Annotated in this window: 47 protein-coding genes (2 of these 47 running past the window's edge); 29 read left to right on the top strand and 18 right to left on the bottom strand. The window is 41.0% G+C overall.

Features of this window, described 5'->3' with window-relative positions; translation table 11 throughout:
- From QNI15_RS25075 to QNI15_RS25050, 6 genes are all read right to left on the bottom strand, one after another.
- Nucleotides 1-999 carry the 5' portion of an RHS repeat domain-containing protein gene (locus QNI15_RS25075; protein ID WP_314034315.1) on the bottom strand. It extends 120 nt beyond the left edge of the window, so only the first 999 of its 1,119 coding nucleotides appear in the window; the start codon lies at nt 997-999; the stop codon falls past the left edge of the window.
- Between the two features lie 145 nt (nt 1,000-1,144).
- A complete protein-coding gene (locus tag QNI15_RS25070; RefSeq protein WP_314034312.1) occupies nt 1,145-1,513 on the bottom strand; it encodes a hypothetical protein in 369 nt (122 codons plus the stop codon).
- Nucleotides 1,514-1,531: 18 nt separating this feature from the next.
- Nucleotides 1,532-7,210, bottom strand: a complete 5,679-nt coding sequence (locus tag QNI15_RS25065) for a DUF6443 domain-containing protein (protein ID WP_314034310.1) — start codon at nt 7,208-7,210, stop codon at nt 1,532-1,534.
- A 71-nt stretch (nt 7,211-7,281) separates the two neighbouring features.
- Nucleotides 7,282-9,021 (bottom strand): hypothetical protein, encoded by a 1,740-nt coding sequence (locus QNI15_RS25060; RefSeq protein ID WP_314034308.1) that lies wholly within the window; start codon nt 9,019-9,021, stop codon nt 7,282-7,284.
- A 100-nt stretch (nt 9,022-9,121) separates the two neighbouring features.
- Nucleotides 9,122-10,372, bottom strand: a complete 1,251-nt coding sequence (locus QNI15_RS25055; protein ID WP_314034307.1) for a hypothetical protein — start codon at nt 10,370-10,372, stop codon at nt 9,122-9,124.
- A gap of 98 nt (nt 10,373-10,470) precedes the next feature.
- The gene (locus QNI15_RS25050) at nt 10,471-14,097 is read right to left on the bottom strand and encodes a hypothetical protein (protein WP_314034305.1); all 3,627 of its coding nucleotides are present in this window, start codon (nt 14,095-14,097) and stop codon (nt 10,471-10,473) included.
- Between the two features lie 418 nt (nt 14,098-14,515).
- Between QNI15_RS25050 and QNI15_RS25045 the strand changes: the two genes are divergently transcribed.
- The 11 genes from QNI15_RS25045 to QNI15_RS24995 all read left to right on the top strand — a co-directional run bounded on the left by QNI15_RS25045 (nt 14,516) and on the right by QNI15_RS24995 (nt 26,101).
- Nucleotides 14,516-16,150 carry a leucine-rich repeat domain-containing protein gene (locus tag QNI15_RS25045; protein WP_314034303.1) on the top strand — a complete coding sequence of 545 codons (1,635 nt, stop codon included), beginning with the start codon at nt 14,516-14,518 and terminating at the stop codon, nt 16,148-16,150.
- Nucleotides 16,151-16,283: 133 nt separating this feature from the next.
- The gene (locus QNI15_RS25040; protein ID WP_314034301.1) at nt 16,284-17,306 is read left to right on the top strand and encodes a T9SS type B sorting domain-containing protein; all 1,023 of its coding nucleotides are present in this window, start codon (nt 16,284-16,286) and stop codon (nt 17,304-17,306) included.
- A 42-nt stretch (nt 17,307-17,348) separates the two neighbouring features.
- Entirely contained in the window at nt 17,349-17,951 is a 603-nt protein-coding gene (locus QNI15_RS25035; protein WP_313994307.1) for a hypothetical protein, read from the top strand.
- A gap of 858 nt (nt 17,952-18,809) precedes the next feature.
- Nucleotides 18,810-19,151, top strand: coding sequence for a helix-turn-helix domain-containing protein (locus QNI15_RS25030; RefSeq protein ID WP_314034299.1), 342 nt, complete (start codon nt 18,810-18,812; stop codon nt 19,149-19,151).
- 3 nt (nt 19,152-19,154) lie between these two features.
- On the top strand, nt 19,155-20,735 hold the full coding sequence (locus tag QNI15_RS25025) for a DEAD/DEAH box helicase (RefSeq protein ID WP_314034297.1): 1,581 nt from the start codon (nt 19,155-19,157) through the stop codon (nt 20,733-20,735).
- Between the two features lie 34 nt (nt 20,736-20,769).
- A complete protein-coding gene (locus QNI15_RS25020) occupies nt 20,770-21,285 on the top strand; it encodes a BT4734/BF3469 family protein (protein ID WP_314034294.1) in 516 nt (171 codons plus the stop codon).
- A gap of 188 nt (nt 21,286-21,473) precedes the next feature.
- Nucleotides 21,474-21,710: a hypothetical protein gene (locus tag QNI15_RS25015; RefSeq protein ID WP_313994318.1), complete on the top strand. Its 237-nt coding sequence runs from the start codon at nt 21,474-21,476 to the stop codon at nt 21,708-21,710.
- Nucleotides 21,697-23,874, top strand: a complete 2,178-nt coding sequence (locus QNI15_RS25010) for a VapE domain-containing protein (RefSeq protein WP_314034292.1) — start codon at nt 21,697-21,699, stop codon at nt 23,872-23,874. The genes QNI15_RS25015 and QNI15_RS25010 overlap by 14 nt, the downstream gene beginning before the upstream one ends.
- A gap of 303 nt (nt 23,875-24,177) precedes the next feature.
- Complete coding sequence (locus QNI15_RS25005) at nt 24,178-24,522, top strand: hypothetical protein (protein ID WP_313994323.1); 345 nt, start codon at nt 24,178-24,180, stop codon at nt 24,520-24,522.
- A 541-nt stretch (nt 24,523-25,063) separates the two neighbouring features.
- Nucleotides 25,064-25,513, top strand: coding sequence for a hypothetical protein (locus tag QNI15_RS25000; RefSeq protein ID WP_313994325.1), 450 nt, complete (start codon nt 25,064-25,066; stop codon nt 25,511-25,513).
- 306 nt (nt 25,514-25,819) lie between these two features.
- The gene (locus QNI15_RS24995; protein ID WP_313994327.1) at nt 25,820-26,101 is read left to right on the top strand and encodes a helix-turn-helix domain-containing protein; all 282 of its coding nucleotides are present in this window, start codon (nt 25,820-25,822) and stop codon (nt 26,099-26,101) included.
- A gap of 139 nt (nt 26,102-26,240) precedes the next feature.
- On the opposite strand, the gene QNI15_RS24990 is transcribed toward QNI15_RS24995, so the two are convergent.
- A complete protein-coding gene (locus tag QNI15_RS24990) occupies nt 26,241-26,747 on the bottom strand; it encodes a hypothetical protein (RefSeq protein WP_314034290.1) in 507 nt (168 codons plus the stop codon).
- A gap of 111 nt (nt 26,748-26,858) precedes the next feature.
- Complete coding sequence (locus tag QNI15_RS24985) at nt 26,859-27,458, bottom strand: transposase (protein ID WP_313994333.1); 600 nt, start codon at nt 27,456-27,458, stop codon at nt 26,859-26,861.
- Between the two features lie 348 nt (nt 27,459-27,806).
- On the opposite strand from QNI15_RS24985, the gene QNI15_RS24980 reads away from it, so the two are divergent.
- Nucleotides 27,807-28,784 (top strand): hypothetical protein, encoded by a 978-nt coding sequence (locus QNI15_RS24980; protein ID WP_313994336.1) that lies wholly within the window; start codon nt 27,807-27,809, stop codon nt 28,782-28,784.
- Between the two features lie 71 nt (nt 28,785-28,855).
- On the opposite strand, the gene QNI15_RS24975 is transcribed toward QNI15_RS24980, so the two are convergent.
- On the bottom strand, nt 28,856-29,359 hold the full coding sequence (locus tag QNI15_RS24975; RefSeq protein ID WP_313994339.1) for a hypothetical protein: 504 nt from the start codon (nt 29,357-29,359) through the stop codon (nt 28,856-28,858).
- 344 nt (nt 29,360-29,703) lie between these two features.
- On the opposite strand from QNI15_RS24975, the gene QNI15_RS24970 reads away from it, so the two are divergent.
- Nucleotides 29,704-30,156 (top strand): hypothetical protein, encoded by a 453-nt coding sequence (locus QNI15_RS24970; protein ID WP_314034289.1) that lies wholly within the window; start codon nt 29,704-29,706, stop codon nt 30,154-30,156.
- Nucleotides 30,157-30,281: 125 nt separating this feature from the next.
- Nucleotides 30,282-30,536 carry a hypothetical protein gene (locus QNI15_RS24965; protein WP_314034287.1) on the top strand — a complete coding sequence of 85 codons (255 nt, stop codon included), beginning with the start codon at nt 30,282-30,284 and terminating at the stop codon, nt 30,534-30,536.
- A 4-nt stretch (nt 30,537-30,540) separates the two neighbouring features.
- On the opposite strand, the gene QNI15_RS24960 is transcribed toward QNI15_RS24965, so the two are convergent.
- Nucleotides 30,541-30,693, bottom strand: coding sequence for a hypothetical protein (locus tag QNI15_RS24960; RefSeq protein WP_313994347.1), 153 nt, complete (start codon nt 30,691-30,693; stop codon nt 30,541-30,543).
- Here QNI15_RS24960 and QNI15_RS24955 point away from each other — a divergent pair.
- The 3 genes from QNI15_RS24955 (at nt 30,680) to QNI15_RS24945 (ending at nt 31,750) form a co-directional block, all read left to right on the top strand.
- Complete coding sequence (locus QNI15_RS24955; protein WP_314034285.1) at nt 30,680-30,907, top strand: hypothetical protein; 228 nt, start codon at nt 30,680-30,682, stop codon at nt 30,905-30,907. The two genes, QNI15_RS24960 and QNI15_RS24955, sit on opposite strands and share 14 nt — an antisense overlap.
- 12 nt (nt 30,908-30,919) lie before the next feature.
- Complete coding sequence (locus tag QNI15_RS24950) at nt 30,920-31,105, top strand: hypothetical protein (RefSeq protein ID WP_313994353.1); 186 nt, start codon at nt 30,920-30,922, stop codon at nt 31,103-31,105.
- 123 nt (nt 31,106-31,228) lie between these two features.
- On the top strand, nt 31,229-31,750 hold the full coding sequence (locus tag QNI15_RS24945) for an N-acetylmuramoyl-L-alanine amidase (protein ID WP_314034283.1): 522 nt from the start codon (nt 31,229-31,231) through the stop codon (nt 31,748-31,750).
- A 170-nt stretch (nt 31,751-31,920) separates the two neighbouring features.
- Here QNI15_RS24945 and QNI15_RS24940 read toward each other — a convergent pair whose 3' ends face one another.
- Entirely contained in the window at nt 31,921-35,448 is a 3,528-nt protein-coding gene (locus QNI15_RS24940; protein ID WP_314034281.1) for a DUF7619 domain-containing protein, read from the bottom strand.
- A gap of 697 nt (nt 35,449-36,145) precedes the next feature.
- On the opposite strand from QNI15_RS24940, the gene QNI15_RS24935 reads away from it, so the two are divergent.
- Nucleotides 36,146-36,427: a hypothetical protein gene (locus tag QNI15_RS24935; RefSeq protein WP_314034279.1), complete on the top strand. Its 282-nt coding sequence runs from the start codon at nt 36,146-36,148 to the stop codon at nt 36,425-36,427.
- A 218-nt stretch (nt 36,428-36,645) separates the two neighbouring features.
- The gene (locus QNI15_RS24930; protein WP_314034277.1) at nt 36,646-37,197 is read left to right on the top strand and encodes a hypothetical protein; all 552 of its coding nucleotides are present in this window, start codon (nt 36,646-36,648) and stop codon (nt 37,195-37,197) included.
- Nucleotides 37,198-37,934: 737 nt separating this feature from the next.
- Here the strand turns inward: QNI15_RS24930 and QNI15_RS24925 are convergent.
- Entirely contained in the window at nt 37,935-38,312 is a 378-nt protein-coding gene (locus tag QNI15_RS24925; protein ID WP_314034275.1) for a hypothetical protein, read from the bottom strand.
- A gap of 259 nt (nt 38,313-38,571) precedes the next feature.
- Between QNI15_RS24925 and QNI15_RS24920 the strand changes: the two genes are divergently transcribed.
- Nucleotides 38,572-38,910, top strand: a complete 339-nt coding sequence (locus QNI15_RS24920; RefSeq protein ID WP_314034273.1) for a hypothetical protein — start codon at nt 38,572-38,574, stop codon at nt 38,908-38,910.
- Nucleotides 38,911-39,223: 313 nt separating this feature from the next.
- On the opposite strand, the gene QNI15_RS24915 is transcribed toward QNI15_RS24920, so the two are convergent.
- Nucleotides 39,224-39,790: a response regulator gene (locus tag QNI15_RS24915; RefSeq protein WP_314034272.1), complete on the bottom strand. Its 567-nt coding sequence runs from the start codon at nt 39,788-39,790 to the stop codon at nt 39,224-39,226.
- Nucleotides 39,791-40,173: 383 nt separating this feature from the next.
- Here QNI15_RS24915 and QNI15_RS24910 point away from each other — a divergent pair, with 383 nt between their 5' ends.
- The 6 genes from QNI15_RS24910 to QNI15_RS24885 all read left to right on the top strand — a co-directional run bounded on the left by QNI15_RS24910 (nt 40,174) and on the right by QNI15_RS24885 (nt 45,361).
- Nucleotides 40,174-40,416 carry a hypothetical protein gene (locus QNI15_RS24910; RefSeq protein WP_314034270.1) on the top strand — a complete coding sequence of 81 codons (243 nt, stop codon included), beginning with the start codon at nt 40,174-40,176 and terminating at the stop codon, nt 40,414-40,416.
- Between the two features lie 602 nt (nt 40,417-41,018).
- Nucleotides 41,019-41,603, top strand: coding sequence for a protoglobin domain-containing protein (locus tag QNI15_RS24905; RefSeq protein WP_314034268.1), 585 nt, complete (start codon nt 41,019-41,021; stop codon nt 41,601-41,603).
- 88 nt (nt 41,604-41,691) lie between these two features.
- Nucleotides 41,692-42,516: an alpha/beta hydrolase gene (locus tag QNI15_RS24900; protein ID WP_313994373.1), complete on the top strand. Its 825-nt coding sequence runs from the start codon at nt 41,692-41,694 to the stop codon at nt 42,514-42,516.
- Nucleotides 42,517-42,915: 399 nt separating this feature from the next.
- The gene (locus tag QNI15_RS24895; RefSeq protein WP_313994375.1) at nt 42,916-43,146 is read left to right on the top strand and encodes a hypothetical protein; all 231 of its coding nucleotides are present in this window, start codon (nt 42,916-42,918) and stop codon (nt 43,144-43,146) included.
- A gap of 202 nt (nt 43,147-43,348) precedes the next feature.
- Nucleotides 43,349-44,344 (top strand): alpha/beta hydrolase, encoded by a 996-nt coding sequence (locus tag QNI15_RS24890; RefSeq protein ID WP_314034266.1) that lies wholly within the window; start codon nt 43,349-43,351, stop codon nt 44,342-44,344.
- A 216-nt stretch (nt 44,345-44,560) separates the two neighbouring features.
- Nucleotides 44,561-45,361, top strand: coding sequence for an alpha/beta fold hydrolase (locus QNI15_RS24885; RefSeq protein WP_314034264.1), 801 nt, complete (start codon nt 44,561-44,563; stop codon nt 45,359-45,361).
- An 824-nt stretch (nt 45,362-46,185) separates the two neighbouring features.
- Here QNI15_RS24885 and QNI15_RS24880 read toward each other — a convergent pair.
- Together QNI15_RS24880 and QNI15_RS24875 are read right to left on the bottom strand one after the other, a co-directional pair.
- The gene (locus QNI15_RS24880; RefSeq protein WP_313994384.1) at nt 46,186-48,456 is read right to left on the bottom strand and encodes a histidine kinase dimerization/phosphoacceptor domain -containing protein; all 2,271 of its coding nucleotides are present in this window, start codon (nt 48,454-48,456) and stop codon (nt 46,186-46,188) included.
- Nucleotides 48,457-48,637: 181 nt separating this feature from the next.
- Nucleotides 48,638-49,543 (bottom strand): helix-turn-helix domain-containing protein, encoded by a 906-nt coding sequence (locus tag QNI15_RS24875; protein ID WP_314034263.1) that lies wholly within the window; start codon nt 49,541-49,543, stop codon nt 48,638-48,640.
- 397 nt (nt 49,544-49,940) lie between these two features.
- Between QNI15_RS24875 and QNI15_RS24870 the strand changes: the two genes are divergently transcribed.
- Both QNI15_RS24870 and QNI15_RS24865 read left to right on the top strand, forming a co-directional pair.
- Nucleotides 49,941-52,628 (top strand): sigma 54-interacting transcriptional regulator, encoded by a 2,688-nt coding sequence (locus tag QNI15_RS24870; protein ID WP_314034260.1) that lies wholly within the window; start codon nt 49,941-49,943, stop codon nt 52,626-52,628.
- A 96-nt stretch (nt 52,629-52,724) separates the two neighbouring features.
- On the top strand, nt 52,725-54,125 hold the full coding sequence (locus tag QNI15_RS24865) for a sigma-54-dependent transcriptional regulator (protein ID WP_314034258.1): 1,401 nt from the start codon (nt 52,725-52,727) through the stop codon (nt 54,123-54,125).
- Nucleotides 54,126-54,179: 54 nt separating this feature from the next.
- Here the strand turns inward: QNI15_RS24865 and QNI15_RS24860 are convergent, their stop codons facing one another.
- Both QNI15_RS24860 and QNI15_RS24855 read right to left on the bottom strand, forming a co-directional pair.
- Nucleotides 54,180-54,593: an OsmC family peroxiredoxin gene (locus tag QNI15_RS24860; protein ID WP_313994395.1), complete on the bottom strand. Its 414-nt coding sequence runs from the start codon at nt 54,591-54,593 to the stop codon at nt 54,180-54,182.
- Nucleotides 54,594-54,636: 43 nt separating this feature from the next.
- Nucleotides 54,637-55,422: an MBL fold metallo-hydrolase gene (locus QNI15_RS24855; protein ID WP_314034256.1), complete on the bottom strand. Its 786-nt coding sequence runs from the start codon at nt 55,420-55,422 to the stop codon at nt 54,637-54,639.
- 339 nt (nt 55,423-55,761) lie between these two features.
- On the opposite strand from QNI15_RS24855, the gene QNI15_RS24850 reads away from it, so the two are divergent.
- The gene (locus QNI15_RS24850) at nt 55,762-56,277 is read left to right on the top strand and encodes a hypothetical protein (protein WP_314034254.1); all 516 of its coding nucleotides are present in this window, start codon (nt 55,762-55,764) and stop codon (nt 56,275-56,277) included.
- Nucleotides 56,278-57,290: 1,013 nt separating this feature from the next.
- Here QNI15_RS24850 and QNI15_RS24845 read toward each other — a convergent pair.
- Nucleotides 57,291-57,671, bottom strand: partial view of an alpha/beta hydrolase gene (locus tag QNI15_RS24845; RefSeq protein ID WP_314034252.1) — the 3' portion only. Its footprint extends 357 nt past the window's final position; only the last 381 of its 738 coding nucleotides appear in the window; its start codon lies beyond the right edge, outside the window; its stop codon occupies nt 57,291-57,293.

Raw genomic sequence — 57,671 nt, 5'->3', positions numbered from 1 at the left:
AGCCCTTGCTCTTGCTGTTAATACTTGTTTAGCAGTTGAAGGATTTCCATTTAATGTAGCTGATCGCTCCATTGCTATCTTGCCATGACCATACAGATCAGGATTTGGATCCTGGTTTCCATCAGAGAGTGCTATCCCATTTCCTGCAATAAGCACCTTAACATTAGGGTGATTTATTAATAGATTTACCAAATCATCTAATTTTTTTGAAACCACCTCATCCGGATCAGCAAATTTGTCAGTATTAGGTTTGAAATTGATTCTTTCATCAAAGGAATATGTCTCCCCAGATGTGATGATTGTTTTACGAAATTCCACATCTGGCTTATCATCTGGACGATTGGTTGGAGTATCATCATCATCTTCTCCATCATTAGAAGTAGGAAGTGAAGTAATATTAACCGCTAGAATTATCTGTTTAGTCTCTGGAAGTTTTGTCTTTATCTTCTTTACTTCTTTTATCTTTTTCCTAAATGGGAAGTCTCTGCTATTTCCTGTTGCAGTAATATAGGTCTGATTATCTTTTCCTTTTTCTGCATCATGCTTAGCTCTCCTTTGTTCTCGTTTCCACTTTCTTTCTCTTCTTCTTTCTGCTCTTTTTGATTTGCCATTATCTTCAGCTTCTTCTCCTGCTAACCCTGTTGGATCAGAATAAGTTATGGGATTATTATAAGAATAGACGTATGGACTAAGCATCGTAAAGAAGTCACTTAAAAGATCTATTTGATGAAACCTTCCAAGTTGAGGATCATAACTCCTGAAGAAGGTTTCAACCCAATTTAGATTGAATTCATCTTGTTTTTCCTGACCTAAAAACTGAAACTTATGATTCGGATTCCCCTGTGTTTCAATACCTGCCAGATTTAATCCCCATGGATCATAATGATTCTCCTGAACAATGAGCCTCTCTTCGTACTTGATCTCAAAGTTATCAAAATACACTTCTCCATCATTAGTATCAAAATCAGGATAAAACCTCCTAAAAATAGAAAGCCTCACATGGCTGTGAGGCTTTTACAAACAGTGAACAAACTCTTTGTTGATTCAAATGGTCTGTTTAAATGAATAATACAAGAAAATTCAATCTCTTATCCAAAAAGCACAAAACAAGATGATCGAATTAGTAAGAATGAACTTATAACCATCAATTCAACAGATTCTTTGGATAAGGATAGGGATAATTTGGTAATCTATCTACTTTATCTTTGATATCTTCCCATTTTAAAGATGCCCATGCTGGTATAAACTCACCATCAGGATCCCCCCCTAATTTGACAAGTGCATACATAGCTACTCCCAACAAATAATTTACAGTATAATATCCAAATACAGTAAGTGATAGAATATTATCCTTTTCATAAGTATAGTAAAAGTTATCGCTTGGATAATGAGGATTCTTAATCTCAAATTCACCATAAATTACTTCTAATCCAGTAATTTCGTTAATTTTTGCAATAAACTCTTCTACAGAAGGAGGAGTATTTTCAAATTTAAAATCTCTATGATATACCATGTTTTATCTAGTTTGTATTTAATTAAAGAAACGTTTCAGTGAATTTAAGAATCCACCTTGTCCTTCAAACCATTTTACAAGTGCTTTAGGCTTTATAAATTCAGGAGGAAAAAAGCCTGCCGCATTCAATACAGGTGTAATATTAGTTACACAATTATTGCCAACCATGTTCCAAGGTTGTGGTCCTTTAGCTATTTGTGCTGCAATCATTGAAGATGCTAAAGCAAAATCTCCAGCTGATATTGATCTACTTGCCGTTGTCAATCCCTTTTGTGACATATAAAGTCTCATTTTCCCCTCTCTTACAGGCATAAAAGCTGCTTGTGCACCAGGAAAAAATTCATGTGCATCACCATACCCTTCGAAAAACTTTGCCTTAACATAAGCTTGCTCAAACCAAAATGTTTGTTCATATGTTCCTCTTTTTACCCTGAGTCCAACTATCGCATGTTCTGGAATTATACCTCCTGGATCAGCTTCTGTTTTGCCAGGCGCTAAACCGCTTTCAGTTGCACCTACAAGTAACTCGAAATGCGTAGGCATATCTCCCGTTAACGCAATCGGCATAGAAGCAATTAGTCCTAGACTTAGAGCTCCTGTTGCAGAGATTGCGGGAATTTCAACAGTTGGAAATTCAAAGTTAAGTCCAAAAGGAATAGGTATTGTAACATCACTAATAAAATAAGCAGGTTCTATTATCTCATCATCAATAGAACGCTTACCAGTCAGCTTTCTTTTATTCCCTTTTCCCCCATCCTTTTTCCCTCCATCATCGTCTCCCCCTCCGGTTGATCCAACCATAAAGCCATCCTCAGAGGAAGCCCCACCACTGAAAGTCACATTGCCAAAATCATCTCTTCCTGGTTTTCGATCCTCATCTCCTGGCAACATGCCATCCGGATCAATGAAACGTATCGGATTATTAAAACAATAGTTATACGGAGAGAATCTACGCATCATGTCAGCAGCCGGATCAACCGCATGCCATCTACCTAATTGCGCATCATACATTCTGGCCCCATAATCCATCCAGTTCAATCCAAACTCTTCCTGCTTTTCTTTGCCGTTGTACTGGAACTTATCATTGGGATTACCTTGCGTTTCAATACCAACCAGATTCACCCCCCACGGATCATAATGATTTTCCTGAACAATGAGCCTCTCTTCGTACTTGATCTCAAAGTTATCAAAATACACTTCTCCATCACTTTCATTACCCAGAAAAATACGCACATAGCCATCTTCTTTGACAATATAGTCTCCACTAACCAGGTGCTGGCAATCAATGCCTGTGGTCAGATAAAAAGAGCGGTCATTGTCTGTCACGGGTAGTTCAGCTCCTGTACTCGAATAAGCTTTGATCCGCAGATAACCTTTGGGAGTAGAGTTTCCGCCACTGAAAGGAGTCATCGCTAGTCCTACTTGCAAAGTCGGCCAGCTACCTCCTCCTTCTTTGGCCTGACCCGCTGGATTATTACCTGTATTCTGTAGAAAAAGCTGGAAGTTGGAACCTGAATTGCTAGATGAAGAACTCAGATAATATCCCCATACACTGGCCGAGATCTTATCTCCTTTGCGTACCTGCAATATACGCATCGGACCGACAGGGCGTTGAGTAGTCAGTTTTACCGTTGTACCTGTACCACAACTATTCGGATCAGAGGAACGGATGTTATCATCAAGTCCGGCAAATTCGGATTCTTCCCGCACTTTCTGGCTCGGTTCCATCGAAGCAAAGAAGCGGGCAGCATTTCCTTTCCGGAAAGCCAGACGCAAATTGCCCAAATGATCCTTGTAATGATACTCATAGGCATAATCCGCTGCAGCAATCTGTTCGGGAGGTAATACCCTTCCTTCAGCAGTTGGAATAAACTGTAACCGGTCACTTTCATAGACCATTCCGCCAATGTAATCGGTGATGGTAGTGGTAGTAGTGACAGTATTAAAGACCAGCTTCTGTAGTTTTACACCAGCTGCATTGTAGACATACTCAATCCGGTTAGAAGTTGCCGTAAAACGAATCTTAATAGGCAGATTCAGTTGGTTGTAATCTACCTGAATGTTTTTGTTTTTATCTTCGGTCAGGTTCCCATTCACATCATACAGGTATTCTTCACCAAGCTGCGTGGTCGGTTCAACAAAATCTCCTGCCTGTCCATTGGTAGGGTTATTAGATCCATCTGCTACTGCCAGCAGGCGATTGCTCTGATTGGCTCCTGTTTCATAGCTATAGGTCAGTTTGTCAACCAAGCCGAATCCTGTTGCCTTGCCAGAAGTATTGAAGGCAATCGCACCATACCGCTCCAGACGGGTGATGTTCCCGTTTTTATCATACTCCATATTTTGGAGGGAATACTGCTCATTCGTGGTTGCGGTACTGGTGTAGTCCGCTCCCTTCAGGCGGTTGAGAGCATCATAGCTATATACATACTGACGGGATACCTTGTCAAAGCTGCTCATCCATTTCTGAGAAGCAATATTACCGTTGTACTGCCTTTTAGTAGATGCCACTCCCTGGTTATACGAAAGCTCCATGCCAAACAAATCGGCGGGCTGTCCTGAAGCCGCACTTAAGGCGGCATCGTTAATATGTGTCAGCCAGCCACGGATATTGTAGCGGTAGTCTACAATCTGCAAAGGAGCGGTCACAAAGCTGCCACTGGTCTGACTGGTTACCATTCCCAACTGCTTCTGTGTTATTTCCCCTACCTCATTGTATGTTGGCACAGAAAGGAGCTGTTCTGCCTGTGAGGCTGTCTTCTGATAGGTAGCAGTGACTCTGCCTGTATGATCATACTGATTGCGGGTACGCACAATGAGTTCCTTACGTGCTCCTGCTCTCGGATTTTCATGATAGGTATAGGTCTCAAGTATCTTTCCATCAAAGCTATAGCGGCTATACGCTCTGTCACGCCCGCCAGTGTGATTATCTGATACAGTCTGGATAACTCTGCCATATTTATCATAGTAACTCACACTCATCTGCCAGTTACCTGAAATCGATTGGGAGCCCAGTATCTTTACTTTAGAAGCTGTAGGTCTTCCTTTTACAAAATCAGCATGGTCTGCCAGCGCAGTTATTGGGTTTGCATCAAATCCAGCCGGAGGAACCAGTAAAGCTGTTTTGTAAGGGAAGTTGGCGATATTGTCAAACAAATAGTCATCAAAGTAATTGACTGAAAGCGGTGTAAAGTCACTCTGCGGAAAAGCATCACTTGAATACCCTTCTACAGCATTACTGGTTGCCCTTGTTTCGTATAAAGTTGTCTGTGCATTAATTTTACTTTGCCAGTAGATACGGTCTTCTGCCGTTCGTAACCAACTGCTGCTTGAACGTGAATCCCGCCAGGTACCATTCATCACTACACGTCCAAACGCATCGTATTTGGTGAAAAGCCATACCGGAGCACCACTACCCAGTACTCCATTTTCATCCAGTCCCTGACGCTGACGGCCATCCTGTGTCAATACCAGCTCATCCCGCTGATTATAGATCATATAGACTGTTTCCGAGCCAGGAACACGCTTTTCCACCATACGTCCTCTGCCATCATAGTGATAGGCAAAGCACCATTTACGGGTAAAGTCTGCATCAAAGTCGAGTGTAAAGCTCCCTGACTGTTCCAGAAGGGCAGTTGCCTGAGGGGGAACCACATACCGAAGCAATCCAAGATCGTCATAAATGTAATAGGTTGATAAAAAAGAGGTTCCTGCATCATTCTCTTGTACTTTTTTCAAGACGATATGTCCTTCTTCATCTTTATAGAGAATCGTTCGCCGGTTGTGTTCATCATATACTTCACTAACCTGAAGCTGTCCCTCACATACCCCATTGATGCAGTCATAATCATAGTTTTTGGTGCTGGTTGCCTGCCGGGTTGTAAAGTTGTAACGCCACTCTCGTACTTCATTTGCACTATTGGTTCGCTGCAGGGTTTTAGCCGTTTTGTTAAGTGCATTGTAGGGATCAGCCTTGTCCTGAATGCGCCAGTCACTTCCCGGAGCTGATTGCTGAAGCACTTTTCCGAGTGGTGAAGACTCCATTTGTACTTCCGTGAAAGCAACATTATCTCCTTTCTGATTAGTATAGAAAGTAGCCTGTTCAGTAAAAACAGTATTGTTTGAGCGGTAGTATGATCCTGCAGAGAGAGCAGTAGCGGCATACGGCATATATTTTTTCAGCTCCCGTCCGAAGACATCATATTCTACTGGCGTAACAATATCTTTACGCACGCCATTGATCTCAGCAGATCCTTCGGGTATGATGGATTGAAGCGGTCGACCTAATTCATCAAAATAGGAAATACCCTTGCTAAGTTGGTTGACAGGATAATTCTGGGTAAGTTCTCCTGTTACTGCATCTACTGTTACACCTTCGATCAGGGGTGTATTTTCGACAATGTAGTTCATATCCTCTTTAGGAGCACTCAATCCAGGCAAAGCAGGTTTTACGGTTATAGTGATTGGCTGTTGCTCTACTGTCCCATCCGGTTTGGTTACACTTACCTGATAGGTATACGTACCCACACTCAGATTACAAAGTTTGTACGTACCATCGGCATCCGGGGCGGGAAGAGCCGGGCTGCCACTGTCTGGTGTCCAGGTGAGTGGAGGGGCGGTACTGAGTACAGCCAGATCAGAGGTTACCTGTGCAATGTTATTATAGGGGATAGGATCGTTGGCACTACCTGTTGACCCCAGATTTTTTATGCTCGGCACCAGAATATCATCATTATCAAACGGATAATAGGCAAGCAAATACGGTTCTTCAGAAGGCTTGGGGATCGTCTTGTCAAAGTTTGTTTGGATATCGGTTGCACTACGGGCGTTACTCCAGATCCGCACTTCATCTACCAGCCCCTGAAAAACACCATAGGTAGCATTAGCACCCCCAATCACATGCGAGATATGCACAGCCGTTCTCGGACTTTGCACACCTGTTTTAACCCAAGCTCCATTAATATACAATGAAGGAGTTCGATTCTGATACACAACCGCAATGTGTGTCCAGCCAGAAAGGGTTCCCTGCCAGACAAGCAAAGCGGGCATATAATTGCTGGCCTGTTCATACACACTTACTCCATTGGTTCCTACCGAAATACCCATACCCGCATGGCCTGTTCCCCAACCATCTCCAGCTACAGGATAGGCTACATAGCGTTGACCAGCCGTTCCGGCAGTCCCGGTAGTAGACTGAGCATCAATCTGATGAGTCCCTATAGGTTTTACCCAGGCTTCCCAGGTAAAGTTGTCTACAGACGTAAAGGCCGTACGGAGATGCAGCCAGTCATTGAAACCATCCAGTTGCAGGGCCTTACCAGTGAGTGGGCGAGCAGAAGCCGACAGGTTAGCACATTCATTGGTGTAAATCTGCTGATTGGCAGAAACAGTCAACCAGGGAGTGGCATCTGTCACAGAAGGCGGAAGGGTAGTCTGGTCCACAATCTGCCCATCGAAGTTTTTGGCAGGGCCAATGTTCACTCCCGACTGCATGGTTATCTTTTCAGTAGCCCGTGCAGGGGATTCATAACTATTCAGATTGAGTTGTTTGGGAATAGTTTGGGCATGTAAGGTGTTGGTTGTCATCCATAAAAAGCCCCAAAAAAGCAATAAGTGTAAGCATACACTTACTCGTTTATAACGATCCTTACCCAGATGGGCAAAGAACAAAACGTTGCGTACTAGTTGTATATACATAATGTGGATTTTACAAGAAAGGCGTTAAGAATGAGTCAACGACAAATACAATAGTTTTACTCTCTGTTGGCTTATTGCCCTTTTTCAATCACATCATTGTATTGTGTAGCTAGTTGAATGTTACCCGAAGTAGCCTGATTTTTAATCAGTACTTTATCCTTGAATATATTTCCCCCTGTGCTGACATTATCCCCTGCCACTGTTTTAGTGAAGGTAGAAGGCTTTAAAAACTTGCCTCCATTGAAATACAGATGAGGAGCGGTCACTGTTAGTGGACTTTCACTACTAAAGCCACTACCAAAATAAACCGGAGTGGTTCCTGTCAGGGTTAGTTGCCGTTCAGTAGTTCCTTTGAAGACAATCTTTTCCAACTGCAAACCACCATATAAACCAGTAGCATCCAGGATGACTCCTTCATGTATATTGGTTATGGCTCCATTGATGCCAAAGCGCATATTGTACCCTGATCCGGTTAGAATCAGTTTCTTGTTGAATACATCGGCTGTTGTATTGGCTGAGATATAAAAATTATAGCCATTAGTACTATTATTTACCGTCACTTCTTCATTAAACACGGAGCGAAAAGCCGCATTTCCCCACCCACTGATTGTCCAGGCTCCTCCCAGAATATAAACAGGTCCGTGAAAGGTATTGAGCACAACGCCATCTGAACCGGTATTCACCGGATTGGGAATAGGAGTTGGAGTGTTAGCTGTTGGCGTCCAGGAAGTAGTCCAGTCACTGGCACGGGCAGGATTAGGCACTCCATTGACCCAAGTACTTTTCTGTAGGATTGCTCTTCTAAAAAAGGTGCATCCCTTATAAGAAAGCTGATAGCCAGCCAATCGCACATCTCCATAAAATACACTATTTTCCACTGTAAACCACCCACCCACTCCTCCTGATGAGGGGCCGGACAGTTCAATGGTGAGAGGATCTGTTGCCTGACTGATAAAATTAGTCAGCGTCAGATAGGGCTGCACGCCTAACTGTCCTATAATCAGTTTCCCTGTACTCTCCTGGGTACCGGAAAGGTAAACTCCGGCAGTAATAATGTTGGTTGTAATATTGCCTTTGTAAATACCTTTTCCAATATACACCCCATAATTCCAGTTGGGTTTATTGACTGTAATGGTCAGTTCTTTGTGAAATGTATCCGGAAAGTTTTGAGCTAGCCCCCACCGCAACCCATCGGTCATGGTGATAGTGACATTCTCTTTAAAGACATTATTTCCATTGGCTGTTTCCAGATAGCCTCCGTTTTTGGTAAAGCTGACCATCTCATTAAAAGTGGTATTCTGTATGTTGGAAACCACCGGACCTATAACCGTTACAATTGTATAGATGGTAACCGAAGTAGTAGCCGAGCCAAAGGAAGTAGTACCACCCAGCGCTTTAATCTCGCCTTTGGTGAGCGAAGAGCCAAACGTTCCTCCTTTGAGGGTAGTTGTCCCATTACAAGTGAGCACAAACCCAGCCAGGTCAATACTACCCGAATTAAGGGTAAAACTGTTCAGGGTTGTATTGGCTACTAAAACCGGATAGCGGTTCACACTCACGGTGTTAATTGTCACATCATCTGTTGAAGCAGGCACAGCCGCAGGCGTCCAGTTGGCAGCTGTATTCCAATCTGTACTCATACTTCCATTCCAGGTGTAAGAGGCGGCCTGGCTGCTCTGTGATAGCAACAGACTTCCTATAAGAAAGATATAGAAATAGATAGAGTGTCCTTTCTTGATTGCATGTCCGGCTTGTAGTTCCGTTTGCCCTCTTGTAAGTGAGAAGACAGGAGAAAGAAGTGGTGTATACATAGTGTATAGGTTGTCAGTACAAGTATGGTTGGTAGTACAAGTATGTGGTAGTAACGACGTTACGAGTTGTAGACCAGCACGATTTCTGGTCAATAATCTATTAGGCTTTTTTCAGATAGATCTTTCCGTTGGTCGCTTTCAGATAAATGATAATCTTATCGGTGCCTAGCTTATTCCAATGCCTTTCTTTCTGTAGTAGCTGACCATTGGCTCCTTGTTGGATTTCTTCCTGTGCTGTATCTACTTCCCACTCACTGATCAGAGATGTATTCCCAGAAGAGGTATTGTCAGAAGAAGTTTGAACCAGATGGATTTGCAGTGACCCATTAAAACCAGTCGGTAAGGTTAGGGTAATATCTCCCTCTTCGCTCACCAGAATCAGCTTTTGCTCACTGACAGCAGAAGAAAGAGTATAGGAAATATTTCCTTTCTCGGTAACCGCACTCACAGAATTACCTAAGGCAGAACCAATAGTTATATCACCCTGCTTAACCGCCAGATCCACACTCTTTTGTGCCTTATCAATCTGCACATTGCCTTTTTCCAGCGCAAAAGAAGAATTCACAGGCAGAGAACTGATTTGTAGATCGCCAAAGAGAATTTGCTTACGAAAGCCTGAGCCTTTCTGATTGAAAAAAGCAGCCGAATACTGATAGGTTACCCTTCCATTCTGACTACTAGCCTGAAGCATCCCACTCACATCTGAAAGCAGAATATCGCCTTTCTTAGTAAGAAGACTTCCGTCCAACGTAGCATTGGAAACGGTGCAGTTACCTTCCTGTAAGGTGGCATACAGATATCCCTGTAGTTGGGATGCAGTCAGGTTGCCCTGCTCGATTTGCAGTTCAATCGCTGCATGCAGACTTGAAAGAGACACATCTCCCTTTTCAATTTGAGACCTGAGTTGGTAACTATCAGGTAAAGCCATTTGCAACTTCTGATGAATGGCATCGCTTTCTTTGGAAAACACATGCAACCCATCCATACTTTCCAATCGATACACTAGTGTATCCAGCTTTCTGTCTGAAGTTGTATTGACCACAAACATAGAAGTTGTTTGATTTTGGGCTAAGGCGTTAGCCTGTTCAGGTGACAAACTTGCTGACTGAGAAACCAGACGCATGGCAGCTTTGGTTTGGGAAGTACCCACTATGTGTAATCCACCCTGTGTTTGTAGATTCACGTCTATCTTTTTTGAGGTAAGCGAATCTATAGGAGTTGCTACTGAGAAATGGATAGGAAATTCATTTTCTGGCTGTGTTTCTCCTGATGCTGGCCTGATAGCGAAAAAACTAATAAATAGGCTGACTATTGTTAGTGGAGAGGTTACCAATCTTCGTATTGTATGCATAGAATAGATACAGTCTTTGGTGATTTGTTAAGAGGTGAATCTACACCTTTGTAAAAAGGCAATAGGTAAGTTTAAAAACCGTAAAATCACATGAACAATTAATTAGGTTGGCCTTTGTAGTGATACTGGTATTGTTTTACCACATTACCATAGGCATCTTTAATGTATTTTAGCCGTTGAAACTCATCATATTCATAAGTAAGAGTAGTTCCATCAGGACTTGTAGCCTTATATATCCCAATCAGTGGCTTGTAGGTATAGAGGCTAATCTGAGCATTGGGCAATGCTTGTTTCAAGTTAGTGAGTTGTGAAGCATCAAAACTTAAACTAGATGCAAGCTGCTCTATGGTTGTTTGTCCTAAAGCAGACAATACTTCATTGTAGGTAGCATTTTTGATTTCTGCAATGGGATATTGATTATTATAGCCCCACAGATACGTAATCCATACATTATCTTCTTTCTGGCGGAGGGAACGAATATTTCCTTCAGGAGTATAGATAAATTCCAGCTTTTCTTTGTATTTAAGTGGGTCATAAGTCTGACTAGGTACATAAGGTGCTACCTGAACTGTAGATACCGGATTCAGACTTTCGTCCAGGGGCCTGTCTGTTTCCAATGCAACAACTTCCTGAGGTAAAATAATATTAACAGCAGCATTGGAAGTAGCTACAAAATTGTTTTTTGTAAAATTTCTTCCCAGTATTTTCTGAACACCATCCTTCTCCTTCCACTGTGTTTGTTCAATTACTGAACTATGCATATAGTATTGATCCGACTTCATTGCCTGTACTACCGTATTACATTCAGTATCTGAATAATCTGCCGGATATTTATAGCGGGTTATAAGCGATTCTACTCTTCCAATCTGGTTTTGTTTGTATTGAGTAGTAGAAAGTAGCTGATAATGCTTAGGAACAGATTCATAGCCGTAATTAGTGGTAATGCTGGAAAATTTAGTTGTATCAAACTGGTCATAGATCTTTTCAGTACTGGAAGTGCGATAAATCCATTTGGTCTCCAGTGCAGGATACAGATATAAAAGACTGATGCAGGGACCTTGACCGATCGGACCGCTTGAGATAGGCCAGCGATTTTCAATACCATGATAAAAACTACTCATAGTAGATTCAGCATTCACCACCTTTTCTACATAGGTGTTTATAACTTCATGTTGTTTGGTGAATATTCCGTTTCGGTTTACATACTCCGTTTTATTGAGCAGCAATCCATTTTTCAGATAAGGCTGGGTAGAAATAGAAGGTGGTCGAGAAGGAACATTTACCAATGTAGTATTTGAACCATTTGTTCCAGGTGTCAGGTTCATTCTCACATCATAGTTTAAGATACGGTCAGGCTGGTTTTCATACTGGTAAATAGTTTTCCCATTCTCGCCATTTTCTCCTTCCAGTTCGCTAACCTGAGAGTATCCCACTACGCTTCCACTGGCAGATCCATTTAAAGTAATATTACTATCAGAGGAACGTATCAGCAAAACCTGATCATAAGGGCTTTCCTGCTGAGTTGCCGGGTTCTGCATTCTTCCCTCCCGATGCTCAAAATACGTATATTGAGGTACTGCCATCAGTATACCATATGAATAGTTTTCAAACTTGCCATCTTCATTTTTATCTGCTGAATAATTATAAATATATCTTTTAACTTTTCCCTCTCGTTTGACTCCATCATAACTGGTAACCCGTTTTATGCGTATTCCTCCTCCGCTATAAGGATCTTCTGTATTGATAACATATCTGAATGTAGATCGTATATCTTGTAATGAGTCAGCTTTGGAATCGTTATCCGGAGAGGCAACAAATGCCTTCCATGTATAAATGCCAGGAGGGATACGAAGAGTATACCGATGCTCAAAGACAGCGTAACTGCTAGCGGGATTGGTACAGGTTGCGGAATTTAAGTACCATGTTCCAGTGCCAGATACACCTTCTATCGAAACATAGGCATGTACTGTATTAAACGAGCTACAAGCCCCTCCAAAACGGAAAGTAGTAATGACTTCTACAAGTTGATAGTTCCCTTTCTCGTCTACATATTCATCTGATAAATCAAGTGGTTGTCTAAATTCTTCTCCTTTTTTTGTACCTGGATAACTACAATATATTTCAGCAATCTTGTTGTTCAGGGGTGTATTTTTGAAATAAGACTGATCTCGCTTTCTGGAAAGAGTTAAATCAAAATCATGAGGTTCATACTCAAACACTGTTTTACCTCCTGTAGGATACTGAACAGATTTCAAACTAAATGCCTTTATATAAGTGCTATCACTATCACGATTGTCTTTCATCACTCCAACTGTGGCCCGAACTCTTTCGTCCAATGTTGTCGTTGTTATAATCCCTGTCAGGTTTTTATATTCAGGTGCCAGTTTTGTATTGCCTGTTTTCCCATTGTAATAACCCCAATGATCACGAGCGAATGAGGTTTTGGCAGGAGAAGCAGTTACTTCATAATAATCGAAAACATAGGGAGTGAGGCTTTTTAACTGACTGCCCTGATATGCTTTTTCTGTAACAGAAACCAGTTTGAGGCGTTTGGTTACATAGGAAGACATGCCTTCTGAAGGATAATAATCAACATCATTACTACCCTCAAAATAATCATGTCCTAAAACGACCTGTTTTAAAGGAACAAGATTTCCAGAAGATTGTTTAACCAATACTTCAATAGAGGTTAACCGCTTATCTCCTGCCAGATCCTGTCGGCTATCATACAAAAAATTAAGTTTTCCTCCTTTGAAATCAATGCTGCTCAAATATATGTTGGAGTATTCTTTTCCAGCTTCTACACTACCTTCCATATCGGGCACATTACCTGTTGAGATACCGGATAAAGGGACTGGCATTGAAAGGTTTGCTTCATACCTGCGTTCATGGTATGCTCCTATAGGGCGAATATAATCTGTAGGCAGCTTTGTATAATTAAATGTTATGACCTCCCCTTTGGCAGAACGAATAGAAGTCAGATACCAGGCTGTTTTGTGTTGCTTATTATTTTGTGTATCCCGATAGAACTCAAATTCACTGAATGTATACAAAAATCCATCAGATGTTTTAACCTGCCAGTTATCTGTACTGGTTGCAGGAGGTATAATTTTGATCTTTTGCAGGTTGGAAAGAATAACTTTTTTGGAACGATCTAAAATAAACTTTCCAGAATAACCCATGAAATTGAAAGAATATTGATCAGGTTCAAAATCATAGGGATCAGAAGGAGAGTTAAACCACTGATCACCTGGAAACTGAACGCTTCTCCCATCGGATGCACATGAGGTTTGAATGGTGGGCTGTGAAATAAGATAATTAGAAGGAGAAGTTTCAGCAGGAAGCTCCGGAGTATTAAAATAGGCATAGGGACTATCATCATAATCATCCATCCCCATAATTGTTTTGCTTATTAGACCACCAGAATTGAGGACCCAACCAATTCCTACTCTGCTGGCTTCTTCTGCTACCTTTATACCACTGGCATGGTAACTCAGTGTGATTGGAACAGATATATCTCCGGATTTTATCTGATAAATAGGAATGGTTATATCTGGTATTCCTGTATAGGTACTCACCGGAATATCTCCATATTTCCCTAGTGCTGCGGCATTGGGAGAAGGGGGAATTACTTTGGGAGCGTCCTGCGCCAAAAGTGGCAGAGCAGAACCCAAAACCAGACAAAACACAGTAACCTGCAAAAGTCTATTTTTTAGGAAAATCATAGTATAAGTGATTGTTACTCAGAAAGATGTAGTATTTATACTTTATTTATAGAAGGAGCTATAATGTTGGAGCTATAGAATCATGAAATTATAGTAGTAGCTGGAGAGGTTACGTTCTGGAAAGTATTGTAAAGCATTAATAATGAAATGAACTGAAGGTGAACATGCGAAAAAATATTTTTCCAAAAATTTAAATATTTATACTTTCCATATATTTATGCACATACTACCATCAAAAAAATACTATAACAAATTCAATTATTGCAATATCTGTAAAATAAAGATAAATTTGCCATTACATACATTTCCTATGTTTACACCTACCTGCTTTTGGTTATAAATGGCACCTTTTGTCTGTAGAATTATCTTCTTATGGTCTTACAGAAAAAACAACAATTTGTCTACTACCTATCTATATATGAAATATATTTTCTATCAGCTTAGTAACAGCAATATAGGCTGTGTGTCTATTGCAGGAAAGATGTCATTCTTTCTTTGTATGTTACTCTTCACTGGGTATATCCAACTATCTTCTGCACAGAATCCAACAAAAAAAAGAACTATAAAAGCGGAACAAAAGAACCAGACCGCAAAGTCGGATTCTATTGCTTTTCTGAAAGCCCCTGTTTATAAATCATTACAGGCAGCCTTAAAAAATCCGGCGAAGGTCTATAAACTGTCTCTAACAGGACTAGACTCTTTGCCTGCTTCCATAGGCTCTTTTCCCAATCTGAAAGTGCTCGATCTAACGGGATCTCATTTGAAGTCGCTACCCAAAGAAATTGGTAATCTCAAACAACTACAGGTACTTAAAGCCGATTCCAACCAACTTACTTCGCTGCCAAAATCTATTTCAGAACTCAAACAACTTCAGTTTCTTTCCCTAACCCACAACAAGCTGACTTCTCTGCCTGAAAAGATTGATTCACTCCCTAACCTGAAAATTCTGCAAATCCGGGGAAATCCGGATTTAAACCGTTTGTTACCCACTGCTGAACTGGTACAATTACCCTGGGTGCAAAATCTGTCTGAAGCCTTGAAAGATCCAGCCTTTGTGTATCGGTTGCAGTTGCATAGTATTGCTCAGTTACCCGAACAAATCACTTCTTTTCCTAATCTGCAGCAGTTGGATTTGTCTGGCAATATTATGGCACAGTTGCCAGCCAGCATTGGGAAACTGTCTAAACTGGAATTTCTTTCTGTTACGGGTTCCCATCTGCAATCGCTTCCCGAAGAGATTGGTAATCTTTCCAATCTGAAAACGCTTGATCTGGCAGCCAACGAACTCAAGACTCTTCCTGCTTCGCTAGGTAAGCTGTCTGACCTGGAACAACTTAATCTTTCCGAAAACCTTCTTCAGACCTTACCTGATCAATTGGGTAATCTGAAGGAATTAAAAGTGCTGGATCTGTCTTCTAACAAGCTTACCTCCATCTCTCCACAGCTGGGAGAGCTTTCTTCGCTGAAAAGCTTAAATCTGTCTGCCAATACACTCACTCAGCTTCCCGAACAGCTTTCCAAACTGGGATCACTGGAAAAACTAAATCTTTGGAGCAATCAATTAGAACAGTTGCCAGAGAGTATGAGTCAACTCTCCTCCTTAAAAGACCTGAATCTATCTGCCAATAAGCTATCCTCTCTACCTTCTTCACTGGGTTCAATAACAGGATTGGAAAGCCTACAGTTGCAGAATAATAAACTGATTGATTTACCTTCTTCCTTAGGTAAGATCAAGTCATTAAAAGAGATGAATCTGTCAGGGAATTCGCTTCAGTCATTGCCTGCTGGTATTGGGGATCTGGCAAACCTGGAAAAACTGGATCTATGGAATAATCAGCTTTCTACTTTGCCTGCCTCTATTGGCAAACTCAGTAAACTGAAAAGTCTTGATATCTGGGATAATGGCATTACCTCTTTGCCGGAAGAGTTAAAAAATCTCAAAGAGCTGGATGTATTGCGGTTAAAAACAGACCTGTTACCTGCACTGGAAAAAGATAAACTGCGAACGATGCTTTTACAAACAAGGGTACTGCCTGCCGGACTGGGATTATAATAGCCAAAAAATGTATTTACGCTTCCGATCTTTACTTAAAATTTGTACCAGATCCTGGTTATTTACACTCCTCTGTCAATTGATAAAATGGCAGAGGAGTGTATCTGTTTTATTATACTCAATGGTATTCAGTTTGAGTGTATCAACAACCTATGCACAATCTGTTCAGATTAACTTCACCAATCCTGGATTCGAAGACTTTCCCCGAGCGGATTCTCCCCCTCAGGGCTGGAAGATTTGTGGTGACAGAAGTACGCCCGATACCCAGCCCGGACAGTATGGAGTACTGACTCCACCAGCAGAAGGCAAAACCTATTTAAGCATGGTATGCCGTACGGATGGAAGCTACGAAGCTGTGCAGCAAACCGTTTCCCTGAAAGCTGGACAAACGTACTGTTTTCGTTTGCAATTGGCCTTCAATGATGCAGATGGCAATACAAATTATAAACATGCTCCGGCAAAACTACGCATATGGAGTGCAAGTACTTTCTGTAAACGCGAACAACTACTCTGGACTTCACCAACAGTTACTCATACCGACTGGCAATGGTATCAGGTTAATTTTACCTGTCAGCAGAACCAGCCCTTTATACTCTTTGAAGCCTATTTTGCACAGACACCCTACTACTGGGGACGAATACTGATAGACAATATTTCCAGTATTTCAAAAGCAACCCTTCTGCCCAAAGATACAATTATATGCCAGGGAGATTCGCTGATTCTGGATAGTGAACAAATGAACTCCGGGGCTCACTGGACAAAAATCCAATGGCAGGATACAACAGGAAAAAGCATTTCCGAAGAAGAGAAGTTTATTGTGACCAAGCCAGGCCGTTACCTGCTACAGGTGTGGGATGAATGTGTTAGCTACAAAGATACCATTCGGGTTCGTGTGAAAGAATGTGAACAGCTTTTTGAAATACCCAATGTCATTACTCCAAATCAGGATGGTAAAAATGATGTATTTGCTTTTCCAACCCTGAATAAACAAGCATGGCATCTGCAAATCTGTAACCGATGGGGCGAGACTGTCTACCAAACCAGTAACTACCAGCAGGATTGGTCTGCAGAAGGATTACCTGCAGGCATATACTACTACCGTTTGGAAAAACGTGGTTTTAAACCCAGGCTTGGGTGGTTGGAAGTGCTACGCTAAAATCATTGTTATAATCACCTATTGTTTATAAAAACACAGTCCATGAAAGTACATTTATTCTGGCTTCTTCTAGTTATTTCTGTTTTGGGTCAGGCAGGTTTTGCTCAATCTGCTTCCGATTCGCTTTACACTCCGCGCAAAGAAAAAAGCCAAAAGAAAAAGTCAAAAAACAGTCCGTGGGTATTTGCTGGCAATGTCAGCTTTCAGATTAAACCGCTACTGATCAATGCCTCTCCCCTACTGGGATATAAATTCACAGACAACCTGGTGGCAGGCTTGGGACCTACGTATATTTACAATAAAGAAGGTTTGGTTTCGCCAGTAGTGAGTAGCAAACCCGGTCCGATGCATGTATATGGAGGCAGAGTATTTGTAGCCAGAAGGCTTTATAAGCCATTGTTCCTACAAGCCGAAACCGAGGCGTTGAATTACCCTTATTTTGATGACAGAGAAGAAAAAAGGCGTGACTGGTTGGTGAATCCTCTGGCTGGCTTGTCGTTAAACATGAACACTGAAGGGAAATCGTTTTTTCAGATTACAGTACTCTATAACTTTAATTACAACAACAACGATTTTAACAAACAGCTTTATAATTCTCCCTGGATATTCCGATTAGGAGCCGGATTAGGTGGAGGAAAAAAGTGAAAGAATTGAAGAGAAAGCCGGACTGCATAAGTTCGGCTTTTTTTATTTGATTACCATATATGCTTTGATACTGTAAATACCTATGGATAGTAAGGATCAATATCCTCGATTTAATAAAATTGATGAACTAAATAGATTGTAGTATAATAACTCTTTATCATCCAAATCTATATACAATATTTATAGTATAACTCACTAAAATATAGTAATTATTATGAAAGAGTGTAAACCAGTCAAAAATTAATAAAAAGCAAATAATCTTCAGAAAAATTAATTATAAAAAAATCATAGAATTAATTAGTATTCGTGATAAAAGGATTTGTGTGTTTATAATTATTGCTTAGTTTTGTGATCTTGTAGATTTTCTAGAAAAAGAAGGAGAAGGTCTACTTAAAATAAGATTAAAAAAAGAAAAGGAACCTCACATTATATGAGATCCCCCCTTAATGCCAGTATGTAGGAAAGTTTGGCGACCAACTACATCTGGACTAATGAACAACTATTCTGTTTTGCAGAAAGGCTGTTTTTTATTTTTATCAGAAATGATGCAAAAAGGTAAACTGCTTTGTTTGATTCTGTAGAAGTAGAAACTGAATCTGTTAGATCTTATATATGACAGCGGAGGCTTTGTGTTTGCTACAGAAGGCAACAAATCATAAACAAAGGTAACAAAAAGTAAATAAAAGTAAATATCCATAACTACTTTTTTACGGTTTTTATCGAAAAACCAAAGGATATTTTATTGCACTACTTTAGTGATCCTTTTTGTGGAAGCGGAGGCCTGGCTGTATCGTTTCAGGGTGTTCTCATAATGAGGTTCTGGTGTAATCAGTTTTTACCCAAACCTTTATTCCCTACATGTTCAATCCTTTCGAAGACCTTCAGCTGCGACTGATTCGCGTGGAAGCTCTTTTACTTGAATTACAATCCATTACTATCACTCCTGCCCTGCCTGATAAACAATTTGGCGGTGTTGAACTAGTCATGCAGATCACAGGGCTGGCAAAGTCTACTATTTACAATCTGGTTTCTGAAGGCCGCATCCCGCATATGAAGCGGGGCAAGAAGCTCTATTTCAGCCGTACTGACTTAGAAGCCTGGATTGAAGATGGCAAACAGAAAACGTTACAGGAGTTAGAGACAGAGATCGAACGTCATTTGTCGGAAGACACGGATCCATCAGCCACACAAAAACACTAAGCTATGCAACAGAATGTGTTTTTAGATCACGCCAATGGCGTGAGTGGCGAAGCTTTGCCCTTACCAAATGGAAATACAGTGCCTGTAACGCCTACATTGGCCTTGAGAGACTATCAGGAAGAGAGTATTGTGAAACTGGCAGAAAAACATCTGTCAGGCAAAAAGAGGGTAATTCTATGTCTCCCTACAGGAGCTGGCAAGACTGTCACCTTTGCCGAGATCACCAGACGTGCCTTAGAAGGCATTAGCCGGGGTCGGGTACTGATTCTGACGGATCGTATTGAACTGCTGCATCAGGCAGCCTCAACGCTTCAGAAAGCGGGATTGCAGGCTGGTCTGCTGAGTGCTGAGTCTACACATATGCCCCGCAACAAAGTAGTGGTAGCAATGGTAGAGACGTACTACCGCAGAGTCAAGAAAGGTTGGTCATTGCCGGATCTGAAGCTGATTATTATAGACGAAGCACACAAAGGCAACTTCCGCAAAGTGATAGACTTACACAAAGACTTACCTATGATTGGGGCTACCGCTACGCCAATAGCTGCCAGTAAGTTTGAACCACTCAACCATTACTTTGAGGACATTGTAGTTGGTACAGAAATACATCTCTTGATTGAAGCAGGCTACTTATCCAAACCGCGATACTTTGCTGTACCTATGGAAATCACAGCCTCTACAGGCTCTGATGGAGAGTATAAGAATAATGAGTTGTATGAAGACTTCCATAAACCCAAACTCTATCATGGTTGTGTGACCAACTGGCAAAAACATGCTCAGGGTAAAAAGACGCTGATCTTTTGTGTCAATATCCCGCATACAGTCTATACCGCCCGGGCTTTTAGTGAAGTCAGCTCACAGGTGCGCTATGTGACTTCTGATACACCAGACCAGGAAAGGCAAGCCATTCTGAAATGGTTCTCCTGCACTGATGGGGCGATTCTGGTTAATTGTGGCATTCTCACTACGGGCTTCGATGAACCTACTGTGGAGTGTATTATCCTGAATCGGGCTACTCAGTCTCTGCCCTTATTTCTGCAAATGTGTGGCCGCGGGTCGCGTACCAGAGCAACTAAGCGGGAGTTCATTATCATCGACATGGGTAACAATCTCGATGAACATGGTCTATGGCATGAGCCGCGTGACTGGAGCTATCTGTTCTGGACGGGCAAGGCTCAGAAAACACTCAACATTGCCCCTACCAAGAAATGTCCGGAGTGTCACTCGATCATTGCCTTGGGCTGTGTTACCTGTGAGCATTGTGGCTTTGTGTTTGAACGCCTCTCTCAGGAACAACGAGAATCTGTGCATGTCCATACAGAAGAACTCACCATAGACTGGAGCTATCTCAAACAGATGAACTGGTCACAGATGAGTGTTCCCGAACTGATCCAGCGGGCTCAGATGGGCAACAGCCACACAGGTACACCCTACAAAGTCAACTGGATCATTCACCGCATTATGGAACGCGCTAACCCCAGACCTCTCCTGGAGGAGTTTGCGAAACTGAGAGGCTATCAGCCTGGCTGGGTAGACAAACGCTTGCAGGAGTATGCCTTGCGAAACAATCACACCTATTCATTCTAATTAATCTCTACCCTTTTATTCTCTTACTACCTATATGTCAACCATCAGTTTCTTTTCGTCTATTGATGCATTAACCACTCAATCATATCCCTTAGATCTTTATCTATCCCATATACAGGATGGCGTTTTTCTTGAGCAGGTCGAACTAGCACGGCAGGAGTCTGGCAAAAACCAGCCACAATCACTACCAGTTGTAACCTTATCGGGTTTGTTTAAAATCCATAAACAAGGTCTTTCGCTTACCCAGCATTCGGGTTTTATCGGTCTGGATGTAGAAGGTTTCAAGAATCTGCAACGAGGCAAACTCATTCTCTCTCAGGATCGCTACACGTATGCTGTGTTTGAAAATCATACCGGCCAAGGACTAACTGTGTTGGTACGTATTGCGGCCTGTGACCATGGAAAAGCCTGGCAAGCTCTGAGTGACTACTATGAGGGGGTTTATGGAATCATTGCTGATCCGATGGACCAGATGGTAACCCGATTCCGCTATGTCACTTATGATCCCTTCCTGAGCGGCAATCCGGAAGCAGAGGTTTTCTGTGTCTGAATTGTAATCCGGTCCAGACAAATGATGCCTGAATTTGTAAATCATGATCAGGAAATGTAGGGGCGAACCCGCGTGTTCGCCCAGATTGTCGCAGGCTATGTTTGTGACAATGCGACAATGTAGGGGCAGTGCTTGCCCCTGCCCGGTTTCCCCACCGTCCAATTGGGTTTATCGGGCAACCATTTCGGATGTATCTAGACATTCGTATGGGGAAAGACGGGCACCCGCAAGGGGATGCCCCTACATTGTCGGGATACCCCAATCAGGTATGTGGGAAACCGGGCGCACACATGGGTGCGCCCCTACATCGGATCGGATTGTTACAATCATTCGCGTACGGAAACCGGGCAGGGGCAAGCCCTGCCCCTACAGAAAACACGGCAAAATCACTCAATCAACCAACGAAAACACATGAAAGATCATAAAATAACCTTATTTCCTCACGCATACGCTAAAACAGGACAAGAATACTCCCTGCATACCTTTCTGGAAAACGTCCGGATGGGTACCTGGCAAGATGCTATCCTGAAAGTGCGAACCTGTAAAAATGAAGACACCCAGAAAAAGCTCAAAGAGAAATTACCTGCCGTGACGATTTCCGGTGTGTTTGAAGAGGGAAAGTCGGACAGTCATCTCAAACAACATTCTAACTTTCTGGCTATCGATCTGGATTATGTGAATGAGCTGGATAAGGTAAAAGACATTCTGGAACAAGACCCGTATACCTACGCTGTCTTTACCAGTTGTCGGGGCAAGGGACTATGCGTATTGGTGCGTATAGAAGGTAAAAAACACGAACTGGCCTTTGATAGTCTGTGCCAGTATTACTTTCATCTCTATGGGCAGATAGTAGACCTGAAAGGGCGCAATGTATCGCGACTACGATTTGTCAGCTATGATCCGGATCTGAGGCTGTTTGAGGACTCGAAGGTGTTCAAGCAATATAGTGAGAAGGAAAAGAAAAAGCCCGATACCCGCACTATCTTCTATGGTACCCATGACATAGATCACGTATTTGACCAGATACAAAAACAGCAGATAGATGTGACAGGCGGCTATCATCAGTGGTGTAACATTGCCTTCGCCCTGGCTGACTATTACGGCGAGGCTGGCCGTGACCGCTTTCTGACCGTGAGCCAATACTCGTCGCTCTATGATGCAAAAAAGGCCGATCAGCAGTACTCTGCCTGTTTGAAACACAATGCCACCAGTGCCCGCAAAATCACCATAGGCACCTTTCTGTGGTATTGCAAGCAACAGGGTATTACGATCATTTCAGACCAAACTAAGGCGATTGTAAACAGCGCCAAGCTGGGAAAGAATGGCAGCAATACCGTGGAGGGAACCGTCGCTGTGTTGCATCAAGTCCATGGCATTGATCCGGAGATAACCCGGCCTATTGTGGAACAAGTTTATTCTTCTGCTCCGGAAACAGCAGAGGAAGCCTTACCTGTAGTGGTACGCTTGCAAAAGTACTGGAAAGAGTACCAGTCGGATATACGGCGCAATGTGATTAACAAGAAATGCTATAGAGGCAGTGTACAGCTCACCGAACGCGATCTGGTGGATATTTACATGGACGCCTCCCAGAAACTCAATGCCAGTGTTCACAAAGACATGGTAGCCGATATGATGAAGTCGTCTATGGTACCCGAGTTTAACCCGCTTCGTGAGTTTTTTGAGGGAATGAGTAACCCAAAGACTGGCTATATCCGCCAACTGGCCGAATGCCTCAACAGTCCCCAGGGACATGACTATGCACAGTATATGCTCACCAAATGGATGATGAGTTGCATTGCGTCGCTTTATGGAACGCCCAGCCAGGTAATGCTCACCCTATGCGGGGAGCAGGGCAAAGGGAAAAGTGTCTTCTTTCTAAAGATACTACCCGAATCCTTTCCTTTCCGTGAGGAACTCATCTGTGAGGACAGCTTCAAACGCAATGATACTCAAAACGGCAAGTTGATGATGATTACCCGCTGGATTGTGGTGGATGACGAGTTTAAATCCATTGAACAAATCGGCGAAAACGCTCTCAAAGCCTATATCACTCAGAACAATGTCAGTGTACGCTTTGCCTATGATAGGGTGCCTGAGAGCATTCCCCGCTTCTGCAACTTTGTAGGAACCAGCAATGAAAACACGTTTCTGAAAGACCCAACGGGAAACCGCCGCTTTCCTATCATTGAAACGGGTGAGATAGATAAACCCCGCTACAATGCCATAGACAAATACGAACTCTGGAAGGAAGCTTACTTTATCTACCTGACCAATCCGGATACGAAGTTTGATTCGGATGACTTTCAGATAATCAATGAGGTAGCTGACAACTATCTCAGACGCACACCCGAGCAGGAATTACTGCTGAAGTTTTACGAAGAAGCCGACGAAGAGACGGGTACGTTTTGTACAACCAGTGATATGCTGAACACCCTACTTGGGAGCAGCAACATCAAAACAATGAACACGGTAAATTTAGGCAGGGCGATATCTGCTCTCAAATGGAAAAAAGCCACCCAGGGACGTGACAAAACCAAACGCTATGGGTATTGGGTCAGGGAAAGACGCTTTACCCAAGAGGTGGGGTAAGCGTGGAAAGATAGGGGAAGAATTGGGGATAGATGTAACTACCTGATACTAAGACGGGGTGAGATGGGTCGGTTTTTTGGCCTGAAACACTTCCAGAAGATACAGGAAAAAGAGGAAACAGAGAGCTATATATACTATAAATAGAATATAATATTTATATATATAATATAGGGCGAATCTAACCCCTCTTACCCCGCCTTAGTATCAGGTAGTTAAGTTTACCCCGGATCTTTCCCCGATTCTACCCCATCTTACCCCAAACGTAGGAAAGTACCATTTTAGTAACTAAAAACACAAGTATAGATGCAACCTACAGAATCTCGCTTACAAGGCTTGTGCTTCCAATGGCACTGGAATACATTTCCCTACTACAGAGGCTTGCTACACATGAATAACAACACCTCCCAAAACGCGATTAAAGGCGCCTTAAATCGATCCATGGGAGTTGTGAGGGGTGTTGCAGATTTGGAATACTTCTTTGCGTCTACGGGGCATTTTATAGAGTTAAAATCACCAGATGGCATCCAGAGTGAGGAGCAGAAACTATTCCAGTCCAGAATTGAAGAACAAGGCGGCCACTATCACATTATCCGTAGTTACGATGCCTTCAAACAATTAATCATCACTATTCATACCAATGCTATATGATCACCCTTTCTAGCTTAGTTTATTGTTCAAGGCTTTTCGATGCCCTCACGTATTTGCGTGTGTGCCCTTGTTGGTTTGTTGTCACTTACTTCTCTCTACTTGCGGCCTCTTCATTTTTTGCTTGCCCAAAAAACGAAGCAAAAAAGGGCACCTTTTCCCGATTCTCCTGCCCGCAAGGCCAAAGGCCAACCTCGCGGGAAAAGGATTGCCAACGCACCTTCACAACCACACACGATTGAAGTGACCAATAGTCTTTTTGTATCATGTGCTGATTGATTTTAAAATGAAGATCTTCTATCATTTTTGGTATATACAAAGAGAGCTAAGATTCCTTTAAACGCGAACCGTTGTAGCTGTGCGCTGGCCTTCTTTCTGCCGCGAGGAAAGCCCATGGCTTTGTGGGCTGGAGGTTCGGCAGAAAGTGCCCTTTTTTGCTTCGTTTTTTGGGCAAGCAAAAAATGAAGAGGCCGCAAGTAGAGAGAAGTAAGTGACAACAAACCAACACAGTTAAATAAAATCAAAATTAAAACCCAACACCCATATGTATTTCGACACAAACGCATACGATCAATACGAAGAAAGCCACAAAGAATCTACTTCCTTCTGGCGCAAAGTAACTCACAGCTACAGCCTGGCCTATCTGGATTTTCTAAGTTGGGGCATACAACATCCCGACCCTCAAAAGTCATCTATCAAGCTGGCGCTATCCGGCAGAAACAAACGCTACACCAACATGCTCTATGATTTCTTTCAGTCCAAAGGATTGATGATCAATGTAACAGGCACGCTGAAAGACAAGCAAGCTGTTTATACCTTCCAGATCGGGCAAGACGCCAATGCCAACTACCAACTCACTGATCCGGAAGAGCTGGCCTGTACCGAAGACTATCCCAACCGATATGATGCAGAAACGGCTGCTTTCAAGATCGCATTTACAGTGCTGAATAAATGGATAATAGATCAGCACAGCTATGGGTTCAGACTTCGGTAAACACTCCTGACAGGCACCACCCTGCACTAACTTTACACTCTTGCGTCGAGTTATGCGCAGCAAGCCCTCTGCCGTGAACTATGCCCAGCCAAAATCGTGAGCATACTTCACGGCAAAACTAGCCTGACCCATGCCAACAACAGACCGAGACTTCAGGCCCAGTCATGAGCGGAATTCACGGCAGAAAAGGCCTTGCGCATAACTCACGGCAAGACGCACGGCTGCGCATAGTTCAGTTCAAGAAATCAATTTGACCCTAACTCTGCGCAACAAAACAACTATTCACAAACGATAACTTTAACACCAATGGATTTACAAAAGATAGGCCAACGCATTTTATACGTACGTACTGAAATAGCCAAACTGCCTCAACGCGAATTTGTGCAACGCATGGGACTCGGCCAAAGCAACATCTCCCAGCTGGAAAAAGGCCAGAGCCTGCCTAGCTGCTTCTTCCTCTACAGCCTGCACATCACCTACGATGTGAACCTGAATTGGTTGATGACGGGGTGCGGAGAGGTGCAACAGAAGCACAATTATCACCAACAATCTGTTTCCCGCCGTTCAGGTTGTCAGAATCATGGATGACAGAAAGTAAAAGACAAACTATTTCAGAGATTAATCGTAAAGCGTTCCAAAACCAGATACCATTGGTTGCCGTGTTCGATCTGCCATATAAGTGACAACAATAGCGCACCAGTAGCAATCTAATGCCTGATAGCATTGTTTACAAAGCTACATCTGAATATACAGATACAACATCGGGATACTTGTTTGTCAGCCTGGCAAGTATCTCCTTACCCTCTTCTGCTGTATATAGCATAAGAATTTCTATTTCCGTATCGTGTACCACCCCATACAAATAATAAAAAGTACCCTCCTCACCCTCTTCCTCTTTAATAAACAAAGCTACTCCTTGCTGAATATCAATTATTTTGCCCTTGCCAAGATACACACCAAAGAGTTTGTTTCTTATTCGAATCTTTTGATCTACAAAATCAAACACAGCTTCTTCAGCACAAAAAGTGAGATAAATAAGAAAAATGGATACTAGCCCAAAAACGACTCCAAGTACATAAAATCCATGGAAGGAAGAAGCCAGCATACCACACGGAAAACTAATGCTTAAAGGAAGAACAAATATCATCCTGATAAATGTCTCTTTTATTATCAGTACAGCCCGCTGTTCCAATTCATTCAAATAGATTCCAGGGGCAATTTTATCTCTGTTCATAGACAAGCAATCTGTTCTTATTTTTATAATTTCTCCTCAAACACTATACACCCATTGAAACAATACTACTCTTTGCCTGGTGTTTTCTTTGTTGTATATCAGAACAAACCGTTAGAACACATACAAAGTATCCTGTTCCCATCGCTGGGGGTTGGTGGTGATGTATTCGGCTATCTGCTGATGGGAACGGGCATTGCGGATGATGTGTTCGTAATAATTGCGCTGCCAGACAGATCCTGATGTTTGCTGAATATCATTAACCTTTTTGGTTACACTGGCTTTATACCCACCGATCATTGCACCCAATGATTTCGGATTTAACCCTGTAGGGGCGATTGGCAGATCGCCCTGGTTCCCCGCCGAACGATTGGTTTGATCCGGGTCTATGGTAATGGCCTGGGCGACCTGCCAGTCGCCCCTACATGTTATATCTGTAATTTCGACAATGCCATGCATGTGGTTGGGCATAATAATAAATTCATGCAATACAATCTCTTGCCGGATTTCGGCCGATTTTCCCCATTCCTGACAGGCTATCTCCCCCACCTCATTCAACACCATTTGCCCACCGTCAATGCGCCCAAATAAACATTGCCTGTCCTTTACACAGATGGTCACAAAATACAAACCTGCCTGACTATACTCATAATCTGGCAACCGGATTGACCGCCGATGATGAATGGCAGGATCATAGAATGAATCAGACGACATACAGACATTTTACAGATAGATCACCTCAACAAACCTTAAGGTAACCGGAATTGGGCAGGTATAGGCTAAAACCAAGACCGATGCCAGCATGAAAAGTTAAGGAAAAATGAGCCCAAACCCTACAAATGCCAGAAAGCCAATGACACCTCTAGAGAGATTCGCATACCCTCACCTGACAGGCATTCCCATAATAAACACCCCTAAACACTTTATTTTATCCATTCAATCATACATATATCCAAAACGAAAGACCTATAACAAACCTTCCCCTCAAATTTTTTATTTATAACTACCCGTATATTTGCCTTTAATTATACACTCGTATAGTAACCATACATACACTCAACAATGATAAAACATTTAATTCCCTGCCTGTTCGCAGGCCTTTTAGTGGTTACATCCTGTAAGTCAGACAGCGATGAAGCCCCAACTCCCGAACCGGAAAAAACCTGCAAGCTGGTAAGTATAAAAAGTGTCGTTGATGGAAACAGTGACACCCTTATCTCAACAAATACATATGATGCCAATGGCTGGCTCATTACCAATGAGGGGAAGAGCAAAGGGAATCTTCAATATAGAGTAACATATACCTATAATCCCGAAGGTTTTGTAACTGAGCGTAGGGATACTTCCAGTGGGTATTCTTCCAGTGTGACCAGATATGAATATATTCAGGGCAAGCTCTCCAAAAGCACTGGAAACCATACATCAATATATAATGATGAGAAGTATGAAACGACTTACAATACAGATGGAACCCTTGCCAGAATCATAAGAAATTGGACTAGCCCAAATGGTGATGGAACTTTCCATAATACGATGGACACCGCATGGTATAACTATACAAATGGGAGATTAACAGAAATACGTTACATGAGCTCAAATTATAATATAATTCAAGTTAACAAGGTTGAAACAGATGCCAGAGGCTTGATTACCAAAGTAGCGCATACTGATACAAATGCAGCAAAGTATATATATATCTATGATACACAGGGACAACTAATTCGAGACGAGATCTACTTTGGCGGACTGCTGTATGAATATCAAACCTATGAATATGATGATAAAGAGATAATAGACAAATTCACAGATTATACACCAAAAGGTCAGGCAGTTACTGAACCTACCTATGGATTAAAAATACATAATGTACTAAGACGGGAACGTTATCAGGTGGAGAACCAAACCAATAAACAAATAGCATTGCATAGGTTTACCTATGAATACGATGAAAAAGGATTGCCTAAAAAATCAACAAGATACACTAAATTGGGTGGCGACGAAGCAAACACAGTAGTTACCTATACATTTGACTGCCAGTAAGCGCGATTTTCTCTTATAAACAACACATACAACGGCTGGACACATAGTATCCAGCCGTTTCGTATTTCCAGTTAAACGCGTAGCATCTCCTCAGCACCTTTTTCCGTTTCACTCACTGATCGATGACAGTATCCGTGTATGTACTTTACAGTTGTATCCTTGTCGTCAAACTGCTCCAGTATTCTCCGCTGTCGTGTATGTGATAGTGTATCTAGTGGCTCACCATTCTCTCGCACTAAATTTCCACAATACCCACACTTGTAAACAACCTCGCTCGGATCAACAAAATCTTTGATAAAATATTTCTGCTTAGAGGCAACATCCTCTTTCACAATCCCAATTCTATCCACCTTTACAAGCCCTGATGGGTCTTCTAAAATAAGCACATTGAGAATCAGGTAAGGAAAAGGGAAGGGTTGCTGAAAGGTTTGCCTATACTCATAGGCTAGTTCCCTCAGGTTAACAGGATGCAGTAAAATAGTGTCCCTGTTTGTAAAATGTTCCGCATCGAGAATGTAATCCCGCAGGCTTTTAATGGTAATCTTGCCAATAAATTGTAAGACAGGCTGGTTCATGGTGGTCAGTAAATTTTCCGAAATAAATGAACCCAATGTAGTAAAAACAATCGTTGACAGGAAGGAAAAAATGACAAAAACATCCTTCCTACAAATACATCCCTTCGACTTAGTCAACCCCTCCCTTCACCGTTAAATACCACATTCCAGATGCTTACTCCCGCATAGCGCTTTAATCCAAAATCCACTTCCACAAATACAATAACAGTAAATAAAAACCAACCAAAAGTAAGTAAATCGTGTGTTTTGAGCGTAGTTCTGATAATCAAAACAACGCTCTAAAACGCATGTATTTAATGCCGATATTTGTAGTGTCAATCAGCAAGTAGTCCGGACACTGACTGGTGATTAGGTTTCACTATTCAACTACTTATACATTTATGGCATTAACGCTAACCTTATTGACATCCAAAGCAGACTGTGACAAAGTACTCGACGACCTGAGCGACCTGAAAGGGGAACTGGAGTACAAACAAATCTCGCTAACCCGTAGCCGTGACAATGCCTCCGACCGGGCAAGTGACATCGAAGCTACCCTTGCCTCTGCCCAAGCAGAAGTAGACTCACTAACAGCCATCATCGCCGTATTGCCAGAAGGCTCTACCAAGACCGAGATGGAAACACGCAAAGTGAAAGCAGAGTACAAGCTGTTCACAGCTGAGCAACGCAAGTTGCAGTATGGTACCACAGCGGTAATTCTCTACGAATCGCAGCTGGACGAGATCGAGCAACGCCTGTCTGTGATTGATGGCTCGATGTCTTCTATCACCACTCACAAGGCTACGCTACCGGCCTAATCCAAGGTAGTAGCATTGCATAGTTCGTTGTATGGTATCGGGAAGCAGTAGACTAGTAGCCTACTGCTTCTTTCTTTCAAGCTAGTATGTACTCTATTTCCTATTTCACTTAACGATTCTAGTGTATGCAGATACGTATTTTACTCAGTGCCCTGTGTTTTGTATTGGGTTTGGCTGTAGGCGTCTTTACAGAACATAGATTGAATCCCGATGAGGTGTACGATTGTGAGGTGATAGATTATAGTCAGATCGAGCAGATCGTAGCGAAGCAGGTAGCAGCTCATCCGGTGCAACCGTTAGATGTAGAGAAGATCAAGCATGTGAAGAGCTTTACCTATGCACCTGTGTTTCAGGTTGTGGATACCTGCAAAGGTCCGTAACCTATCACGCATGGGCATGAATCGCCCAGAATGTCACAAACAATGTCTGGTGTAATCCGATATTGTAGGGGCGATTGGCAGATCGCCCTGGTTCCCTGCACGAACGATTGGGTTGATCCGAACCGATGTAGGGGCGCACCCATGTGTGCGCCCACATTCCCACAGACCGCGTTTGTGGTATTCCGAAACGGTTGTCTGTTAACACGATCCTTCGCGAACGGAACCAGGGCGATCTGCCAATCGCCCCTACAATGTCGGATCAACCCAATCGTTCGTGCGGGGAATCCGGGCGAACACGCGGGTTCGCCCCTACATTGGATCGGAATAATCCCAATCGTTCGGATGGCAAACAGGCAATTACATCACCCTAACCCTTAAACCACATGGCAAAATCGATATACGATTACCTCCAGTTTGTGCTAGACAACTGGAAAACCTCAACCCTGGGTTTATTCACCTTCTCAGGATATATTCTCTGGCTGGCAAACCGCATCGACACACAGTCGTTCGTTTCGCTGCTGGCCTTTATTTCAACAGTGGGTTTCTTCTCCATGAAAGACCCTAAATAATGCAGAGGGATGGCATCAACCCTTCCTTGGTATTATCACCAACGACCACTTTCCCATCATTCATGTTGGTGGATAACACCAACATGGGGAATAAATAGTCACTACTAACGTATCTCTACCCCTATGAAATTCCAATACCTGATTATACATTGTACTGCTACCCCTGCTGGACGATGGATCTCCCCTGACGATGTGAAACGCTGGCACACCAAACCCAAACCCTACGGCAATGGCTGGAAGCAAGTCGGCTATTCAGACTTGATCTTACTCGATGGCTCCCGTCACCAGTTTGTCAAACACAACAATGACCAGGTAATAGACTCTTTTGAAGTTACGAATGGCGTAGCAGGCATCAACTCCATTTCCAGACATCTCTGTTATGTAGGCGGCCTGGACTCCTCTCACAAAATGCCATTAGATAGCCGTACCCCTCAGCAGATCTCAACCATGTTAGACATTCTCGGCGAGGTACTAGGCTATGCCCCTAATGTAAAGATTGCCGGACATAACCAATTCGACAACAAAGGTTGTCCAAGCTTCTTTGTCCCCAGTTGGCTTAAGCAGCTAGGCATTCCCGAACATAACATTGAGTGGCGCGATCCGTTTGGCTATGAACGCTATTTTAAGCAAGCGTGGAAGAAATAAAACTGATTTTATCAGAAAAATACATAATTACACATGAAAAAGGTCTGACTCGATAGTCAGACCTTTTTCATGTGTAATATCTACCTGATATTGAACTACATCTATTCAGCGCTAACACCAATAGCAATCCTTGAACACATATAATACTCTATTGTTTGTCTGACTATTCCTTATTGCACAACAACCCGTTGTACAGATGTCCCTTTATTAGTCTGAATATGAATCAAATACATGCCATTAGACCAACCTTGCATGTTTATCTGCATATTCTGATTATCTGTGAAGGAACTATTTACTGTTTGTTGTTGTCCAAGCAGATTACAGATACGAATCTGTTCAATACGTACAGAAACGTCTAACAATTGTATCCACACCAAACTTTGGGTAGGATTTGGATGCAGAGTCAGTTTCCCTTTCAGTGCATCCGGTTCTGTAGTCGTCACCTTGTCAATAATCGAATCATCCAACTGATTGGCAGAGTTAATTACTTTAGGTATGTCATACAGCACATTCATTGTAGTGTTGGTACGTACCGGATCATTATAGTCAAAGAAAATATCACCAAAGTTCTCGATCTGAGTTTTTTCGGGCAAATTACCCTTAGGTTTAATCGAGAACTCAATAAATCCGTTGCTACCTTTCTGATCACGAGTACTGTCAGGTAGATTAATCCCAGGAAAGAACCATGTCAGGATCGGCTTTTCTTTTCCTGATACACTGAACAAATACTTGTGAGAGACAACTCCCATTTTCATTGTAGCAAAATCCAGTTTTTCGGACAATGTATCAATCACTGTGATTCTATAAGCAGTGTCGGTGCCAGTGTTCTGAAAACGGATAGTATATTTGAACTCACTTCTGGTTGGTGTATAATGATCAACAGCAGTACCTTGTGGCGAAACTTGTTTGTCATTTGGATCATAGGAGTCAACAATAGGCAAACAGTTAATAGAAACTTCAGGCTCTTCATCATCTTGAGGCAGTGCATTGACAAAACCTTTACTCACTATACTACTAGTAGACGCTACACACCCTTCGATGGTCAGGTTTGTTTGTGATTTGCGTGGGTGGTCCGGACGCTGGTCGGCTTCTAAACGGACGGTTTTGCCATTGACAGGGACTTTTAATACAAGACTATCGCCTTTCGCTAACTTATAGTTTTTGCGAAAAGCCAGCTGGGTATCTAAAAAAATACGAAACTCACTGCTGTCGGCCATAGCTGCTTGTCCCACATTTTTAATAATCATCTGAACTCGTCCATTTTCTATACATTTACCTGTAAGCATAATATCAGAGTTATCCCATTCTCCTGCTTCCACAACCTGATTGAATGGGGTAATCCATGCTTTTGTGCATTGGGTCAGACCTGTAATGCCCCTAATACAGGAAACATAATCTACAATAGTAATACTACCGGATTCATTGGGATTCAGAACAGGAATAGAAAAAACATAATTTGAATCCTTATCTATCTCATAAGACTTGCTAGCATCTCGCAGAACAACATATTGGGGCAGTTTTACATATATTTTCACCTGTTCAGCTTTGCCTTGGCCTTTGTTGGCATATACAATTTTTGTAGTACTTAATTCGCATCGACGGCGACGATTACTGCTAACTTCACAAGATAAGTAAGGCAAAAGCACTTTAAACTGATTGGCAAAGTTTACATCTGAAATGGTTTGCCCTCTCTCTGAAAAACTAACAGTATGCACTGAGTCTTTTTGTGGACACACACTGGTAACAACAGTATTACTTGTAAAGGAAGGCAGAATTTGCATAATCTGATACTTACCAGTATCTACCTGAAGAGAATAAGAACCAGTACTATCTGTAACAGTATAGTAAGGGCCTGGTTCTGCCAGCACAACAATACGGGGCATCCCTATTTCTGTACTATCCTGGATACAATCTGTGTTTTGGGCAATAAATACTTTTCCACGTATCACATTTGCTGTTAGTGGAGCGGTAGCAAACGCAGTAATCCGATAGTTTAGGGCGTCACTAACATAAAGATCGCCCTCCGGACTTATGTCCAAATCACTAACAGATCCAAATTGCTCCCTTCCGTATCCTTGCGATCCAAACTGAGTGATAAATTCGCCATCCCTGTCAAGTATCTGAATTCGGTAATTTCCTCGATCTCCAATATATAAATTCCCTTGCTGATCTATCTTAATAGCTGACGGATAATTAAAATGTCCTGGATCAGTTCCTGTAGAACCTATCTTCTTCAGCATTCTACCTGTTGAATCAAATTTAAAAACAGCGTTGTTTTGTGTATCTGTAACATATACATTTCCCAGCTTGTCAATTGCTATTGCTTCGGGATAAAACTCTTCCAAATCAGGGTTACCAAATTGTAGCAGAAACCGACCTTTTGAATCAAATTTTTGGATGCGTTTATTTCTGGGATCTGTCACATAAATATTTCCTAAAGGATCAATTTCTATTCCCTGCAGACTATAAAATTCACCTGCTCCAGTTCCTTCTTTTCCAAAAGCAAATAAAAAGTTACCTGTCGTATCAAACTTCTGAATCAGACGATTCGAATTATCACAAACATATAAATTATTCTGGGCATCTATAGCCATTGGGCTTGGGCTGGTAAACTCACTATTCTGGGTTCCTAAACTATTGATTTCTTTAACCAGTATCCCCTTTTGATTATACTTGGCAATAAATTTGTCTGTTGAAATATAAAAGTCTCCAGCTTTATTCCGTCTTGTTCCATACATATATTGCAATTGCCCATTTGTTGTTCCTCTAAACCCATACGTTTCTATCAACTTACCATTTGGAAGAAAGCGCTGCACCTTGTTAGTGATGTAGTCTGATACATAGACAGTGCCTAATGGGTCAACACAAATTCCATTGGGAATACTGAATTGCTTATCTCCAACCCCAAATGATCCTATACTGATAATAAAATTTCCAGAAGAACTGAACTGCTGAATACGATAATTTTGTGTATCCACGACCCAAACATTACCTTCTGCATCTGTAGTTAGTGCCTGTGGATTATAGAACTGACCATTACCAGATCCTCTCTCTCCAAAAGTAAGCAAAAACCTACCTGTTGAATCAAACTTTTGAATGCGGGTGTGTCCTGAATCAATAGTATAAATCTCACCCTTGGAATTAACACAAAGTTTCCAAACACGTTGAAACTGCTCATCTGCGGTTCCTGTTGATCCAAATTTTAACAAAATGTTCCCATCCTGATCCAGTTTATGAATTTCATTTGCATTAGTAAGAGTGGAAATCACAGCTAGATAAATATTTTTCTGGTCATCTACAGCAATTCCATTATAGTAAGATCTAAATGCAACAGAAATCACTTTAACAAACTCTCCCTTAGCATTAAACATCTGAACACGAGAGTTATCTAGTACATATATATTTTCATCATCATCTACTGCTATATCAATGATTGTACCTGAAAAAGATCCTGTTTCTGTGCCTGTTTTTCCAAACCTCAACACTATTTCTCCCTTCGCTGTAAACTTGGTAATATACCAGTTTGAAGCATTAACGACATACAGGTTGCCTTTCTTATCGGTTATGATCTTAAATGGATACTCAAAACTGATGGGAGAACCAATTGTATGATTGAAAAAATAACTCTGGGATCTCCCTGCTAAGGGGAAAACAAAAAAAAGTACTAAAAAATAAACTAAAGAGTAGTGCTGTTTCATTTGTTTGTATTAATACTATAAAATTTAATCATTTAAATAAACTTGCAAGTATTTTCATTTGTGAAAGAAGTTTTTAGGTAACTCTATTATCTTTTATGATTGGTATTACATCTTTCTCTGTTTCTCAGCACATAGCTACAACACTAGAACCCTGAGGCACAATAAACTGTTTAAAACCACTATTTAGAGTCTAACTTTACAACATACCCCTCCCCACTGACAACATAATGATAGCCTCTTTTATCAATAGCAATGCTGACTGGACTAACACCGGTTGACTTGCCAATTGATTTATTTATAACATAAGTTTGTCCTTTTGCAAGTTGAAACTGGTATAAAAGAAAAAACGAAAATAGAACTGTAAAGCGCAAGAGTTTTATCATAGAATAAATACAGATGTAAATCTATATAAATATTTCATACACAGAACCTCTTATTCATATAATATTTCCCTGATAATTTTCACTTATTGGTCTGTTAAAAAAATTCAATCTACTATGATTAGAAAGATACGATATTTAGTCTATTACCTTTCTTATTTCAACGATGGGAAAATGGTTGGTGATGATAAAATTACGTGATCCGTTTGGCTATGATCGCTACTACAAGCTAGCTTGGAGGAGGTAAAAATACAAAAGCCGACCTGTTTTCAGGCGGCTTTTATTGCTTACTTTTGCCGCTGGTAATAGATCCACACATGAACAATAAAAAAGAAGCAAACCGTTACGATAAAATATTCAAGGAAAATCTGGAAGCTGTTACGCTAAGCATGATTGAGAAAGTACTCCGGATCGATGTGGCCAATTATGAGAAAATACCACTGGATCTGCAACGGACCCTGGAACGAAAACCCGATCAGCTACTCAAAATTACAAACAGGCAAGGCGATACGTTTTTACTGCAACTCAAGTTCCAACTGGTCGATGAAGTACGGATGGTAGACCGCATGTTTGAATACAAAGCCATAGAGGTTGTCTAAATTAGTATTAAAGAGGCGAAAAGAGCAGATTTTAGAGCGAACCGAGACTATTTTGAGGGGCATAGCCAGCGGCTATGGGCCGAAAAATAGGTGAAGGTGCAGCCTAAAAGATGCCTTTGCAGCCTTTAATACTAATTTGAGACAACCTCTGGATCTGGCGTAAATATCAACTGCCTATTCGTCAGTACGTCTTGTTTCTCTCAGATACGGTGCCTACCATGCCTACCCGTATCGAACAACACGGATTAGTATTCTTCTTTGATCTGGTCAGGCTTTCGCAGATAGACTATCAGCTATTTCTCTCATCCGATAAGGCTGACGAAGTTGTATTTGCGGTTCTGGCTAACTTTGGTAATATGGAACCAGAGAAAGCAGCCAGCCAGATTTTAGACCGATTAGCCCAGACTTCACCAACTCCACTGGAACTAAACCGCCACTTGCAACAGTTACGGATATTAGCTAATTTGCGTAAACTATCACCTTTTATTGAACAGATTATGGAATCCATTACCAACTATATCAAAGAAGAAGATGATTATTTCTTCAAAAAAGGAGAAAGAATAGGAGAATTGAAAGGAGAACAAAAAGGTAGACAGGAAGGTCTATTAGAAGGATTGCAGGAAGGTGAGCAAAAAGGAAAACAAGCAGGCAAACAGGAAGCTATTCTCAAATTTCTCAAAGATGGCATTCTGACTACCAAACAACTGGCTTCCTATTTTGATGTAAGCGAGGAGTTTGTCGAAGACCTGCGTAAAAACCTCGACCAATAGTATATACAGTACTCCAGACAACCTGAGTCATCCCGAATTTAGAGGGAAGTACTTTACATTGGTAGCCTTATCCGATAGTAAAAGAATAAGCTACAAAGTGAGTGAAGATGCCTTCAATCAGAAAAGGTAGTATAGGTGCGTAGGCAATCTTTTCTCCGCGAGGTTGGCACCTTATCCTGTCCCATAAGTTTTTCGATTTTGCAGCTTTAGGGGATAATCTCTTTTTGTGCCATTACACCCTTTATTGTCCTCCTGAAAGGATCTCGTGGCAAGACCGGCGGCCTTTCCGACTGGAATTTATTTTTTCTCTTATAATCCAAACGCCACTCTATTTGTCAAGAGATCCTTTCAGGAGGACAGGAGGAGTGTTTTTTTCTTTATTTACAAACCATGTTTCTAGAAAAGATATGGAACAGGATAAGGGAAAGCCCATGGCCTTGCGGGCGGAAAGATCAGGAAAAAGTGCCTTTTTTGGGTTATCACGCTGTGGCGTGACAAAAAAGTGACAAGGCGATAAAAAAGAGATAGGTTCAGGATTTTAAACAAACGAAGAAAGAGAGCTTTCATAAAAAATACCTCAAGCCTACACTATTTTCAAAAGTATAGGCTTGGGTTTTATTCAAATCCAACATTCAGGATCACTCATGTTACTTATTTGGTATAGTCTGAATGCACTGTGTATTGACTCAGTAACAGATTCCACTGCGCCACTTCCTCTTTCTGTTTTTCATAGTCCTCTATATTGTCTGACAGATAATCGTTGACAATATCATACTCCATATCATTGACAATCTTTTTTCGCTTTGCGATTTTTGCCAAAATGCTTTTATTTCCTCTGATATCCTGAGTGGCATTTCTGCCAGTCTGTTTTTTATATTCGTCAAATAAGGCTTGTTTGAGTTTAGGGTTTTCACCTTCTTCCCAGCTTCCCAGCTTCCCAGCAATTGTCGTTGCAGCATGCCTAACCCAATTGTATTCTTCTGGTTATAAGCTTCTTGGGCTATTTCTTTTCTGTGGAGAGCAAAGGAAATATGTTCAGTACTTAATTCACTATATATATCGATCATCAATAGGATTCTTTCCAACAAAATATCGGCTTTTTTCTTTTTTTCCATAGAAATGAGTTGGTTACTAAAGCAGTAAAGATATCACCGATTTAGGCTACAAAAAAGAAGGGAAGCAAAGCCAGAGATTATTTTTCTTTTGTGTACTAACTAGTAGATCGTGTGTCCAGATTAGAAAAACAGGCATGTGGAATAAAGTTTTTGCAGATTTTAACAGGTATTTTTGTTTATACACATAATTTCAAAATAGCCTGTTACAAGGGCTATGCAAGAGGTTATAGTACCAATCAATCATTTAACTAGTCGAGCTATGAAAGCACTCCCAATAGAACAGCTAGAGAAGTATGCAAATCCTGAGCTGGGAAAGCCGATAAATCTCAATGAGGTTGAATCTTTGTATAAAGAAAGTTTTAACCTTGTTTGTCTGCATGAATATTTTGAAGGGTGGGAATTCGATTTTTCCTACCAAAAATATATTGATAGTTCTGAAGAAACGAATCTGATCTGGATTAGTGACCAAACTCTTCATATAAATGAACACGTATTCGCTTATCCTCTCACCTTGTATGCATTTATTCAGCATTGCAATCAGGTAGGCGTAAACCTGGTGTGGAATCAAACAATACTAAAGCGGTTATATACAGAATGAGTAATGTAAAAGACAAAAGTAAAATAAGCTATATTGACTTAACAGAACCTGAAGATAATAGCCTGCAGTTGCCTATACATAGCAACTGCTTATTGGCCAAACAACAGAATTTTTAAAATCATCCAGGATAAAAAAAGCATATAGATCTGTTTCCAAACAAAATACAATTGATATAGTACACCAATAGTATGAAGCATTCCTCAAGCTGACTAGCCGTTTTACACAATGAATGGTATAAGCTCTGGGCAAATAACACCTCAACAAACATATCCAAACAAGTATGTACAAACGGTTATAACAAGTCCGTTTCTCTTTATTTCTGTTTTGCTCTGAGATAATCGTGTAAAATAGAGCAAATATCATTTGCTAGTATCGGCTTAAGCAGATAGTCTTTGATAAGTGGGGTGGTGTTTGCTTTCTGAAGATCGAACTGATTAACAAAAGAGGTCAGCAGATAGATTCCCAGCTTTGATTTTACGTTATTATACCCGGGAATGGCAATCAGTAAATCTGCCAGTTTTTTTATAAACTCCCACCCATCCATTTGCGGAAGTACCATATCCAGAAAGATCAAGTCAGGTAGTGTATCAAAATCCCCTTTCAAAAACAACGTTCTGATTTGAGCCAAAGCCGCAGATGCGGTAGAGAAACAAGATACTTTAACCTGAATCTGCTCAAGTGGCTGTTCCATTACATCTCTAGCAGATTGGCCTTCACTGTCTATCTTGTACTCTAACCTAGGAAAACTACTATTCTCTTCTGAGTTCTGCTGGCTTGTTTTTATTGTATAAAACTGTTCATTACACACCTTTTGTATATGTTTTTCAAATATCATTCGATCAACCGGATCATCGTCGACAACATAGATTTTCACAAGCATACCGGATTAGTTTTATCTTAGTAAAGTATAAAGTAGATATCTCCTTTGAAATTACTTATGATCAGAAAATAACTAATTCGATAAATAGCTAAAAAAGTATGCCTGTTCTTTACACTTTTTATAAAAAAAGGAAGAGAACATAGTCAGATTAAAATGAATAGGATTCAGTAGTATTTCGACAGATTTCAGATTATCCGGAATCTTTAAAATTTCATATATTCTATCCTGCACTTACATAAAACAGATAGTTGACTTTTATCAAAAAATAGAATTAATTGCATTCTATCCTTTACTGTTTTTTTGCCTAGACCATTGATTATCAATTTAGTAGGCGTTTTTTTATTTTTCAGATCTGCGGATTCTCTTTAAACTTACGCCAGTATATGAAAACCATACAAGTAGGACAGAAAGTTATTTTAAGAAAAAATATCAATATCCATTCCATTGAGATTACTGCTGAAAATGACACTCACAGCCATAGTAGAGAGAAAGAAGTAATACTCAAGGAAATTGGAGAAATCCTTAGTGTCGTTGTGGATCAACACGGCCTTGAATGGGTAGTTGAAACCAATCGACTCTTACCTTCTGATAACTATTATCTCAATTCAATGGATACTAATAAATAGAATAGATTACTCCCGGGTGAGTAGTAGGCTGTGATTGAAACCAGTTTTTTGTGAAGAAAAAAACGTTTATAGTATATAAAGTGACATTGATAAACAGAAAAGTATAATCAATCCTGCAAACCACCAGGCTTTCTTCTTAATCAGGTAATATGATCGCTCTAGCTGTTGTTTTGCTTTTTCCCATACTGGTTTTGGAATTGACTGAAAAGAAAGTGTAGAATCTTTCTCCCCCTTCTCTCATTCTTGTTGTAGCGTGCTTATTTCCATATAGTTAGTTTACACCTGCCTTCAAAATAAAGCTATCACGAGCTTGCTCTTGACTAAGCGGATAATGCACTACTTATGCACAATATAATGCCTATTGCCCCCACTCCCACTGTTACGAAATATACAACGGATGGGTGCATTTAGCCATTGGTCACAGTGGTGGTAGATCCTACTTTTGTACCATACCATCTGTTTAGTCAATCATCTACCCGAATAGGAAGGTTTGTGAGAAATGACATTGTCTGTTAAACAGATCACTGATGAGCATTGGATAGTACAGTTTATCCTTCTAGCAGCTTTTATTCTTATTATACCTATTGGTAAATTTTTATACTATGCACACTCAAACCACACAAATCCCTGGCTATACCTATGGAGAAGTAGCCACCTCACCCGTATCTGAGGCTGATTTAGACTTGCTAAAGCAAACCGTACTTTTATCTGAAGAGGATGTACTCTATCTGCAAATGGCAGGAAGAGTACTTGAAGACCAGACAGAAAACATACTGGATGTCTGGTATGGCTTCGTAGGCTCACATCCGTATCTGGCTCAGTATTTTGGAAAAAATGATCAGTTGAATGATGCCTATTTAGCCAGCGTACGTAAGCGCTTCGGGCAATGGATCATGGATACCTGCTTTCGTTCTTACGATCAGCAATGGCTGAATTATCAGCATGAAATTGGTCTTCGTCACCTGGTCAAGAAAAACCAGACCGACGGAGTAGACGCAGTTCCGATTATACACTTCCGTTACCTTGTCACTTTTATTGTACCAATCACTGCAACCATAAAACCATTTCTTGCCAGAAAAGGCAATAGTGTAGGCGAGGTTGAGAATATGTACAATGCCTGGTTTAAGGCTATTACACTGACGGTGGCACTTTGGTGTTATCCCTATGTGAAGGAGGGTACTTTTTAAATCCCATTTTTTGCTCCGCCTTACCAGATAAGATTTCCTGTAAAACATACATATAGTTCTTTATCACTCATTTAAACACAAACCTATTATGACACCTACTCCATCTAAAACCGTAGTCTTTATTACCGGAGCTTTTGTCAGCCACAGTTGCTGGGACGAATGGCGTACCTATTTTGAAAGCAAAGGCTATTCAACCATTGCACCACCCTGGTTACACAAAGAAGGGACTGCAACTGAATTACGGGCCAGACAACCCAATGATGTGGCACTGGCTACCCTTCATCTGGAAGACCTGGTCAACCATTATATAGACATCATCAAAGGGCTACCTGAAAAACCGATTGTGATTGGTCATTCGTATGGCGGTATGCTTACACAGATTATGGTAAACCGCGATCTGGCAGCTGCTGGGGTAGCCATTCATTCCGTCCCTCCACAAGGAGTATTTCCCTATGAATTCTCCTTCCTGAAAGCAGGCTGGAAGTCGTTGGGACTGTTTACGTCACTGGAAGAAACCTATCTGATGTCTTTTGAAGACTGGCAGTATGCTTTTGTGAATGGAATGTCATTCAATGACCAGATTGCTTCCTATGAAAAGTATATCATACCCGAGTCGAAAACTGTAGCACGGGATGCAGTAACATCTGCTGCAAAAGTAGACTTTGCCAAACCACATGCGCCTTTGTTGTTTACAGCCGGCGATACAGATCATATTACGCCTGCCCATCTGAATCAACGCAACTTTAAAGCATACGAAGAAAACGGCTCTATTCTCGAGTACAAACTCTTCACCAACCGGAATCACTATGTATTGGGACTTCCTACCTGGAAAGAAGATGCTGACTACATCTTACAATGGATAGATAAAGTACAACAGGTTGTACCTATGAGCAGTAATCAGGTCGAAGCCTGAGCTAGTTGACCCAATACCCCAATAGTTCATTTAATGACTTTTCAGTCTTTTCTGATAGTAACTGGTACAGATACCACAGGTAAGAAGGTAGTTACCTTATCCTGTCCCATAATTTTTCTAAGAAAGAGGTTTATAAATAAAAAAAACCTCTCCCTGTCCTCCTGAAATGACCCTCCCGCCATGCGGGACAGGTGTGACAAATAGAGTGGTGTTTACTTTCTGAGAGAAAAAATACTCCCACTTGGAAAGGTCGCCGGTCTTGCCACGAGTTCCTTTCAGGAGGACAGAAGGGGTTGAGAAAAGAGAGTTTTCTCAAAAATACATGAGTCATTCCAAATTTTGAGGAAAGAATATCCCATCCTTTAGAAAAAGAGAAACAAAGGAGTTACAAAGAGAGTTATGCTGACTTCAATCGTGGATGGTGGTGTAGGTGCGTTGGCCTTCTTTCTGCCGCGAGGTTGGCCTTTGGCCTGTGGGCGGGAGGTTCGGCAGAAAGTGCCCTTTTTTGCTTCGTTTTTTGGGCAAGCAAAAAATGAAGAGGCCTGTGGAAGAAGCAAGATTGGGATAATACAAACACAGAAAGAAACGTTTCTCAAAAATTATCCTAAGTCCACACTTTCAAAAGTATAGGCTTGGGTTTTATTCCAATCCAATATTCAGGAAGACTCATGTTTAATCAGACAAACTAAATTTATACTCATTTCAATAGTGCACATAACCTATCTGATCAGACTTGTCGGACTGGAGTAGTTGTGTATTGTCTTCTGGATTATCAGGCCAGCCTACTCTAAAATTCAATTTATTTTTTTCTCACCTAAACTCACTTCAAACCATGAATGCAGCAGTTTCACAAACTTCTGGTGTAGCGTACTATGCCGAAGATCCGCGTATCGACCAAGGCACTAAGGCCTTTTTACAGATTCTTAACAATTCAGGCGGCCCTGCTCTGGAAACGCTGTCCCCCGAAGCAGCCCGGCTAGTGCTGGTAAATGCACAAGCTTCCATACCCGTCGATATATCAGGTATTGAGGTTACTGAGAAAACCATTACCTATGATGGATATACCGTGAAGCTACACATTGTCCGTCCGGAAGGAGTAAAAGAGGTATTGCCTGTCTTTCTTTTCATACATGGAGGAGGCTGGGTATTGGGAGATTTTCCTACTCACCAGCGTTTAGTCAGAGATTTAGTAGTACATTCCGGCTATTGTGCTGTGTTTGTTAATTATACTCCATCTCCGGAAGCTCGCTATCCGCAAGCTCTCAATGAAATTTATGCAACTACCCAATGGGTTGCTGAACAGGGAGCCGAAATCAATGTAGATGGAAAACGCCTGGCCATAATTGGAAATAGTGCAGGCGGAGATCTGGCAGCAGCGACTTGTTTGATGGCTAAACATAAATCAGGTCCGAAAATTAGTTTACAGATACTACTATGGCCGGTTACCAACGCAGACTTCGAACTGGATTCATACAAACAATTTGGCGAGGATCGCTTTCTGACGACATCTGTTATGAAATGGATGTGGGATCAGTATGTGCCAGATCTTGATAAACGAAAAGAAATCTACGCAGCCCCGTTTCAGGCATCTGTGGATCAGTTGAAAGGCTTACCTCCTACACTGATCCAAGTAGCGGAGAACGATATATTGCGTGATGAAGGAGAAGCCTATGGCCGCAAATTAGATAAAGCCGGAGTAACTGTAACGACCATACGCTACAATGGAATGATACATGACTTTGGCCTTCTGAACGGTCTGGCAACATTGCCCGCTACACGCTCCCTATTTGTCCATGCAGCAGCTGAGCTAACCAAATACCTCGGATAGCATTCCAGGCAGGTAGGTATATAAAGATGCTTACCTGCCTGGCTATAGAGAATGAGAAAAGCGTGATAGCCTATGCTGATTCCTCATTTTGCATAGCTGATTCAGCCCCAGAATAGCTTATAGCTCTCTTACTCTCCTTCTTCCAGCATGCCTGTTGTCTGGCAGGTTATCCTATAGTCAATTCATAACTTAATGTTCCCTAAACACAATCAAACCATGCGACTTTTATTTATCATTCTTATGCTTACCAGCACTCTTCTAACTACATCCTGTGATGATGACAAAGATGAGGCAGATCCGAAACCAACCTTTGTGTTTGTACATGGCACCTTTGCCGGTCAATATGCCTGGCATCTGATTAAACCCAAACTCGAAGCGAAAGGCTACCAGGTAGTGACCTTTGATCTACCTGCTCATGGCGATGATCAGACTCCTGTCAGCCAGGCCAACTTTGAACTGTATGTAAAGACAACAGTAGACAAAATCAATGCTATTCCAGGAAAGGTAGTGCTAGTAGGCCACAGCGGTGGCGGGATGGTTATTACAGCAGCGGCAGAACAAATTCCTGCAAAAATTGAAAAGCTGGTGTATATGTGCGCCTTTTTGCCCAAAAGCGATCAGACTCTCTACGAACTGGCTATCTCTGATACGGCGAGCTTGCTCGGGCGCAGTCTGCAACCCTCACAGGATGGATTAACGGCTTCACTACCGGAAGATGTGCTGGTCCAGGTGTTTGCGGTTGACGCGTCAGAAGAGATTAAGAAAGTGGTAGCGAAAACCCGGCCAGAACCGTTGGCTATCTTTCAGGGTAAAGCGACATTAACGGCTGCTAATTTTGGTAAAATACCCAAGTACTACATTAAAACGCTTAAAGACGAAGGTGTCACTCCAGCCACGCAACAGAAAATGATTGATGCCAATGGATCTGTTGTAAAAACATATACGATGAACACAAGTCATAGTCCCTACTGGGCTCAACCCGATGAATTGGTGACGATTCTACAGGAAATAAACTAAAGTGAGGTTGGCTTCTTATCGTGTCCCATAACTTTTCCAGAAAGGAGTCCGGTAAATAAAGGAAAAGCCCCCTTTTCTGTCCTCCTGAAAGGAACTCGTGACAAGACCGGCGGCCTTTGGATTCTGACTATATTTGTTTCTCTCAAAAAACAATCATGTCACCTAAATTGAAAGCAACGTCCGCTCAATGCTGTCAAGGTAAGAAAACCACTCAAACTACCTTACCTGTCCTTCTGGAAGAATCTTGTGACAAATAGAGTTGCGTTTGGATTATGAGAGAAAAAACACATTCAGAATCCACAGGCCGCCGGTCTTGTCACGAGTTCCTTTCAGGAGGACAGAGGGGGTTGAGAAAAGAGAGCTTTCTCAAAAATACCTGAATCATACTTAATTTTGAGGAAAATAATTTGACCTTGAAGCGGAATACATAGTAAAATAAATAAGCTACAAAGAGAGCAAAGGAAACTTCAATTGTGGAAGGTGGTGTAGGTGCGTGAGGATAAAAATTCCGCGGGCCTAGCGTTGGCCCTGTGGGGCGAAGCTTTGGAATTTTTTGCCCTTTTTTGCTTCGTTTTTTGGGCAAGCAAAAAATGAAGAGGTCAGTGGAAGAGAAAAGTAAGTGACAATAAACCAACACAGGAAGAGACAATCAAAAAAATGAAGGAGCCACAAGAAGAACAATGAAAGGGATAATAAACCAACTTAACTAAGTGAATTCTCAAAAATAAACCCAAGCCTACACAATTTTCAAAAGCATAGACTTGGATTTTACTCATATCCTAAATTCATAATGACTCATGTATATACCTATCTGTTTTGTACTTTCAAACATATTCTGCATTCACCAATGAAAACCTGGTTTTATCAATAGCGTCATTCAATGTAGGGGTGGCCTTGAAGCTTATACATATAGTTAATCCGTTATCTGAAGTCAGGGTTAGTTTTCCATCAATATCATCCGCTAATCCCCTGATGAGTTTAAGCCCTAAGCCTTCATTGTTTCTTTTTTTGTAGAAGTCGGCAGGCAATCCTTTGCCATTGTCAGATATTGTCAGAACGATTTCATCATTTTCTGTCTGTTTGCATTCGACTGCAATACTATTATTCGATTCCTGTTCGGGAAAAGCATACTTAAATGCATTGGTAACAGCTTCGTTTACGATCAGCCCAACTGGTACTGCCTGAGAAACATCCAGCTGGATAGATTCATAATTTTGATGAAAGTGGATAGGGTAACCGTCACTAAAACTTTCACGCAAGTGTTGAATTAATTCTTTCAGGTATTCCTCCATATTAATGGAAGCTACATTGGTTGCCTGATACAGTTTTTTATGAATCAAAGACATCGCATAAACCCGATTCTGGCTTACCTGTATTGCCTGTAGTGCATCATTACTCAAACTATGGGATTGCGATTCGAGCAAGCTTAACACCGTCTGAAGATTATTCTTAACCCGATGATGTACCTCTTTTAACAACCATTCCTTTTCAGTAAGCAGATGCTGTAATTGCTTGTTGTTTTTCTGCTTGATCCGGTATTGATTGTAAAGCAAGCCCATAATTATACCCAATAACACAATGCCTGCCAGGGTAGTATTTTGTATTATTTCTGATTTTTGTATTTCGCTTTGCTGTACCTGAGTTTGCTTGGTTAATAGATTAATAGACTGTGCTTTTAATTTAATGTCCTGATCTTTTTTCTCAGTTTCATACTGCACCTGCAACTGGGCGATCTGCCTGCTTTTCTCTTCGTTGAAAACAGAATCATCCAAGATTTTGTATTGCCGGTAGTGGACAATAGCGGATAAGTAGTTGCCTTGCGAAGAATCAAGTTTGAACCATAAAAACTGATTTGTGGAACGGTATTTTAAAAAACCTGATTTTTCCACAAGTTCTTTTTGCCTTGTTAGATATTTTTTAGCCAGATTGAACTGTTTGCTGTCAATAAAAAACCGTATGGCTGCCAGATAAATAGCATTGTACTCTGTTTGGCTCAGATCCGGCCTTTTTGCAATTTCCAGGAGTTGATTGCAATAGGTTTGTCCCTGTTTGTAGCGCTTTAATAATCTATGCACAGATAAAAAACCAGCCGTGACTCCTATGGCACTACGCTCATCCCTAGGAGGATATTTCTTTGTAATATCTTGCAGGAATGTGAGTGCTTCCTTAGGCTTGTTCAAGTCAACTAGCGAGTGTGAAATATTTAAAACCAAGGCGTTTATTGTGGTAGTATCCCTATTTTTCCTGGCAATTCCCAATGCTTTCTTAAAAAATGTGTACGCTTTTTGCTTTTCCTTCAAATAGTAATGAGTGATACCTAAACGATTATAGATTGTACTCATCTGCGAGGTTGAATCACTAAGACCTTCTCCTGTCTTGACGGCAAGTAAACCGTATCGTATTCCCTCTTTGTAATCTCCGGCCCCGGTATAAGCGGCACCCAAAAGATCATAAACACCTTGCAAGCCTTTATAGTTGATAGATTCATAGAGAGATAGAGCTTCTTTCAGCTTTATGATAGCACTGGTGTATTCACCTTTTACAAAATACAGATCACCTATCTCCTTCAGACAATGAGCCATTTGTAATTTACTGCTAGCCTGCTTAAAGGATGTAAGTGCTTTTTTTACTATACTTATTCTTTGAACTAATATCTCTTTGGAAGCAAAGGCCGAATAATAATGCCTTTGTTCCATATAAGCTTCTCCTAACCCATATGCATACTTGTGTTTGGAAAACACGTTAATAGCTTTGCTGATGATTTGCCTTCCCCGTTCATTGTCTCCTTTTTCCCGATAAGCCATCGCATAAAGGAAGTAAGAATAGGCAATACCTTTTTGAAAAGAGAGTTTGTTACTCAGCCGCTCAGCTTCCTGAATAAGACTTAATGCACTATCCAGATCTGTTTTGTACTCTCCAGGCTTTTCAATATAAAACCGGCCTACTTTGTGCAGTAAGGCAACACGATTTGTATCCTGTTTGGCGACTTTCAATAAGTCCAGTGCATCAGTAGCTTCCTTTACTGTTATATCCTGGGCATAACAATAACAGTTACCAATACACAACAGTAAAATAACTATGAAAAGGTTCTTCATTGGATAAAGTGCTTTAGACAATGTAAAACAATCAGCTAAGATAGAAGACTAAAAAAAGAAGTATAAAACTATTCGCTCTGAGTTGTTACTCAGATAAGAGACAGAGTTCATGTAATAATGTATGAACTCTATTTTAGAGTTTTTGTCAGTAATATAGCCTATTTTTATGTAGACTTGTGTGTTAGTGGCTTCCATTTTTAAAAGCAGTAAAGTTCATTCCTGAATTGTTTTTGAAGAACTTGCTAAAATGCGCATAATCGGTAAACCCTAACTCGTACGCTACTTCCTTCATACTTAAGCCAGAATACAGTGCTTGCCGCTTTGCTTCCAGGATGATGTGCTGCTGAATATGGTAACTTGCTGGAAATCCAGATACTTTCTTTACGATCCTATTGAGATAATTGGGTGTAACACATAGTTCCCGCGCATAATCTGCAACCATTCGTTTGGTGGTATAATGTATTTTCAACAGACCTATAAATCTGTCAGCAATATGTATGTCTTTTTCTGGCACGTTTATGTAGTCCAGCCTTTCTGCTTTTCTGGATAAGTAAATAATAAATATTTTCAGCAGACCTTTTAAAATCTCCGTTCGTAGCATAAAACAGTTAGACAATTCTGTTCTCATCTTCATCAGAATATCTTCCAGTTCATGATGTATTTCCTTTGTTATATGAATAATTTGCAGATTTCTGCCAAAGCTGTTTTGAAGAGTTAGAAAAGAAAAGTCCTGCTTGTTTTCTGCCAGATAGGCAAACTCTTCCGATAAGGAAATGTAATACCCTTCTACCTTTCCATTGGTTGAAAATTGACGCAATTGTCCTGGAGAGAGACAATAAATAACATTGGGTTCAATTACATATTCCTGACAGTCAACTGTTAATTTACCGGCTCCTTCAACTATCCAGATTATTTCAAAACCAGTGGTACGGATAGGACTGTTAAAAGATATAGGATGGTTCTGTTCAAGCCATTGGAGTGTGTGAATCTCCACTGGGTTGTCAGCCTTGGCATTGCCTTTACTTGTCATCTGAAAATGATCTCTGGCTGATTCATGGGTATCGGTGGGTCGAACCTTTAGTCTCATGGGGAAGAATATTTAAGGTTATAAAAGTGTATTTCTAGTATCAGGATTTCCTTATCAAATTGTAAATCTGAATTGCATTACCTTCCTATATCGTTTCCGGCTATACTTCAAATAGTACTATCACGTGAGCTAAACTCGAACAAATCTTTTCCTTTACTAAACAAAACAAGTATTACACTTTTCTATTAGCACTGAACCTCCATACAGCCTTTGTAGACGATTACGTTTTGTATTCTTTCCTACAACTGATATACCAATAAACTAATACATTGAATATCAAGTAATTAAAAATATATTTATCAATAATAATTGTTGATATTTCAACAATTAACGAAAGTATTGGTGAGATTTAACCAGTTTATCGCTTACATTTAGATAAAACTCATTTTCAAACAACATGGATCAAACCCATTGGCAAGACCTGGAACGGAAATTAGAGGAAAAAGAAATTTTGCTTTCTTTAATCAGGGATATAGCATCGATAAGAAACAAAGAGGATCTGCAGCGTGTTTTGCAGATCAAACTCCAAAAACATCTGGCTGTCAGCGGCTTCCGAATTAGCCTAATAGACAAAGCATCATCCCTGGTAGTTCCTTTTCTGATCATCACAGGTCAGTATGGTCAAGAGAATCCGGAACTGGAGTCAGAGCTGAACCGAAACCTGCCGCTACAGGATGGACTTTTTGATAAAGTACTAGAGACTGGCTCTACGGTTAAAACAGATCTGACAGCCCAATCCGTTACCACACATACACCAAAGTACATACGTCTGTTGAAAACTGCCGGCTTGACGGAAATTGTTTCGGTGCCCTTACAAAGTGAAGAGGAAACCATAGGCGTCATGTGTATGATAGCCGATTCCAACAATAAATTTCGCCCAGAGCACTATACCCTGATTGAAAGTGTTTCAGCCCAGATTTCAATAGCAGTTGCCAACATCCTGGCCCATGAAGCCATCGCCCGAAAGGAAGAGGAGAAATCCATATTACTATCGCTGAGTAATAGCATGGCCTTGGTACGCAGCAAACAAGACCTTGCCAGTACCATTAACCAAAAACTCAAAGAGCTTTTTTTCATAAAGGACTTTACCATCGTAGCTCTTGACCAACAGGATATGACCTTTGGCGCGTATTTGTTTGATGAGAACAATACCCCCTACCTGCAAAAACGAGAGTATCTACAAACCCTTTATTCCAATTTTAAGTTTGAGAAACAATTCTATGACCTTGTGCTTCAATCCGACAAACCTGTAATTTTTGATATAAAGGAACTAGCTTCCCAAAAAAATGCGGCAGGGCATGCACTATTTTTTCATTCCATCGGCATTGATTTCATAATCGGGGCTGCATTGCGCATTGGCAATACAAACTTTGGTGTCCTTTGGATTCAACCGGAAAATATAAACGATTTCAATACCGTCAATAGGACTATTTTTACGGGCGTCTGCTCACAGATATCCATCGCACTTTCCAATATCATCGCCAATGAAGCACTCGAAAAACAATACAAGGAGAAAGAAATACTCCTCTCCCTGAGCAATGCCATCGCTTCTACCCGTGATAAGACGGATTTGCTTAAAATCATTACCCATCAGCTTAAGCAGCTGTTCAATTATAATGACGCATCCATTATCATTCTGGATCAAGAGCAGAAAACATACAGTGCATATTTGCTTGACATGGAAGAAAAACGAACCTCTCATCCCGATTGTCTCCCAAATGCGACTGGCAACTATGCCGTGGCAGACCGGATTTGTGATGCAATACTTGCAGCAGAAGGTCCAATTGTTTTTGACAATGAGGAACTCATAAAGCAAGGACCTGTCCCTTCCTGGCTTGCCTTCCTTCATAAAACGGGTATCCATGAAATGGTCAGTGTGGCCTTACGTTACAGCAATAAGAATATTGGCGCTTTTTTTCTCCATTCTGAAAATAAAAACTATTTCAAACCGTATCAGCTTAGGCTGATTCAGGGCATCTCCTATCAGTTATCCATCGCCATGGCAAATATTCTGGCTAATGAAGAGATAGCCAGACAACTGGAAGAGATCAGACATTACAAAAGTCAGCTGGAAGAAGAAAATCAGTACCTGCAGGAACAGGTAGAAAAAGCCTATAACCATAGTGAACTGATTGGAAAAAGCCAACCTATGCAGAAGGTATTTCATATGCTTTCACAAGTGTCATTTACCAATAGTACAGTCCTGATCTTAGGCGAAACCGGAACAGGGAAAGAACTCATTGCCAGGGCTGTGCATAATGCTTCATCCCGGAAAGACAAACTTATGATTAAGGTCAACTGTGCTGCATTGCCAGCCAACCTGATAGAGAGTGAATTGTTTGGACACGAAAAAGGTGCTTTCACAGGAGCAATAGAACGTCGTATTGGTAAATTTGAAATGGCACATAAGGGTACGCTGTTCTTGGATGAAATTGGCGAATTGCCCGTAGATCTACAGGTGAAGCTACTGAGAGTATTACAGGAGAAAGAAATAGAACGCGTTGGTGGTCAGACTACGATTAAAACGGATGTACGTCTGATTGCTGCCACCAATCGCAACCTGCAAAAAGAGGTAGAGGCCGGCAGATTCAGAAGTGACTTGTATTATCGCCTGCATGTATTCCCGATTGTTATGCCTCCACTTCGGGAGCGAAAAGAGGATATTCCTTTGTTAGTAACTCATTTTATAAAAAAACACACAAAAAGAACTGGCAGGGAAATTTCTACTGTTACCAAAAATGTAATGAATGCCTTGCAGTCGTACCATTGGCCGGGAAATGTTCGCGAGCTGGAACATTTTATTGAAAGAGCTGTATTGCTAAACTCTGGCAATAGTATCAGACAAATAGACCTTCCTTCGTTTGCAGGCAAGAGAACTGTTGCTGACTCAGTAGAAAACTTCTCCTTAAAAACGTTGGAAGAAAACGAACGGGATCATATTCTGGCAGTATTGAGGAATTGTAACGGAAAAGTATTTGGCCCTGGAGGTGCTGCCGAATTATTGGATATTCATGTGTCTACCCTCAACTCCAGAATGAAAAAATTAGGCATAAAAAAAGAACATATATTTGTTCAAAAAAAATAATCCTAAGCTATCATTTTTTACTGTACCCCTATTGCGCTTGTTAAATTACCCATTTTTTTGAAAATTGTAGTAACTTGCCAATATGGAGTACTATCTATGAAAAATAAGATTCTGATTGTAGAAGACCAGTTTGTAGAAGCCAACAATCTGCAAATGATCCTGGAAAGAGCCGGATACGAGGTATGCCCCATTGCTCGTTCCGTTTCGATAGCCCTGGAAATCATAGAAAAAGAAAAGCCCGATCTCGTATTGCTGGATATCTTTCTGAAAGGGAAACTAACAGGTATTGATCTGGCCAGAATCTTACAGGAACAACAGATCGCTTTTGTTTATTTATCAGCCAACTCAAATAAAGAGATTCTTGATGCGGCAAAAGCCACCAAACCGTATGGCTTTCTGGTAAAACCTTTTCGAGAAAAAGATGTACTCGTCACACTAGATATAGCAAATTATTTACACGAAAACAATCTTCAGTCTGCCATTCGCCAAGAATCACAACAGGCTGCAAAGCTCTCTTTGCCAAGTACTCACTTTAAAGACATTATTGGAAAAAGCCGGAGTTTAGATCTTGTTTTAAATCATGTACAGATTGTAGCCCCTACCCATACCTCTGTTCTGCTTCTGGGCGAAAGTGGCACAGGCAAAGAACGTATAGCCGATGCCATTCATCTACTTTCTTCGAGAAAAAGCAAACCTCTCATAAAGGTCAACTGTGCTGCATTGCCAGCCAGCCTGATAGAGAGTGAATTGTTTGGACACGAAAAAGGTGCTTTTACAGGAGCTACAGAGAGAAGAATTGGTAAGTTTGAACAAGCGCAAGGTGGTACTATTTTCCTGGATGAAATTGGTGAAATGCCCCTGGATTTACAAGTAAAGCTACTGAGAGTATTACAGGAGAAAGAAATTGAACGGGTTGGAGGAAGAACTACCTTTAAGGTAGATGTACGGATTATAGCAGCGACCAACCGTAATCTGGAAAAGGAAGTTGCTGAAGGTCGTTTCCGTATGGATTTATATTATCGTCTCAATGTATTTCCGATTGTGATGCCTCCACTTCGGGAACGAAAAGAGGATATTCCTCTGCTTGCTCAGTATTTTCTGGATATCTATACCCGAAAAATAGGGAAACAGATAACCGGGCTCTCCGACAAGGTTCTGGAAGCGTTGGTTCAATATAGTTGGCCAGGCAATATTCGCGAACTGGAACACTTCATTGAAAGAGCTGTATTACTTACCCAGACAGGAATGATTCAGAATGTAAGCATACCTGTAAATGTACCAAAGGAAGAAGCTTCTTTAAAGAACCAGCAGGACATTAAATCTATGGAAGAAATGGAGCGGGAGCATATACTATGGGTACTGGAGAAATGTAATGGAAAAGTATTTGGACCAGGAGGCGCTGCTGAATTACTAAAGGTACCTGTTTCTACGCTGAATTCAAGAATGAAAAAGCTGGGTATTGAAAAAGAGAACTTCTTCTCTGTAAACAAATCTTAGTCAACACAATCGTTTTAGGTATTCCTTTTGCTAAAGTTCTGAAAAATAAAACTGCTACTTTACCAGGCTCGCTTCTATAAAGATCCTGGCATTTAACATCCTGCTTACAGGTCCATACAACTCAGTCTCTTTAATACAGGCGTCAAATGTTTCCTGACTAATTCTGGAGACTTTTGCTTTTACAATAAGGTGCGATTCTGTGATTACTGCATTTTCAAATGTGATATGGCATCTTGTTTCCAGTAACTCTGCTGTAAAACCTGCCTCATTCAATACAAAGCTCAGTTTCATAGTGAAGCAACTGGCATGGGCAGCAGCAATCAATTCTTCCGGGTTTGTGCCAGGCACCTCACCAAATCGACTGGTAAAAGAAAAATACACCTGTTCTAAAATTCCGCTTTGGGTACTGATCTGTCCATACCCATCTTTTCCAGTACCAGTCCAGGTGGCAGTAGCATAGCGTTTCATAACTATGAATGGTGTTCTATAGCGTGTTAAGGAAGAATCAGGACTAGATTAGTGGCGTTTGTACTCCAGAAGTGAGAAACAATGTTTTATTGCGTAGCTGCTCATTACGGGCAATAGCTTCTTTAAGCTTATTCTCTGTTTGTTTAAAATGTGTCCAGCCTTTGTGGTGAATAGGAATAATTTTGTTCATATCGAGCACCTTTACGGCTTTTAGCAGATCATTGCTATCCATGGTATACTGCCCAAAGCCAGTAAGATAGCGAAACTGTACTGATCCCAGATGAAAGATGCCAACATCAATTTTGTAACGTCTGCCAACCTCTGCAATCCCCTTAAAATAAACAGTATCACCAGAAATATAAATCACCCCATTTTTCTGTTCATCGAAAGCTATGATAAAACCGATTACTTTCCCAACAAGAAATTCCGGCACCCACCAGGGATGATGTTGAGCAGGTGTTGCTGTAATAGTCAGATTTGTTACTGATTGTGTAGTAATCGTATAACTCTCCCAATCGTCAAGTCCGATAGCACCGGGTATAGTCCTGGCGGCTGGTTTGGTAGAAATTACAGTGGGTACAGTTTTAGTAAATTCCTGCCCTCTGATATCAAAATTGTCTTTATGCTGATGATGGCTCAACAATACCAGGTCCACTGCTGGTAACTGATCCACTGGTAGAGCCGGATTTTCTGTCTTCCTGGAAAAAGTGCCTGATCCGTGATAATACAGATGTCCGGCAGCATCCAGTGTAGGATCAGTTAGTATTTTGTATCCGTTAATATCTAACAGAACACACGCTGTGTCAATATGTGTAATTGATAGTTTCATACAATACAGCTATCCTCGAATGGGTAGTAAATCTGTGAAAGTCTATCAGCAAAATTGCCATACGGGTGTGATTGAAACAATGTAGAAAAGGTATATTTTATTGGCTATATCAATCCTTTTGATGCTTGTTACCTAATTCTTTTATATGAGACTATTCCTTCTTCTAATTCAATGTTTTTTGCTGGCACCTATCTTCTGACCAGAATACAGATTCCTGGTAGTCAATAAAATAAGTATCTGGTAAGGTATGGTTATTTTCTGAATACTTCTGATAGTATACTTGCCGTGCAACCATTTGAAAAGAAATTGGGTCACTGTTTCATATCAACAATTATATCGATGAAAATAAGTTTTTTGCATTACGCCCTGATTTTATCTCTGACTTTTGGTTTTAGCAGTTGCTCACAAAAAAACTCCACAGGAGAACAAACAGAACCAGCCAAAGATACTGTAGCTGTGCTGGACACGGTAGCAACTCAGGATACAGTAGCCACTACAAAAGATTGTTCAGGGGATGTTATGTGTACTGAGATATTCTCTACTGTTTCAGCTACAGTCAAAAATAAAGACAATAGCCCTGTCCAGTTAGACAGCTACAAGATTATCCAGACTGCTACAGGCACAGAGAGAACGCTAACACTAGATGCGGCAATGGCTGAGATGCAACGCAAATCCGGCACATATGCTATTGTTACAGATGCCAATGTGAAAGAACTCGCTAACAAAGAAATCGAGGTAGAATTTATTGGTTATAAAGCCGGGAAAGAAATCGTGAAAAGAAAGTTCACCGTAGGTGCGGATTGTTGCCATGTCAAACACATTGCCGGAGAGCTGGAGATTGTGGTTGAAAAATAAGAACTATCTGATAACATGAGTTATCCCGGATTTTGGATGTGAGTAAAACCCAAGCCTATACAATTTTCAAAAGTGTAGGCTTGGGTTTATTTTTGAGAAATGTTTCTTTCTGTGTTTGTTTATTATTCAGCACATTTCCCTTCTTATCACCCTGTTACTTTTTTGCTTGTCTCTTCCTGAGTTTGTTTTATTGTCACTTACTTTTCTCTTCCACTGACCTCTTCATTTTTTGCTTGCCCAAAAAACAGGGCACCAAACGAGAGTTTGGTGAGCCAGATCTGTGCGTGAGCAAAAAAGGGCACCTTTTCCCGATCCTTCCCCCCGCAAGGCCAAAGGCCAACCTCGCGAGAAAAGGATTGCCAGCGCACTTATACTTCCTTTCGCGATTAAAGTCAACACAACGCTCTTTGAAACTCCTTTGCTTCTCTTTTTCTAAAGAATGTGGTATTCTTTTCCTCAAAATCCGGGATAGATCATGTTTTTTTGAAAAAGCTCTCTTTTCCCCTCTCAACCCCTCTCTGTCCTCCTGAAAGCAACTCGTGGCAAGACCGGCGACCTTTCCGAGTGGAGAGTATTTTTTCTCTCAGAACCCAAGCATGGCTCTATTTGTCACAAGATTCTTACAGAAGGACAACGAGGAGGTTTTTAGGGTAAAAGAGAATTTTTTCCTAAAAACCTCAAAAATGAAAAAGTTATGGGACAAGATAAGGTTTGTGTGCTTGTCACTTCAAGCCCTACCTTTTGTGTTCATGGTTCCTTGTCTAGTGACATTCTTCCCAAAGCCCTTATTTGAAAACAGGGTCTCTTCTAATGATTAAAGCAATACATGGATCAAGAATAGTGTAACGAAATGAAAATGATACCTTCAATTACTTGTAGGACGATGATACCCGACATCCATAAGAATAACTCATAACACATAAACAAAAAAAGCTTTCCATAGTCTCATGGAAAGCTTTTGGGTTAGCTTTAGATAACTCTTAAAAACAGATTTGATAAATCTTTATCGCTGATTACTCATTTTTCTGAAGCCATCGATTCAAATCTTTCAGCACGTCGTTATTAATGGAATGACCCAGGTTGTATTCATGGTAACTTAATTGCACAGTCAGCTTTTCAAGAAAAGTTTTGGCCTCTCTGGCATACTGGATTGGGAGTGTACCATCTTGAGTACCATGAGAAAGAAATACGTTTAATTTGCGGAAATTATCATTTGGAACAACTCCTACCTGATGCTGTTCCAGAATCCGGCCACTTAGTGCAATCACCTGATTTACTTCATTAGGATAGGTCAATGCCACACTAAAACTCATAATAGCTCCCTGGCTAAACCCTCCCAGATACAGCTGGTCGATGTGATATTTCTGTTTTATATGAGACACAAATCTGTAAAT

Source organism: Xanthocytophaga flava, from assembly GCF_030068545.1.
Lineage (GTDB): Bacteria > Bacteroidota > Bacteroidia > Cytophagales > 172606-1 > Xanthocytophaga > Xanthocytophaga flava.
The sequence above is the reverse complement of the archived record's forward strand: the minus strand, read 5'-3'. Positions and strand labels throughout refer to the sequence as shown.

Excerpts from the sequence above, each read along its gene's own strand:
- QNI15_RS24990 (WP_314034290.1), bottom strand. The coding sequence starts at position 26,747 with ATGAACAGAGATAAAATTGCCCCTGGAATCTATTTGAATGAATTGGAA.
- QNI15_RS25015 (WP_313994318.1), top strand. The coding sequence starts at position 21,474 with ATGTATCTAGACATTCGTATGGGGAAAGACGGGCACCCGCAAGGGGAT.
- QNI15_RS25000 (WP_313994325.1), top strand. The coding sequence starts at position 25,064 with ATGTATTTCGACACAAACGCATACGATCAATACGAAGAAAGCCACAAA.
- QNI15_RS24870 (WP_314034260.1), top strand. The coding sequence starts at position 49,941 with ATGGATCAAACCCATTGGCAAGACCTGGAACGGAAATTAGAGGAAAAA.
- QNI15_RS24895 (WP_313994375.1), top strand. The coding sequence starts at position 42,916 with ATGCTGACTTCAATCGTGGATGGTGGTGTAGGTGCGTTGGCCTTCTTT.
- QNI15_RS25060 (WP_314034308.1), bottom strand. The coding sequence starts at position 9,021 with ATGTATACACCACTTCTTTCTCCTGTCTTCTCACTTACAAGAGGGCAA.
- QNI15_RS25005 (WP_313994323.1), top strand. The coding sequence starts at position 24,178 with ATGCAACCTACAGAATCTCGCTTACAAGGCTTGTGCTTCCAATGGCAC.
- QNI15_RS25010 (WP_314034292.1), top strand. The coding sequence starts at position 21,697 with ATGAAAGATCATAAAATAACCTTATTTCCTCACGCATACGCTAAAACA.
- QNI15_RS24930 (WP_314034277.1), top strand. The coding sequence starts at position 36,646 with ATGCCTACCCGTATCGAACAACACGGATTAGTATTCTTCTTTGATCTG.
- QNI15_RS25030 (WP_314034299.1), top strand. The coding sequence starts at position 18,810 with ATGTTCAATCCTTTCGAAGACCTTCAGCTGCGACTGATTCGCGTGGAA.
- QNI15_RS24920 (WP_314034273.1), top strand. The coding sequence starts at position 38,572 with ATGAAAGCACTCCCAATAGAACAGCTAGAGAAGTATGCAAATCCTGAG.
- QNI15_RS24965 (WP_314034287.1), top strand. The coding sequence starts at position 30,282 with ATGCAGATACGTATTTTACTCAGTGCCCTGTGTTTTGTATTGGGTTTG.
- QNI15_RS24850 (WP_314034254.1), top strand. The coding sequence starts at position 55,762 with ATGAAAATAAGTTTTTTGCATTACGCCCTGATTTTATCTCTGACTTTT.
- QNI15_RS25065 (WP_314034310.1), bottom strand. The coding sequence starts at position 7,210 with ATGTATATACAACTAGTACGCAACGTTTTGTTCTTTGCCCATCTGGGT.
- QNI15_RS24860 (WP_313994395.1), bottom strand. The coding sequence starts at position 54,593 with ATGAAACGCTATGCTACTGCCACCTGGACTGGTACTGGAAAAGATGGG.
- QNI15_RS24875 (WP_314034263.1), bottom strand. The coding sequence starts at position 49,543 with ATGAGACTAAAGGTTCGACCCACCGATACCCATGAATCAGCCAGAGAT.
- QNI15_RS24880 (WP_313994384.1), bottom strand. The coding sequence starts at position 48,456 with ATGAAGAACCTTTTCATAGTTATTTTACTGTTGTGTATTGGTAACTGT.
- QNI15_RS24890 (WP_314034266.1), top strand. The coding sequence starts at position 43,349 with ATGAATGCAGCAGTTTCACAAACTTCTGGTGTAGCGTACTATGCCGAA.
- QNI15_RS25070 (WP_314034312.1), bottom strand. The coding sequence starts at position 1,513 with ATGGTATATCATAGAGATTTTAAATTTGAAAATACTCCTCCTTCTGTA.
- QNI15_RS24980 (WP_313994336.1), top strand. The coding sequence starts at position 27,807 with ATGATAAAACATTTAATTCCCTGCCTGTTCGCAGGCCTTTTAGTGGTT.
- QNI15_RS24915 (WP_314034272.1), bottom strand. The coding sequence starts at position 39,790 with ATGCTTGTGAAAATCTATGTTGTCGACGATGATCCGGTTGATCGAATG.
- QNI15_RS24900 (WP_313994373.1), top strand. The coding sequence starts at position 41,692 with ATGACACCTACTCCATCTAAAACCGTAGTCTTTATTACCGGAGCTTTT.
- QNI15_RS24945 (WP_314034283.1), top strand. The coding sequence starts at position 31,229 with ATGAAATTCCAATACCTGATTATACATTGTACTGCTACCCCTGCTGGA.
- QNI15_RS24925 (WP_314034275.1), bottom strand. The coding sequence starts at position 38,312 with ATGGAAAAAAAGAAAAAAGCCGATATTTTGTTGGAAAGAATCCTATTG.
- QNI15_RS24950 (WP_313994353.1), top strand. The coding sequence starts at position 30,920 with ATGGCAAAATCGATATACGATTACCTCCAGTTTGTGCTAGACAACTGG.
- QNI15_RS24905 (WP_314034268.1), top strand. The coding sequence starts at position 41,019 with ATGCACACTCAAACCACACAAATCCCTGGCTATACCTATGGAGAAGTA.
- QNI15_RS24960 (WP_313994347.1), bottom strand. The coding sequence starts at position 30,693 with ATGTGGGCGCACACATGGGTGCGCCCCTACATCGGTTCGGATCAACCC.
- QNI15_RS24885 (WP_314034264.1), top strand. The coding sequence starts at position 44,561 with ATGCGACTTTTATTTATCATTCTTATGCTTACCAGCACTCTTCTAACT.
- QNI15_RS24940 (WP_314034281.1), bottom strand. The coding sequence starts at position 35,448 with ATGAAACAGCACTACTCTTTAGTTTATTTTTTAGTACTTTTTTTTGTT.
- QNI15_RS24855 (WP_314034256.1), bottom strand. The coding sequence starts at position 55,422 with ATGAAACTATCAATTACACATATTGACACAGCGTGTGTTCTGTTAGAT.
- QNI15_RS25020 (WP_314034294.1), top strand. The coding sequence starts at position 20,770 with ATGTCAACCATCAGTTTCTTTTCGTCTATTGATGCATTAACCACTCAA.
- QNI15_RS25045 (WP_314034303.1), top strand. The coding sequence starts at position 14,516 with ATGAAATATATTTTCTATCAGCTTAGTAACAGCAATATAGGCTGTGTG.
- QNI15_RS25025 (WP_314034297.1), top strand. The coding sequence starts at position 19,155 with ATGCAACAGAATGTGTTTTTAGATCACGCCAATGGCGTGAGTGGCGAA.
- QNI15_RS24935 (WP_314034279.1), top strand. The coding sequence starts at position 36,146 with ATGAACAATAAAAAAGAAGCAAACCGTTACGATAAAATATTCAAGGAA.
- QNI15_RS24865 (WP_314034258.1), top strand. The coding sequence starts at position 52,725 with ATGAAAAATAAGATTCTGATTGTAGAAGACCAGTTTGTAGAAGCCAAC.
- QNI15_RS24910 (WP_314034270.1), top strand. The coding sequence starts at position 40,174 with ATGAAAACCATACAAGTAGGACAGAAAGTTATTTTAAGAAAAAATATC.
- QNI15_RS24995 (WP_313994327.1), top strand. The coding sequence starts at position 25,820 with ATGGATTTACAAAAGATAGGCCAACGCATTTTATACGTACGTACTGAA.
- QNI15_RS24975 (WP_313994339.1), bottom strand. The coding sequence starts at position 29,359 with ATGAACCAGCCTGTCTTACAATTTATTGGCAAGATTACCATTAAAAGC.
- QNI15_RS25035 (WP_313994307.1), top strand. The coding sequence starts at position 17,349 with ATGAAAGTACATTTATTCTGGCTTCTTCTAGTTATTTCTGTTTTGGGT.
- QNI15_RS25050 (WP_314034305.1), bottom strand. The coding sequence starts at position 14,097 with ATGATTTTCCTAAAAAATAGACTTTTGCAGGTTACTGTGTTTTGTCTG.
- QNI15_RS25055 (WP_314034307.1), bottom strand. The coding sequence starts at position 10,372 with ATGCATACAATACGAAGATTGGTAACCTCTCCACTAACAATAGTCAGC.
- QNI15_RS24985 (WP_313994333.1), bottom strand. The coding sequence starts at position 27,458 with ATGTCGTCTGATTCATTCTATGATCCTGCCATTCATCATCGGCGGTCA.